The following is a 53,634-nucleotide window of genomic DNA, read 5'->3' as shown; positions in this document are numbered from 1 at the left end:
GGACAGACGGCTTCGCCGCAACGGAATATTCATACCTTTAATAATTCAATTCTCGAATTCAAGCAATGGCTTTTTGACAATGACTGTCATGATGTCTGTATGGAATCCACACGCTATCATTACATGCTCTATATCATTTCGAAAAGTTGCCTGCCTTAGACAGTTTATTCAAGTGTGCCAATTTATTGTCTCCCTCTACTTTCTTTCGCACTAATCCTACTTTAGCGAAAAATATCTATGTTAGGAATTTTAGTGCAGTAAGACTAATAATCATCAGGGTTATCGTGTTTTGTTCCAGATAAAGGTTGACAAACCTAAATATAGATGCATAATCATATGTAGAATACAATATGTGGAACATGATGGGGTGATACATATGCCTATAGAGGATGAATATAGAAAAATATATGATAATGAAGTAAACAGGGAATTAAAAAGGGAAATAGCCATTTATGAAGATGAAACAGAAATAAATAATTATCAGCCATTGAGTCATAACTGCAAGGAAAAATGTGTCAATAAATGTGACCATCAATGTTATAAGAGCCTTGGGAAACTAATGAGAAAGAATATTGTTTTTTACTGTTACGGTGAAGATGAAGTGGTAGCGAAGTTTAATAACGGGCTTTTTGCTGATTTAGAAAAGGCTATAAAAGTAGCTTACAAAATGCGATTGCCGCACCGTGAACCCAAGATGGATGGTCTACCAAGCGAAGTCTTATTGGATGCTATCGTACAATCATTAGTTCCTGGCGCATATAAATTGGCTGTTCGAACAATATTTCGCCAGAATGATAATAACGAAATTAAAGGATATGATTTGACTTATTTTACAAACGTGAATGGAAAAATAACATTATGGCTAGGTCAGGCAAAAATGGGCAGCAAGCAATACTGTAAAAATGGAATTTTAGATGATTTAAATAAAAAATACTCAAGTTTATATTTGGCGGAACAAATTTATTTTCTGGCAGATAAACCGTCAGGACTTACTAACGAGGGAAAGCAACTTGCTGACTTATTAAGTGAATTAAATATGTTAAATGCATTGGAAAATGATAAAAAACGCGCTGAACAATTGATGGATTTTCTAAAAAGTAAAAATATAGATATATGTATACCCTGCCTTCTGGCTTATGATAACTCAAATATATATTCTGAGACTATGAATATTGAAAATAAGATGAAGGTGGAAATGAATTGGATGAAACACTACTTTGAAAAGAACTTTAAATTCGAAGATATCAAACCAAAATTAATTTTTATTATATTTCCAATAGAGAATATCGAAGCCTTACGAGGAAATGAGGGATTTTATGCTGGATTATGTTAATTTGCTTTTGGATGCAATAAATAAATATAATGAAGATGATGTTGATAGTAAAAATCGATTAAGGGACTTAGTGTGCATTATTTCTGAAAATGATAGCGTAAAAAGTGATCCCCTCATTAAAGAATTATTGTATACAGCATCGCATAAAATGCGTATTTTTGGGTACAATGTGCAGAATGGATTTTATAAACAAGAAAATATTAATGAAAAACATATATCGGAATTACAGGCCTTATACAATCAAAGCATTGTTAACATGTATAGATCCAAAGTAAGAAATAACAATATTCTAGATAAAAGTCAGAAAAGTATTATAGATTTTTATCAGTCATTAGACATAAAGAGAATGTTGATTAGTGCGCCAACTTCTTATGGTAAGACATTTATTATGCGGGAAATCTTATACTTAAATCAAGAAAAATATAAAAACATATTGCTGGTCTTCCCAACAGTTGCATTATTGCGAGAAAATGCATTGAATATGGAAGAATTAAATCAGGATAAGAAAATGGGATATAATGTTATTAAATCTATTGATCGCGAAATAGATTGCCAGGATAGAAATATCTTTGTACTTACGCCTGAACGAGCGATGCAGCTTTTAGCTCAATATCCTAATATAGAAATAGATTTCTTCTTTTATGATGAAATGTATAAAATTGATGAAGATTATTGTAATGATGAAACAGATGATAATGATGAGAAGAAAAACTCATATGCGGAACGAACATTCTTAGATGAAGCAAGAGCAAAGACTTTTCGTATTTGTTTATATTTGCTTTCAAAAAGAGTAAAAGATTATTATTTAGCTGGACCCAACCTGAAAAGAGAGAAGTTTGGAAAAGGAATGCAAAGATATATTGCTGAAAATAACATACAAGTTAAAGAAATAGAGTTCGAACCTACAAAAAGAATAATGGTAAAAGCATATAATAAGGTAATAGACGAGGACTATACAAATTTGCCGTATATAGAAAAACCAGGAATAGTAAAAATACATAGCAAGGTTAATGACAGGATCTGTGATGTAGTGAATTATATCGAGCAAAAAGGATATGGTGCTACAATATTATATTGTACAACGCCTGCAAAAGCGAATGAATATGCCACTAAGTTAGCGGAAAATCATCAGGGGAACGTTGTTAAAAATGAAAGATTTTCTGAGTTTATAGAGCATCTAAAAAGAAATTATAATATAGATGGATCTATTAATGAATGGAGTTTTGTGAATGTGCTGGAAATGGGATTCGGAATGCATCACGGAAAAATGCCTAAGTATATACAAAAAGAAATTTTGGATTTATTTAATGAGGGCATATTTAATTTACTTTTTTGTACATCGACTATTGTAGAGGGCGTTAACACCAATGCAAAGAATATGGTTGTATTAAACCATAGTAAGGGAACAAAAGAACTAACAGTTTTTGATTTTAAAAATATCATTGGTAGAGCGGGTAGGTATTATCATAATTTTGTCGGGAGATATTTTTTAGTCGATAAAGAATTAGAAAAATTTGAACATACAGAGGATTTGACGCTTAATTTTGTTACATATGATGATCAAGAATTGGATCCGGTAGATATAGATAATTCAGAGTATATGGATCTTTCGGACATAAATAAAAATCTCAAACATAAAAGAGAGGAACAGTTTAAAGAATACTTATTGACAAATGATATATATGAAAAAAATAGATTAATAAAAAGAGAATATCAAGAGATACTTTTAAGATTTCTACTTAATAATAATATTCTTTATAATAAATTTTATAGGTATTTATCTTACCCAGATATATTAATGCAATTTACGACATACCATGCAATGAATACTGTGCTTGATATTTTTGAAAAATCAGGATTATTGGACGCTACTATTGTTCGAAGATATAAAGCCGTTAGCAATACATACTGTAATGAAGGATTTCATGGATTATTGAGGTATGAAATAGACAATGCCCGAGGAGATAAGGTGAAACATAAACGTATCGATAAAGCGTACATGGATGCGTTTAAAACACAAAAAGATATTATAGAACATAAAATTCCTAAGATCCTAGCACTATTTGAAACTATTTTTTCATATGCATCATTGTTGAGGAGAAAAACATTAGATAATTTTTCATTATCTAAAGTTTCGCGTTTTTATGAAACGGGTGTAAAAAGTTATATTGGAGAACAACTAATTGAATTCGGATTCCCAGTTGATGCAATTAAAAGAATTGAGGATAACAATTTAAGGTTATTATCTATGGATGCAAGTGCGAGTCAAAAATACATATTAGAACACTTGGAGGATATTAAGCAGTTGTTGGATTCATATGAGAGAGGATTATTAGATAAAGCTTTAAAATCGATTTGTAGCTAAGGTTAGTTAAGTAAATTGTGAACTATATAAAAAAATTAAGTCAGATTATATTAACATAAAATCTGGTCCAATAAAGGAAGAATACCTATGATCCTCATCTACGCCTACATAAACAAATTCAAAAACTACACAACCCAGGAAATCATCTTCGATCACCGCTGGCGTGTCAATTTCTCAAACAACAAACTGTCGATCCAATACCGCGGTCAGTCATCCGCGTCCGCGATCATCCGTGGAGACAGGAAACCTGACAACCTGCATATTCTTGTTGGAAAAACAGGGTCTGGAAAGACGAATCTGCTTCAGATGATCGGGGCGAAGCATGATGTGCGGTATCATAGGAAGTGGGAAGGAGAGGATGACTCGTATTTTCTTCTTTATAGTATCAGCGATACGGAATTTTTCCTTGAGATATGTGACATGGAGATCATGCAGTTTCCGAAGCCTGTGGAGAGGGATGATTCGACGATTCCGGAGCCGATCAGGGAGAATGCGAGGCGTGCGGGGACGCTGCGGACGGTTCGTTTTGCGCTGGAAAAAGCGTTGAATCCGGGCGAGACAGCGGTCAGATTTTGCGCGGTAAAAGAGTATGGATACGAAAAAGGTCTTCCGGAATTAAAGGTCCGCGACATGGCGATGATCATGAACTGTTATGATGTTCATGCGTTTATACGGCCGCCGTATCCGGATGATAAGGAGGATTTTACGGATTTCAGGAGTGACTGGATCGGCAGGGCGGCTTTCCCTTATCAGAGGACATCGCTCTGGCAGATCTGCGGCTATATCAGGGAATATCTTACGAGTCTGGAACCAGGGAGCGGGAAACGTCAGGTTTCGTTTCTGCTGTCGACGCATAATTTTGCGGATCAGTATCCGTTAAAGCTTTCCAGGGCCGTGGAGAAGGAATACTGGACGTTTTATGACAGACTGCAGGATGAGAAACGCGCAATTTATGATGCGGAGGCCAGGGAACGTGTACGGAAGAGGAAAAAGAAGAAAACGCTGACGAACAAGCAGATGTTCATTCATGATCTGTGGACGGATTACGCGAAGTATCTGCGGAAATGGGTCGAGAAGATCCGGAACTTTAATGCGGAAGAGGAGCCGGCGGAGGACCTGGATGCTTACCAGGAGTTTATGGACTATTATATAGGGAAAACGCGCAGGGAGAGCATCGATCCGACTGTGCTGCCGGATGGAGAAAAAATGTCCATTGTCAGGAGATGTACCTGGCTGGCGGAGTATATAGACAGAGCCGGGGATGGGGATCCGCATGGGCTGTTATGGCAGATCATGGGGGATATTAAGGACATTGTCGGTTTTCTCGAGAAGCTGGATGAGCGGTATTTCACGGTGGACACATGTTCCATACCGGTGGTCGATATGGAGAGGCCGGAGTATCGGGAATTGTTTGATGACCTGTTTGAACGCATGGAGCAGTATCGTCCGGATGATGCGGGGATTTTTACGGAGTGTCTTCTTCCATACGAGTTTACGAGACTCAGCACAGGGGAGTATCAGTATGCCAAGGTCCTTGGCGGGATGGAGGACTATTTGAAGCTTTCGTCTTCCGGCAGGACCAACAGAGGACTGGACAAGATCATACTGATGGACGAGCCGGAGGCGTATATGCATCCGGAGCTGGCACGGCAGTTTATCGCCCGCATGCTGAAAATCGTTGAGAAATATCAGGGACCTTCTACGATCCAGATCATACTCAGCACGCATTCGCCATTTATGCTTTCTGATGTTCTTCCAGAGGAGATCACCAGGCTGACGATCGACCGTGAGACAGGAAATGCGTTGGTAAAGAACGGATCAGATAAGGAATATTTTGGTGCAAATATTCACACGATCCTGGCGGATGGATTTTTCCTTGATTACACCATCGGGGAGTATTCCAGAAGCTTTCTGCAGAATGCTTTTTCGCGGCTGGAGATGTACGCGGATCATGGTGACGCTGATGAGTCGTTTTTGATGTCGATGGAACAGTTGATCCCGCACATCGGAGACCGGATGATCCGCAGGGCATTTGAACTTCAGATGGAGAAGGTGAGAAAGCATGATTAAAATACCCGAGAAAGAGGGGCGGCTTTCCGCAGCTAAGGCCGCTCATATTGAAGCAGTTATAGCATTTGTGAAAAGGAAGACGGAGGGATACAGGAGAGACCTGTTTGCAAATATCAGCCGTGTCATGACTGTTTCAGGGACCTTTGAGGACATGAGTGCCAGGGATGACTGGAGCTGGCTTTCTGATTTTATCCTGGCAGATGTGAAGACTTTGAAGCAGATGATCGGCAGGCCGGAGCTGCTGCAGTTTGATGAGTTTAAGAGAATGTATTCCGATTATTTCAGTGCCGGAAGTGATAAATATGTGGATGCGTCAACGAAATATAATGCGTACACGTTTATTGAAAACCTTGGTGTCACGATCTGTCCCTACTGTGACGAGGAGTATCTGGATGTTGTTGAGAATGGAAATGGAGGAAAACTGAGGACACTGGAGATCGACCATTTCTTTCCGAAGGGAAAATATCCGGCGCTCGCAATGTGCTTCTATAATCTTGTTCCCAGCGGGCAGAACTGCAATGGAATGAAAAGGGAAGAGCTCCTGGGAATGAATCCCTATGAAGATGGAATCGAAGGCTGTACATGGCTCTACCCGGATCTGCCTGTGGGAGTCAACATGGAAAAGGTCCCGGCTGCTGACTGCACGATCCACTTTCATCCGAAGGCGGGAATGGAGAAAAATGTGAAGGCGCTTCATCTGGAAGAACGCTATGAGCGGCATAAAGCCACAGCGCATAAATATCTTCTTTTGCGGCAGCAGTATGACGATACAAAGGTGGAAGAGATGGTAAAAATGGGAATGTTCCCAACGAAGGATTTTGCGTATAGGGTGCTGTATGGAGAGCCGCTGGATGAGGAGGCAGAAGAAGGGATTTTGAGAAAGTTGAGGAGGGATATTGCAGGTAGAGGGTGAGAAGAGGATGCCCGGCTGCGTGTTTGAGGGGTAAACGGTACAACGCACGTCCTTCGGTAGAATTTAAAATAAGGATAAAATATATAATAAATGAAAAGGCGGATCAACATGCAGAAATACTCATGAATTCTAATCGAAAGATATTGTATGGAACATAATTCAGCAAAAAGCCGCAGGTTGCAAAAGCTGGTTGAAATGTCATATGATTTAAGAGCTGTGGGAGCGTCTGGAAGGAATCCCGGATGGCTGTGCGGAATGTTTTCCGTTTGAAATAATAGATGAACTGAAAAGGGAATATTTGGGAAAGGTTTGATAATTGATCTCAAATTCCGCAGATATGCGGCGCTGTATTTGGCGCGGGGCGGAGGGCAAGAGGACCGATAAAGCAAGAGTTTCCTGCCCTATCGGTCAGATTTTTGTACATTTCGACTACCATTCCAGCCGATCCCAATCCACTTCTCCGAGCTGTGTGTCCAGCCATTTCTCATAGCTTTCTTCAGTAAACGGTCCATGCTTATCGACATAATCGTAAGTAATATTCAGGAATTCATCGATACTTTGAAAAACACGCACCGCATTCTCGTTACTTCAGTGATGAGTTAGGTGCGCTATTTATTTACAATAATATCGAACATATGTTTACATGCTTATTAACATATGGTATAATATTCATATGGAAAAAGTGTAGATCAGGAGTGCAAAGAAATGTTGCAGGAAATCGCACAAGAATATCAATTTCGGATCCTTGCGATGGAAGTAATGCTGGACCATATCCACCTGTTACTGGATTGTAAACCGCAGTTCTTTATTTCGGATATGATCAAGATCATGAAAGGAAATCTTGCGAGACAGTTGTTTCTTGCACATCCGGAACTGAAAAGGGAGCTGTGGGGCGGACATCTCTGGAACCCATCTTACTGCGCTGTGACCGTCAGTGACCGAAGTCGGGAACAGATCATGGCTTATATCGAAGGACAGAAAGAAAAAGAGAACAGAAAGTAGAGGAAACCTATGCAGGTCGTATCCAGCTATGGCGCGGAAATTAAAAACAAGAATATCCCGATCCGCCATACGCTGGCGCTTTACCGGGAGGCGGTCTGTTGTCTGACGGAGATATATGAGACCGTATGGACAGAGTTATCCATGATCGATCAGATAAAACGGAGATTTAACGAGGCGGAACATCTGGTACATGAAACAAAGAAGAATCATGCAAGATTTGACTTCGATGCCCGTTTTCCGAAAATGCCGTCATATCTGAGAAGAGCGGCGATTCAGCATGCGCTCGGGAGTGTTTCCTCGTACCATACAAGATTGGAACAGTGGAAAAATGGAGCGATTTCCGGAAAACCGAAGCTTGTATATGAAAACCATGCGATGCCGATATTTTATCGGAATGTCATGTACAAACCAGGAGAAGGGAGTGAAGACGCGGCCTGCCTGAAGCTTTATGATGGTCATGACTGGAAATGGTTCCGCGCAGGTCTGCTTCATACGGATATGGAGTACCTGCGCAGGCACTGGTCCGGAAAAAAGTCTTCTGCTCCGGTTTTGGAAAAACGACATCAGAAATATTTTCTCCGCTTTTCTTATACGGAAGAAGTTACATTATCAAAAACACCTGTAAAGGATCAGCTTATCTGCAGTGTGGATCTTGGAATCAATACGGATGCAGTCTGTAGTATCATGCGGTCAGACGGAACTGTCCTGGACCGGAAATTTATCAATTTCCCCAGTGAAAAAGACCGGCTGTCCCATGTACTCGGAAGGATCCGGAGATTCCAGAAGGAACACGGTTCCAAGCAGATCGGAAGCCGATGGGCGTATGCGAAACGTCTGAATACGGAACTTGCCAGAAAGACTGCCCGTTCGATCACAGAATATGCTCATGAGAATCATGCGGATGTGATCGTGTTTGAGTACCTGGAAATGAAGGGAAAGATTTCAGGAAAGAAACGACAGAAACTGCACCTTTGGAAGAAACGGGAGATCCAGACTATGTGTGAACACAAAGCACACCGGTATGGGATCCGTGTGTCCCGTGTCTGCGCATGGAATACAAGCCGTCTGGCGTATGATGGAAGCGGACCGGTCAGCCGAGATCCGAAGAACCACAGCCTGTGTGTTTTCCAATCTGGAAAACAGTATAACTGTGATCTGTCAGCATCCTACAATATCGGAGCGAGATACTGGATTCGGGAAATCATAAAAACCTTACCGGAAACGGAAAGGTCTTCACTGGAGGCAAAAGTACCTGCGGTGAAGCGCAGAACCTCATGCGTTTATGCTGATCTGCTCATTCTTCAGAATGAGTATGGATGTTCGAAAGCTGCATAAACACAGGCAGATATCCGGAGGACTACCTGTTATGTGGAACCCAGCCGTACCCGGCATGGAGGATGCGCATATCTGCGCAGTTCTAAGTTTCAGGCGTATCCGCCGGTATCCGGTCTTGCCGTTTAAAACGGCTGAGAAGCATGTGACTTTAGTCATGTGAGGTTCACATTTTTGTACTTTATGCTATAATCCTTGTATCTAAGCCATTTATTAACCGCTAACTATAAAGTACAAAATTTTTTACTTTTGATTGACATAATTATATTATGTAAACTATCTAAGTAAAAATTTAATTTATACTAAAATACTAAAAGCCGCTCGTTCCTTTTCATGGATCCGGGCGGCATATAAATTCTATTTGATGGTTTGATATTCCAAAAATGAAATCAATTCATTTAAATTTAATTCTACATTCTTAGGAATCGTTAATTCCAGCATATTCGTCTGATCCTGGAGCCATAAATAGTCTCTCTGCTCCTCTTCTTCCGAATAATAATATTCAAAACCATCCTGTACTTCTTTTGAACCTGCGTCTGGATTGTTTCTGATCATTGTCTCCAAACCACTCTTTCCATCAGAAAGTCTGTGTGTAAATAGGACAAATCCATTGTCATAGTGGCAGGAAAAATATCCCTCCCGGACCTGAATGTCCTTCAAGGATGTCTTCCATGGATTGTTATCATTGATCCAGTAAATCCGCTCGGTTGGAAGTTCTGATCGTATATTAGGCGAGTCTGAAGTCTGATATGCATAGATAAAGCTCTCTAAATTTTTGTATGTATCCGGTGTGCTAAGCACGTATTCCTCTGTCTCTGTTGAGGTGTCTGCACTTTCATTCGTTTGGTTCAGGCAGCCAGAAATGAGCAGTGCGGCAGTCAAACATAATACCATATATTTTCTCATACCCTTACACCTCACTCATGAAATCCATTGCGGCTGCTCCATTTACTTCTCTTCCATCAACAAACGATACAACGTAGGTTCCGTATGAATCTCCTTCAGGATCGCCTCGATCGCCTCCCGGTTCTCCTTCCGTTTCCCCTGCTTCACTGCCCTGATCAAAAGATTCTTAGGCGTGTGCTCCATATCGATAAACTCCAGGATCTGCACCCGGTATCCCATAGCCTCCAGCACTTCCGCACGAAGGGCATCTGTATAAAGCGCTGCCATCCGCTCCTTGATAATTCCATAATGAAACACCGGCGCAAACAACTCGCTCTCCATCTGCTTATTCACCTCATGCTGACAGCAGGGAACTGACAGGATCACCTTCGCATTCCAGCGGACCGCCTTTTCCAGCGCGTAATCCGTCGCAGTATCACACGCATGGAGCGTCACGACCATATCGACCTCATCTGTTCCCTCGTAGGAAGCAATATCCCCATGAAGGAACTCCAGTGAGTCATATCCAAACTTCTTCGCAAGACGGGAACAGTGTTCGATCACGTCTGTCTTCAGGTCCAGACCAGTGATCCGCACCGGATAGCCCTTTAAGACCTTGAGATAATAGTACATCGCAAAGGTCAGATAAGACTTTCCACAGCCAAAATCAATGATCCTGGTCTCCTGATTCTTATCAAGCTTTGGAAGCACATCCTCAATAAACTCCAGAAACCGGTTGATCTGGCGGAATTTGTCATATTTTGCGTGGACAATCGTCCCTTCCTTCGTCTGGACACCAAGTTCCACAAGGAACGGAACCGGAATTCCCTCTTCCAGGATATACCGTTTCTTTCGGTTATGGGAAAGTCCGTTCGCCCATGCAGCCTGAAGAGCCGCATCCGAACCGCCGGTGGACCCGCTATCCTGGCCGGAAGCGGAAGCTGCCACGTTTGCCATAGCAGCCTTCTTCTTCACCTTCACGGTAATCTTCCCCTTCTTGCTCACAAGAACCGTCCCACTCTTATCCTGTGCCTCCAGCTGAAGCTGCCGGAAGCTTGTCTCCATAAGACCTTCCAGATAATCCACCGCTTCCTCCGCGGTGAGATTCTTGTGGAATGCCTGCTTTCCGATAAACTCCTCTGCCTGAAAATGCAGGACACCTTTCGTCAGCACCGGACGGATCTTGGCTTTCAGAAAATCGTTCTTCTCCGCCTGTCCGCTGGCCGTAACCTGCATCAGACGCTCATTTAAAAAATCAGTGAGTACACTGTGAATCTCTCTCTTTTCCATCACTTCTTCTCTCCCCAACCGCCGCGCAAAAGCTCCAACTCATCCATCAGATGGGCGAAATCGTTAAAACGGTTTAACAACATCTCCCCGTCGGACTCCCGGTAATAAAATTCCGTGATCCCGCAGTTTTCCAGATGCTTCGCGAGCAGCGGAACATATGCGCCGTCCATATGGAGATAATGGGTCACAAGACTCCGGATCACGCCCCCATGGGTGACGACAGCTACGGTCTCTGCGCCAGACTTTGCAATCTCATCCATGACCGGAACGGCCCGACGGATCACATCTGCAGCGTTCTCCCCGCCCGGATACGGAAGATCCTCCTTCATGGTAGCTCTGGCGGCAAAAAAATCCGCGTAGCGCTCCATGATCACATCGTCGGAAAGTCCCTCCAGCTCACCGAAGGAGATCTCCCTGAGACCTTCCCGGATGATCCGCGGTGCCTGGATCTTGTCATTGATAATATCGGCTGTCTCACATGCTCGGATCAGATCACTCGACCAGACGGCGTCAATGGATTCTTTTTTCAGCCTCTCCCCGAGAAGCTCTGCCTGCCGCTTACCAGCGTCGGAAAGCGGCACATTTACATTACAAAGCGGGCTGTTCTGCCTGCCGTGACGGATCAGATAGATTCTCATAGTTTCTCCTGTTTAGTTCTTAAAGCTGTGGATCGGAGCCGGAATCCGTCCGGTTCTGCTTACAAATTTCTCACAGCTGAATGCGTTCACCGGCATGATCGGCGCATGTCCTAAAAGACCACCGAACTCTACCGTCTCGCCCACACCTTTTCCGATTACCGGGATCAGGCGGACCGCCGTTGTCTTCTGGTTTACCATGCCGATCGCCGCCTCGTCCGCGATGATTCCGGCGATGGTCGCGGCACTTGTGTCTCCCGGAACTGCGATCATGTCAAGACCCACGGAGCATACGCAGGTCATAGCCTCTAATTTTTCAATGGTGAGCGCACCCTCATTGACCGCGTCGATCATTCCCTGATCCTCACTGACAGGGATAAATGCGCCGGAAAGACCGCCGACGTAGGAAGATGCCATAACGCCGCCTTTCTTTACCTGGTCATTTAACATAGCGAGGGCAGCCGTTGTACCCGGTGCGCCTGCGCGCTCTAAACCGATCTCCTCTAAGATCTCAGCAACGGAATCGCCCACAGCCGGAGTCGGCGCTAAAGACAGGTCGATAATACCGAACGGGATACCGAGGCGTGCGGATGCCTCTTTCGCAACAAGCTGGCCTACACGGGTGATCTTGAATGCAGTCTTTTTAATCGTCTCACATAACGTCTCGAAATCAGCGCCGCGGACAGACTGCAGCGCTGTTTTTACAACACCAGGTCCGGAAACACCTACATTGATGATCGCGTCAGCCTCTGTGACACCGTGGAATGCACCTGCCATGAACGGGTTGTCATCCGGTGCATTGCAGAAAATAACAAGCTTCGCGCAGCCTAAGCAGTCGTTGTCCTTTGTGTACTCCGCGGTTCTTACGACCATCTCGCCCATTAAACGGACAGCATCCATATTTAAACCTGTTTTTGTGGAGCCGACGTTGATGGAGCTGCAGACGAAATCTGTCTCTTTTAACGCCTGCGGGATGGAACGCATCAGATTTTCATCGGCTGTCGTCATGCCCTTGGATACAAGAGTGGAATATCCGCCGATAAAATTGACGCCCACCGTCTTTGCCGCGCGATCCAGGGTCTTTGCGATAGTCACAAAGTCTTCCGGGCTCTTACATGCGGCACCGCCCACCAGGGCGATCGGTGTCACGGAAATTCTCTTATTTACGATCGGGATTCCGAAATCGCGCTCGATCTGTTTTCCTGTCGGAACCAGATCCTTAGCGAGAGTCGTGATCTTGTTGTAGATCTTTTCATTTAATTTATCGAGATCGGAGTCGCAGCAGTCCAAAAGGCTGATGCCAAGGGTGATGGTACGGACATCCAGGTTCTCGTGCTCGATCATATTGTTAGTCTCATTTACTTCCAGACGTGTAATCATAATCTTTTCCCTCTCCCTAATCAAATACGGTGCATCTTTGTAAAGATTTCTTCACGCTGGCACTTGATGTTGACGCCGATTCCAGCACCGATCTCATCGAGACCGGAAGCCATTTCATCGAATGAAACGCTTGCGCCGCTTCCGTCCACGATCATCATCATGTTGAAATATTCCTGAACAATGGTCTGGGAAATATCAAGGATGTTAATTTTATGGTCCGCAAGATATGTACATACCTTTGCGATGATGCCTACGGTGTCTTTTCCTACTACAGTGATAATAACTTTATCCATGAAAATTTTCCTCCTTGTGTTGTGCCTTCCACGTATCTTAATTTGATCCGGCCCGGCAGATATGTTCTATTGAAAGGCGGGAATCTCGGGAAAGGTAGCATTATACAGTGTTAAAGCATAAAAATTTTCTTAAAATATATCATTACATCCCATAAGATGCAAGCTTTTTTTGAGATGCACCAGCGTAAAGATGTAAGTGAGTTACTGTACACAGATAGGAATTTTCCGAACTGAAAATTCCGTACAATACGCGGGACGCCCGAATATGCCGGGACATTCTCTCTGACTACAGGCTGATGATCTCCGACATTTCATCCCGCTTCGCCACGGCCAGATGGAAATCGTCTGCATGGTACGGACAATCTCCCATGTCGATCTCCAGACGTACAGTCTCATAGGCCAGCTCCGGAATATTGTTCTCCTTGCTCAGATGGCCGAGTAATATATGTTTCAATCTGCCGCTTAAAATGCAGTTCAAGAGACGCCCTGCGTTTTCGTTGGAAAGATGTCCGAAATCCCCCATGATGCGGCGCTTTAAGTAGTACGGATACGGTCCCGTCTCCAGCATTCTGAGATCATGGTTGGACTCCAGAAGCACCGCGTCCAGATCCAGCAGATGGTCGACGGTATACTGATTAAAATGGCCGAGGTCCGTCGCTACCGCAACGGACTTGTTTCCCGACTGGATCCGGTATGCCACCGGGTCTGCGGCATCGTGATCGATGTGAAATGGCTTGACTGTCAGATCCCCCAGGGCGAACTCCGTGTCCGGCAGGATCGGATGCAGAAGCTCTTCCGGATACTCTCCAAGACCCTTGATATTCTTGATCTCATTTAACGTCCCTTCCGTCGCGTAGATCGGGACTTCATATTTTCTCGCGAGGACGCCGAGTCCCTTCACATGGTCAGAATGCTCATGAGTGATGCAGATCCCGTCCAGCTCGCTTGTCTTTAATCCAACCTCGTTGAGCCCCTGCTCGATCCGCTTCGCGCTGATCCCGGCATCGATCAGGATGTGGCTCTCCTCCGTTCCTGTGTAGATGCAGTTTCCACTGCTGCCGCTGGCAATACTAACAAATCTCATGGTCAAGGATCTCCTTCAGCTGTCGTTTGATGTCGGACTCGTCCCCATTGTTGTCGATGACCCGGTCGCAGAGTGCACGGTACTCTCCCTCCGATGCCTGCCTTCCGATGATGTCCTCACACTTTTCGCGGCTGTAGCCCCGGTTTGCCATGAGGCGGAGGATCCGGTTCTCCTTTGTCGTGTAGACGTACCAGAGTTCATCAAAGAGATCCTTCGGTGCAGTGTCAAAGACCGCTGCTTCGATGATCACAAGATGCTCCTCAGCCGCTTCTGCTGCCTCTTTCATGGTCTTCCACACAAGCGGATGGATAATGGAGTTCATGGTTCTCAAGGCATCCTTATTACGGAAGATCATATCCGCAAGTGCCTTCCGGTCCACGGATCCGTCCGGGGCAAGGAATGACGTTCCAAGGGCCTCTGTGACCTTCTTTAAGCCCTCGCTTCCCGGCTCCATAAGCTCGTGGGCCACAAGATCCGCCAGAATGATCTTCGCTCCAAAATTCTCTTTCAATACCGCCAGCACACTGCTCTTTCCAGCGCCGACACCGCCTGTAATTCCAATAATTTTCTTCTTCTGTTCCATTTATTTCGCCTCAAACCAGTTCTTTCCGTCATGCATGTCGATCTCTAACTCCACCTTTAAGGATGCTGCATGGTGCATCTCCTCGGACAGGATCTTCATAACTGTCTCCTTCTCGTCCTCCGCTGTCTCGATGAGAAGCTCATCATGTACCTGCAGGATCAGCCTGGAGCGGAGGTTCTCTCTTCTCAGTCTCTCATCCACCCGGATCATGGCGATCTTGATGATATCGGCAGCGGTTCCCTGGATCGGGGAGTTCATCGCCACGCGCTCGCCGAAGGAACGCTGCATGAAGTTCGAGGATTTTAACTCCGGCACCGGGCGGCGGCGTCCGAACATGGTGGTGACGTACCCCTGTTCCTTTGCGTGAGCCACAAGGCTGTCAAGAAATGTCTTGACCTGTGGGTAAGTCTCAAAATACCGCTCGATATACTCCATGGCCTCTTTTCTGGAGATGCTCAGGTCCTCGCTGAGTCCAAAGGCACTGATCCCGTACACGATCCCGAAGTTGACCGCCTTCGCGTTGCGGCGCTGCAGTGGTGTCACCTCGTTTAACGGGATATGGAATACCTGGGATGCCGTGATGGCGTGGATATCCTGGGCAGTCTTATATGCCTCGATCAGACGCTCATCACCGGACATGTGGGCGAGAACGCGCAGCTCGATCTGGGAGTAGTCGGCATCCAGGAACAGGAATCCGTCCCGCGGGACAAAGACCTTCCGGATCTCCCGTCCAAGCTCCATGCGGATCGGAATGTTCTGGAGGTTCGGCTCCGTGCTGGAGATCCGGCCTGTCGCCGTGATCGTCTGGTTAAAGCGGCTGTGGATCCGGCCATCCTCTTTGATATATGTTCCCAGACCGTCCGCGTAGGTGGAATTTAACTTTGTATACTGCCTGTAATCTAAGATCTTCTGGATCACCGGGTAATCCGGGGCGAGCTTTTCAAGGACATCTGCCGCTGTTGAATAACCGGTCTTTGTCTTTTTTCCGCCCTTGATCTGCATCTTCTCAAACAGGATCTCGCCTAACTGTTTCGGGGAGTTGATATTGAACTCCTGTCCTGTCATCTCCCAGATCTCCTTCTCGAGAACGGCGATCTGTTTCTTCAATTTCCCGCCGTAGGCGGTGAGTTCTTCCCGGCGGACCGCAATTCCCTCATCTTCCATGTGGAATAACGTATAGATCAGCGGAAGCTCGATATTCCGGTACAGGTCCTCCATTCCTTCTGCTGCCAGACGCTCTGAGAGCGGTTTCCCGGCGGCAAAAGCGGTGTATGCCATAAGTCCCGCCATGCGCGTAAAATTATCCTGTTCTTTCGCGCAGGCGTCCTTATAGGACATCTTTTTGATCAGGTCTGTCTTTGACGGGACCGTCATGCCGAGAACATCCCTCGCAATGTCATCGTACCCATAGGTGTCCTTTAACGGATTTAAAAGGTACGCCGCGACACCCGCATCGTAAACGGTATCCCCGTAGGAAAGCTTCGCAAACGGCAAAGAATGCTTGAGATCCAGCACCCAGGCATGACCTGTGCGGCAGAGCTCTTCGTACTTTCCGGCGATATAGCTCTCCGTCATAAAACCTCCGACCAGGAAAATATAGCTTCCAGTCTCCTCAAAGCTTAAAGCGAGAGCTGTCACGGAGCCGTTCTCCGCCAGAAGCTCCATGCCGATGCGCTCTTCTTTTTTTGCCTTTTCAAAGAGCGCGTCCGCCTCTGAGAAATCTTCCACGAGGACAAACTGCTTCTCCGGTCCGCTCTCATTCCTGATCCCCTCGCCGAATCTCGCTGCGATGGACTTGAACTCCAGACGCTTCATGTATTCGTAAGCTTCCGGCGTGTAGAGATTCTCTAACTTCGCGTCCGCCATGGAAAACTCAATGGGGGCATCGACACAGATCCTTGCAAGCTTCAGGGAAAGCTCCGCAAGATCTCTGTGCTCCTCCAGCGCCTTTTTCGCGCGGGGCGGTTTCACCTCGTCGAGATGGGTATAGATGTTTTCCAGATTTTGATACTGCACAATGAGGCTTGTCGCCGTCTTCTCACCAATGGACGGAACCCCCGGGATATTGTCAGACTGGTCGCCCATCAGGGCCTTCACCTCGATAAACTGCTCCGGTGTTACCTGGTACTCCCGGATCACGTCCTCCGGGTAATAGTTGTGTACTTCTGTGGTTCCACGGCTTGTCTTCGTAAGACAGATCCGGATATGGGTGTCGGAAAGCTGTAAAAGATCCCGGTCTCCGGAGAGGATCGTCACCTCATATCCGTCTTTCTGCTCACGTTTCGCGATGGTTCCAAGGATATCGTCCGCCTCATATCCCTCTTTTGTGAGGATCGGAACACCCATGGCCGTCAGAACTTCCTTCATAAGCGGTACCTGCTCGTGAAGCTCCTCCGGCATCGGTTTTCTTGTTCCCTTGTAGGCGTCGAACATCTTATGTCGGAAGGTCGGCGCTTTTAAGTCAAAGGCCACCGCCAGGTAGTCCGCTTTCTCCTCATCGAGAACCTTGAATAAGATATTTAAAAAACCATAGACCGCGTTCGTGTGGAGACCTTCCGAGTTTGTCAGGTTCGGCACTCCGTAGAACGCGCGGTTTAAGATGCTATGACCGTCGATCAGTACAAGTTTTTCCATGTTCACTCCTTTTTCACGATAATATTTATAAGCTTCCTATTACAGAAATCCCATTGTTTTCCAGATCCGAAGCTGCAAAAGGATCATGGAGACTAACGCCATTCCACCCAGGGTCGTGACCGCATAGGCCGTGATCTGAAATATAGAGATATGGCGCAGGGTCCGGTAGGATTCCGCCACCTTCCGTTTCAAATCTCCGACGATGTCGTATGTTCCATCTGCCTCATCCAGCTTTTTTAAACCCACATCCACCATATAGTGGATCTCCAGTTCTTCCCTGCAGTTCTCACACGTCTTGATATGGTCCAGGAAATCTTCCAGCTCCGTCGGGGACAACTCATCCTTCATATACGGAACTACCATTTTTTCTGCTTCCACACAGGTCATGGAACACACTCCTTTCAGCTTTAATCTTAAGAAGCCCGCATAAATGCAAAAAGACACGACCATCTAATGAGAGTCATGTCTTTTCGTTTCTGCCGGCGGCCGGACTTGAACCGGCACGAAGTTACCCCCGTCAGATTTTGAGTCTGATGCGTCTGCCATTCCGCCACGCCGGCATATCTTCGCGGCTGTGTATTTCAACAGCCGCATATAAGTTTAGCATAATAATATCGAAATTGCAAGTTGTTTTTAGTGGTGGAACAGACGAATTCCGGTGAATGCCATCGCCATTCCGTATTTGTTGCACACATCGATCACGTTGTCGTCACGGACAGATCCACCCGGCTGTGCAATATACTTTACGCCGCTCTTGTGGGCACGTTCGATATTGTCGCCGAACGGGAAGAAGGCGTCAGAGCCGAGGGCCACATCCTGCATCTTGTCGAGCCATGCGCGTTTTTCCTCTTTTGTGAATACCGGCGGTTTTTCGGTGAATACTTTCTGCCACTCACCGTCTGCGAGAACATCCATATACTCGTCCCCGATATAAACGTCAATGGCGTTGTCGCGGTCCGCACGTTTGATCTTGTCGATAAACGGAAGGTTTAATACCTGCGGAGCCTGACGGAGAAACCAGTTGTCTGCCTTCTGACCTGCAAGACGTGTACAGTGGACACGGGACTGCTGGCCTGCGCCGATACCGATGGCCTGTCCTCCCTTCACATAGCATACGGAGTTGGACTGGGTGTACTTTAAGGTGATCAGGGAGATCATAAGGTCGATCTTTGCGGAATCCGGGATCTCCTTGTTCTCTGTCACAACGTTCGATAAGAGATCCTTATCGATCTTTAAGTTATTTCTTCCCTGCTCAAAGGTCACGCCGAATACCTGTTTGTGCTCGATCGGTGCCGGAACGTAGGACGGATCGATCTGGATCACATTGTATTTGCCGTTCTTTTTCTGTTTTAAGATCTCAAGAGCTTCCGGTTCATATCCCGGAGCGATCACGCCGTCGGATACCTCGCGCTTGATAAGCTTTGCGGTGTCAACATCGCAGACATCGGAAAGGGAAATAAAATCGCCGAAGGAAGACATACGGTCTGCTCCTCTTGCTCTCGCGTAAGCACTTGCAAGCGGGGAAAGCTCACCGAGATCGTCCACCCAGTAGATCTTTCTTAAAACTTCATCCATCGGAAGACCTACTGCGGCACCTGCCGGGGAGACATGCTTGAAGGAAGTCGCTGCCGGAAGACCTGTCGCTTCCTTTAATTCCTTAACGAGCTGCCAGCCGTTCAACGCGTCGAGAAGGTTGATGTAGCCCGGCTTTCCGTTTAAGACTGTGATCGGAAGATCACTTCCGTCTTCCATGTATACACGGGACGGTTTCTGGTTCGGGTTGCATCCGTATTTTAATTCCATTTCATTCATGATTTGCTTTTCTCCTTTTGATACGACTAGTGATTTTTATTTACGATTCTTGTCTCGTACTTTCCTGTCTCGATATCGATGAATCTTACAAAGAGGGATACCTTGTTGTCCTCATTCAGGCTCTCCCATACATTCTTTGTGAAGCTGTCGATATCGCCCTCAATGGCAATGCGTTTCGGCTCACCCTCAAAGCTCGGAAGCGGATTTCCGTCGTTCATGTAAGTGTGGATGAAACGTCCCTCACCGCTTAATGGCTTCTCATATGCGTATGTAAAGCGGCTGCAGCTCTCCGGGTTTCCATCACTGCTCTTTAAGATGGACATCGCAAAATTGTAGTTCCCGTTCTCAATGTGCATGATTCCGGAGATACGCGGAGTGTAGTTCGGGCCGTCCGGCTCAAACTCGCGGCAGCGCAGGGACTGCTCGAAGGTCTGCTGGCGGTCCATTCCGGCGTAGATCGTATCTGTCTGGTCGCCGTTTGTCACGATGGTCTTATTTCCGAGAACGCGCACCGGGGCGTAGATGATAAGGCTCGGGTCCTCTAATTTTGACGGATCAAACGCCTGAGTACGGATTCCTTCACCATCCTCTACAAAGACACGGTTGCGGCTGTTGCTGCTTCTTCCCATAATAAAATATGCGGTCACGGCTGTCTTTCCATCGGCTGATTTTCCGATCACGATTCCTCTTCCCGGATAAGAATTGTTTTTTAACTCCTCTGAAAGTGATAATAACTTCATGGAAGTACTCCTCCTGTTTTCGTATAAGATCACCGGAATTTGTACCGGCGACGGGTTTTAATTTTATGATAACATACTTCCTGCAGATTGAGTATTTAAAATTACTTATCAACGATCCCGGCGTTTCCTTATGAAATGCTTTCATTTATTTAACAAAATTGTAATGTGGCGTTCATGTACAAGAGGCAGGTTTTCATGGTATAATATAACTGTCTTAGAAAGATAAACCTGGTACCGGACAGGCTTTCTTCCATTCGCCTATTCCGATGCCGCATTAAAATACGATAAAAGGAGCTGATCTTCTTATGAGAAAAAATCTTTATAAATTTGCCGCTTTGACAATGTTTGCCGCATTATCCATCACCGCATGCAAAAAACACGAGGCTGTGGACATCTCTGGAATTCATACGTCCGCTGCGGAGACCATGGTGGAAACTACTTCCAATGAAACAAAGGCTGATCCGGCAGCAGACAATTCAAAAAGTGACTCCTCAAAAACGGATGCTTCAAAAGCCGGATCTTCTGAGGTCGAGACGCAAAAGGATTCCAACGCCTCCGACGCGTTAAGCGTGAAATCGAAGATCGCGACCGAAAAGACCGGAAAGGTCTCCATCGAATACCCGATCCTCTCCAATCTCCGTGATGCATCCATGACCCAGGCCGTCAATGAGCTTTTAAAGAAAGAGGCGACCTCGATCATCACTGCCTGGGAACTGGACACCGAAAAGGATGAGGTTTCCATCAACTGTGATCTGGTATCCCTCGATAAAAACAAGGCGGTATTTACATTCCACGGAATGGTAAACGTTGCAGAAACAGCCCATCCGTCAAATGTGCGCTATGCCGTCTCTGTGAACTTAAATACAGGATCACCGATCGGTCTGACTGCGTATGCAGATGCGGATTCCATCGCGGAATACCTTTCTTCCGATGACATTGTGGTGGTAGAACCGGCGGATATAGCAGCTGAAGTAAAGGATTCCATCAAGTCCAGCGGAAAGGACCTCTGGCAGACGGTGTTTGCAGAATGTGATTTTACTTCCGTAAAGGACGGGACATTCCCGCAGGCGTTTTCCTACGAAAAGGACGGAGATATCTACCTGATCGTTCCGGTGAGCCATGCGGCGGGTGATTATGCCCTTGTAAAATATTCACCGGAAACAAAATAACAATAGACGCATCCGAGAAACGATCCGGTTGATTTCTATCCTGCATTTTGGTATGATAAAGGGAAGGAAAAAACATGATCCGCCAATCGGTCTATAGGCTTTGGCGGACCACAGAAAGGCTGGTATCTATTAATGGAAAATGTAACGTATATCGATCACCCGCTGGTTCAGCACAAGATCTCCATGTTAAGAAAGAAGACCACAGGAACGAATGAGTTCCGTACTCTTGTAGAGGAGATTGCAACTCTGATGGGCTATGAGGCGCTCCGCGATCTCCCGCTGGAGGACGTTGAGGTCGAGACTCCGATCGAGACATGTATGACCCCGATGCTTGCAGGCAAGAAATTAGCCATCGTTCCGATCCTGCGCGCAGGTCTCGGAATGGTAAACGGTGTTCTCTCCCTCGTTCCGTCTGCGAAGATCGGCCACATTGGTCTCTACCGTGACGAGGAGACTCACGAGCCTCATGAATATTTCTGCAAGCTTCCGAACCCGATCGAGCAGAGAACCATCGTTGTCACAGACCCGATGCTCGCTACCGGCGGTTCCGCAGTTGCAGCTATTGATTTCATCAAGCAGCACGGCGGAAAGCATATCAAATTTATGTGCATCATCGCTGCCCCGGAAGGTGTAAAAAGACTCCACAAGGCACATCCGGATGTACAAATCTATGTCGGACACCTTGACCGTGAATTAAACGAGAACGCATATATCTGCCCGGGTCTCGGAGATGCCGGTGACCGTATTTTTGGAACGAAATGATTTAAGAGTATAGGTTCCCATACTAAAAATAAAACCACGATATTTGTTAAAACTCAACATATGAGTTTCTAGATAAATATCGTGGTTCTTTTAGTTTAATAATTGCATGGATCCTTCATTTGCAGCATCTTTTTTCAGTTATCAATTATTCCAGCACCTTCTTAGCGATCTCTCCCTGTTTCTTATAGATGGAATTCTCATCCACACATCCACGGACACTGGATAACGGGTAGATATTGCAGTTCCTTCCAATAACAGTTCCTGGATTCAGAACAGAACCGCAACCGATTTCCACGCAGTCACCGAGCATCGCACCAAATTTCTTGATCCCGGTCTCGATATCGCCGTCCTCCGCATGGACCTTCACGAGAAGTTTGTCGGACTTCACGTTTGAGGTGATGGAACCGGCTCCCATGTGGGCGCGGTAGCCTAAGATGGAATCTCCCACATAGTTGTAGTGCGGAACCTGGACCTTATCGAACAGGATCACATTTTTTAACTCCGTGGAGTTTCCAACGACGGCTCCCTCTCCGACTAAGGCATTTCCCCGGAGGAACGCGCAGTGGCGGACCTCTGTGTCCTTTCCGATAATGATATTCTCGCCGAGAAATGCACTCGGCATCACCCTTGCGGTCTTATGGACCCATACGGTCTCCCCGCGCCTCTCGTACTCACCCTCCGGGAGTGTCTTTCCGAGTTCGAGGATGAACTCTTTAATATGGGCAAGTGCCTCCCACGGGTAGGTAAACTGGCGGAGGAAATCCGCAGCCTGGGTGTGGGAAAGGTCATAAAGATCGACGATCTTAGTCTCTTCTTTTTTCATAATGATTCTCCAATCTGCCATCTTGCCAGACAGCATTTATTTACGGCTGGACCGCCGAAAGCATTTTCGATAAGCTTTTGCAAACGGCTGCAGCATTGAAACAGATCTGTTGCTATTTTTTATAGAACTGAGCCGCAGCGTCAAAATACGGCCGCAGCATATAGGCGTTGTTCGTCTGCTTGACACCGTTTGTCCTGAGCGTCACAAAACGCTCCAGCTTTTCCATGTACTCATCCGGCGTGATGGTTCCCTCCGCCACGTAAGTGAGGCCTTTTTCCCAGCTTGCCGTGAGTTCCGGATTCAGGAGCTGCCGCATGGATGCCTGGCAGACATCGAAGACAATCTCCCCGAGAAGTGTCGGCGTGATGACCTGGGTCTTCTTCGCCAGTGCCAGATACTTGATGTTGAACAGCTTTTTTAAGATCTCCGCCCGGGTGGCGCTCGTTCCGATGCCGCTTCCCTTGATCTGGGCCCGCAGGTCCTCATCCTCGATGAGCTGGCCCGCGTTCTCCATGGCAAGGATCATGGAACCGGAGGTGTAGCGCTTCGGCGGAGATGTCTCGCCTTCCTTGATATCAAATTTTAAAAGCTTTAATTTCTGTCCTTTTTTCAGGCCGGACAGCATGGCAAGAAGATTCTTTGCCTTCTCATCATGACCTGGATCCAATTCTTCCGCCTGGTTTTCCTGTCCTGCGCCGGAATTTTCACCCCGGCTGTTTCCAGAATTTTCCATTTTTTTCTTGGACGGGACGTTCGCAACCTCCAGGTATCCCGCCTCCGCAAGGACCTTATATGCCGCGAAGAACTGTTCTCCCTGCTTTTCAATCCGCAGGGAAAACTTCTGGTAGACCGCAGGTGAATAAAAAATGCTTAAAAAACGCCGTCCGATCAGCTCATACACCTTTGCAGCCAGCGGATTGAGACTTCTCAGTGCTCCAAATCCCTGCCCCGTCGGTATGATGGCGTAGTGGTCGGTGATCTGCTTATCGTTCACATACTTTGTCCGAGCGATCATCTTCCAGGTTCCGCTGTCCAGCGCCTTCGCGGCAAAGTCCGCGAGAGGCCCGAAATTCCGGAGTCCGCCGATATTCCTATAGATCTCCTTCGCCACCGCAGTGGAGAGAACTCTGGCGTCCGTTCGAGGGTAAGTCACCAGCTTTTTCTCATAGAGTTCCTGAATGATCTTTAAGGTCTCATCCGGGCTGATCTTGAACATCTTCGAACAGTCGTTCTGGATCTCCGCGAGGTTATATAAAAGCGGCGGATTTTTCGTCTCTTTTTTCTTATCCAGGGCGATGAGCGTTCCTTCCATTGGGTCGGCGCTTAAAAATCGGATCAGCTCCTCCGCTGTCCTATGCTCTTTAAATCCGTTTTCCTTATAAAGCGCCGGTGTGCCGAAGTATCTGGAGCCTTCCACCGCTCTCCATTCCGCCTCGATGACCGCGGTCTCATGATCCGGGACATCGAAGGAACCGATGACGCGGTAGAACGGGGTCTTCACGAATTCCCGGATCTCCCGCTCCCTGCGGACCACCATACCGAGGACACAGGTCATCACACGGCCGACGGACAGCACCGCCCGCTTTTCCCTCAGGTAGGACGCCACCGATGGGCCGTATCTTAAGGTGAGCACCCTGGAAAAATTGATACCCATCAGGTAATCTTCTTTTGCTCTAAGATATGCGGAGGCTGCAAGGTTGTCGTACTCCGCAAGGTCCTTCGCCTCCCGGACGCCCCGGAGTATCTCATCCTCGGTCTGGGAGTCGATCCAGACACGGCGGCGGTTCTTTCCCTTTACCCCGGCCATCTGCTCCACCAGGCGGTAGATGTACTCTCCTTCACGCCCGGAGTCAGTGCAGACATAGATCGTGTCCACGTCCGCCCGGTTTAAGAGCCCACTCACGATCTTAAATTGTTTTTTTACATCGTCGATCACCTGGTATTTGAATGTCTTCGGGAGAAACGGCAGGGTTTCCATGCTCCAGCGTTTCAGGGCCGGATCGTAGGCATCCGGGTAACTCATGGTCACCAGATGACCCACACACCAGGTCACGATAGCCTGGTCGGACTCAATATATCCGTCTCCTTTTCTCCCGGAAACCTTTAACGCCTTCGCAAATTCCTGTGCGACGCTGGGCTTCTCGGCGATAAATAGTGCTTTTCCCATGAAACCTCTTTTCTGTTTATATTGACTTCACAGCTGCTATTTTTTCTTCTGCGGGAGCTCCGATAAAAGAACTGCCGCGAACATCAGCGCACATCCGGCCAACATCTTTCCCGTCAGTACATCCTTTAAAAAGATCACGGAAAACAGAGTTCCGAACACCGACTCCATGGAAAGAAGGATCGCCGATGTAGATGCGCTCAGATATTTCTGCCCGCTGTTCTGTAAGAGATAAGCCACTGTGGTGGAGAAGACTGCCAGGTATAGCAGTCCCCCGATCAGAGACTTATCCATCAGGACCGTGAAATCAAAGGATCCGTCAAGAAACGGTGCGCAGATCCAGTTGAAAATAGCTGCTGCAATGATCTGGATCACCGTCAGTGCGATCGGGTCGTGGCATTCTGTAAACTTGTCGATAAATACCATGTGAACCGCAAACATCAGACCGCAGACCAGCGTCAGAAAATCTCCGTAATTGATCGAGAGATCTCCCTGCAATGACAAAAGCGCAAGACCGATGACCGCGAGAAACGCGGCGGCGATATTCCAGCCTGTAGGTCTCTTTTTACTGACGATCCAGTAGAGGAACGGCACGATGATGACATACAGCGTTGTGATAAAAGCATTCTTGCTTGCTGTCGTGTGCTTCAGACCGTAGGTTTGGAACTGATAGGACAGGCAGAGAAAAGCGCCTAAGATCACGCCGCAGAGGACCGTCTCCCGGTCTGCTTTCATCATATTTTTATGGAACAACAGGGCGAGCAGTACCGCGGACATGGAAAAGCGGACCGCCAGAAGGTATGTCGGCGGGATCACATCCACAGAATTTTTCATAACCACGAAGGCAAATCCCCAGATCATCGTCGTAAGGATCAGTCCCATGGATGCCAGGATCTTGATGCTGCGTTCACTTAAATTATTCATATCAATAATTCCTTAGTAGTTTTATGCAAAGCAAAAATCTCATCGGCGCAGCCGATCTGGAATGGATTTTTGCTTGTAACCATGAAGGTACTGAATCGTTGTCATTATTTTTCATAAATATAAAAACGGTATCCTGTCGCAGACGTCCACTCTTTCCCTGCCTTCACGATCGGTGATGGGAAGTGCGGTTTGTTGACAGCATCCGGGAAGTTCTGGGTTTCAAAGCAGAATGCGGTTCTTGCATGGTAGAACGCACCTTTCTTTCCCTTCTCCTGATCAAGCCAGTTAGCAGTATAGAACTGCACGCCCGGCTGGTCTGTATAGACATCCATCGCTCTGCCGCTCTCCTCGGAGAAGATCTGCGCGGCAAGTCCGAAGTCGCCGCGGACATGGGAGAGACACCAGTTATGGTCGTATCCATGTCCCATGACAAGCTGGTCGAAATTCTCATCGATCCGATCCCCGATCACATGGAAATCCGTGAAATCCATCGGAGTTCCCTTTACCGGGCGGATCTCTCCAGTTGGGATCGATGTCTCATCGGACGGGGTGTAAAAATCTGCAAGAATTCGAGCTTTGTGGTCAAGGATGGAACCTCCGTTATTGCCGAGGAGGTTGAAATATCCATGGTTTGTCAGGTTCACCGGTGTGTCCGCATCGGAAAGGACACGGTATGTCAGCGTCAGCATATCCTCGTCGGTCAGCGTATATGTGACGGATACGATGGCATTTCCCGGATATCCCTGATCTCCGTCCGGGCTCAGAAGTGTGAAGGTGACAGCGTTTTCCGCCTCTTCCTTCGCGTTCCAGAGACGCGCGTCATAGTAATCCAGACCACTGTGCAGGTTGTTCGGGCCATTGTTCACCGCCAGGGTATACTCTTTTCCGTTCAGGGAGAACTTTCCCTTCGCGGTGCGGTTTGCGATCCGGCCCACAACGGATCCGAAATGCGGACCATTGTTTAAATAACCAGCTGCGTCGTCAAATCCCAGCATCACATCGTCCATAACCCCTTTTTTATCCGGAACGACCATGCGGACCCAGACGGCGCCGAGATCTGTGACGGATGCCTCGAGACCATTTTTATTTGTGATGGTGTAGAGGCTTACCTCTCTTCCATCCGGCATTTCCCCAAAATGCTCTTTCTTCACTGACATAAAATTACCTCCTCGGTTTCGATCCTTATAAAACAGAATGTGCCTTGACACATTCGCGCGGTCACTTGCGACAGGCTGCATCTTCGCGCAAGTGCGCATCTTTGGTACGTTACGAAACAGCATCAGGTCATATACAGGCATATGTACTGATTCGCTGTCCGCGTAAAAAGGACCCGCAAAAATAGCGGGCCCATGAATTACGTTCTGATCGACAGATGATAACGGATATCCGTCGATATTATTTTGCAGAAATATATCCCTGCTTTGTGAGAAGCTCTGCGCAGAGAACGGCTCCGCCTGCAGCACCGCGGACGGTGTTGTGGGACAGACCAATGAACTTCCAGTCATAGACGGTGTCCTCTCTTAAACGGCCGATGGATACGCCCATTCCCTTCTCGAAATCAACGTCCAGCTTAACCTGCGGACGATTGTCCTCCTCCATGTACTGGATAAACTGCTTTGGTGCACTCGGAAGCTCTAATTCCTGTGGAAGTCCCTTGAAGTTTACAAGCTTCTCGATGAGCTGTTCCTTGGAAGCTTTCTTTCTGAATTTTACGAACGCCGCAGCTGTGTGACCATTTAATACCGGAACACGGACGCATTGGCATGTGATCACAGGCTCTTTTGCCTTTACGATCACGCCGCCCTCTAAGTGACCCCAGATCCTAAGCGGCTCCTGCTCACTCTTCTCTTCCTCGCCGCCGATGTACGGGATCACATTCTCTACCATTTCCGGCCAGTCCTTAAAGGTCTTTCCTGCTCCGGAAATAGCCTGATATGTAGTAGCGACTACCTCGTACGGCTCGAACTCTCTCCACGCACTGAGTGCCGGAGTGTAGCTCTGGATCGAGCAGTTCGGCTTTACTGCGATAAATCCGCGGGTCGTGCCGAGTCTCTGCTTCTGGAACTTGATCACCTCAAAGTGATCCGGGTTGATCTCCGGGATTACCATCGGAACATCCGGTGTCCAGCGGTGAGCGCTGTTGTTGGAAACCACCGGAGTCTCTGTCTTCGCGTAAGCTTCCTCGATAGCGCGGATCTCTTCCTTTGTCATATCAACGGCGCTGAATACGAAATCAACGGTCTTGGATACCGCATCCACATCGTTTACATTCATAACAACTAAATTTTTAACTTTTTCCGGCATCGGAGTCGTCATTTTCCAGCGTCCTCCAACTGCCTCCTCATATGTTTTTCCTGCAGAACGCGGGCTGGCTGCCACGGTCGTCACTTCGAACCATGGATGATTCTCAAGGAGAGAGATAAATCTCTGTCCTACCATACCTGTTGCTCCAAGGATGCCAACTCTAAGTTTCTTTTCCATCACACATATCTCCTCATCTCAGCCCGTCAGCCGGTATCAGCTGCCAGCCTGCCATTTTCCACCCGTCGCGGACATATGTCTCCATGTACGCAACACCCGTGTTGTTGTCTATCCTAACTCAAAACGACAAAAAATGCAAGTAGTAAATGGCATGAGTTTACCATACTAACGTATTAAATGTTACTGCTCACGCCGTGCGCGAACAATAACTGATATCAGTAACGATTAAACGATTTCAAGCGCTACATGGATCATGTCAGCGAAGGATGTCTCGCGCTCCTCGGCTGTCGTCTTCTCGCCTGTCACCATAGAATCAGATACAGTCAGAATCGAAAGGGCGCGCGCCTTTGCGAGAGCCGCGTTTGCGTAGAGGGCCGCTGTCTCCATCTCCACTGCCAGTACACCCATATCCGCGAACTGGAGTCCGTCGTGTTTCTTTTTTTCCGGCTCATAGAACAGATCGGAAGTCAGGACGTTTCCAACGTGATATGGAAGGTTTTCCTGCTCTGCGTGGAAGACGGCTTTAATCAGGAGTCCGAAGTCCGCGATCGGCGCGAAATCTCCCGGGAGTCCGAATTCTCTCACATAATTTGTCTGTGCGCAGGCACCCATGGCGAAAACAAGGTCACGGATATGGACATCCTCGGAGATCGCCCCTGTGGTTCCCACACGGATCAGTGTCTTTACGCCGTAGCCCTCGATGAGCTCGTGGGTGTAGATTCCAATGGACGGGCATCCCATTCCTGTTCCCATAACAGAGACAGGTTTATCACGGTAAAAACCGGTGTAACCAAACATATTTCTTGTAGCGTTGAACTGCTTTGCGCCCGCAAGGAAATTCTCAGCGATAAATTTCGCGCGGAGCGGATCACCCGGAAGTAAAATAGACGGCGCGATCTCACCCTGTTTTGCTGCAATATGAGGTGTTGGTGTATTCATATAGGTTCCTCCTTTTCCCGGACAGGATCTGTCCGGATCATGATTTTCATTCAAGTTCAGATTAAAAGGATCGTACGATCCAATTCTATTATAACCGGACTTTCGTTCCTTTTCCATCCCTCTTTGCCGCTTTCAACCGGCCAAGAGCAACTTCTTTTCCTTTATAGACAGCGGTTCCGTCCATATCCGGCAGATATACATGTTCCAGAGTATCTTCCTTTTCAAGCCTGATGCCCCGCACACCCCGGCTGTTCTTCTTGAGCTCTGGAATTTCTTCCAGCTGGAATTTTAAGAACATGCCGTCGACAGTCTGGAGAACCACATCGCGGGTTCCATCGATCTCAGTGCCGATCTCCCGGATCTCCGTGAGCTTATCCTCTCCCGCTAATTTCGTTGCCACAACGGTCTTATTTGCCGTTATAAATTCCTCTCCCGGAACGATCTTCACCGCCGCCTGGGCCGTCGCGAACAGGAATTTCTTACCGGTAAATCCGGATGCCGGAATCATAAAGAGGATCGTCTCCGTCTTCCCACCAAATTTGCTGACGTTCTCGATGGGGATTCCCTTGTCTTTCATCTTCAGTGTCGGGAACTCCGCAACCTTCACCTGGTACATGTTTCCGGTATCTGAGAACATGCAGAGCTTATCGTCCGTCATCACCGGAAGTACCCGGACATTCTCGCTGTCCATGGTCTCCTGGTTCCTTTCGTAGATGGAGCGGTCCATGGTCTTGCAATAGCCGAAGCGGTCCATGACGAAAATCACTTCCTTCGCCTCTTCCTTCGCCTCCACGTAAACCATCTCTTCGCCGTCCTCGATGAGTGTCCTTCTCGGTTCTGCGAACTCTGCCTTGATGGAGTCAAGGTCTTCCTTGATCACCACATCCATATTCTTCTGGTTGGAAAGAATATGCTTATATTCACGGATTTTCCGCAATGTCTCCTTGTATGCTTTCTGGAGCGCGAGGATCTCAAGACCGATGAGCTTGTAGAGACGCATCTCCAGGATCGCTGTCGCCTGGCGTTCGGTAAAATGAAGCTTCTTCGCGTCCGCCTCAAAGCCCGGCACACGGAACTTGATCTTCTCCGTATTTCCGGTCATCAGGCATTCCTTTGCGTCCTTCATGTTCTTTGATCCCCGGAGAACGGCAATAATGAGGTCGATCACGTCGCACGCCTTGATAAGGCCTTCCTGCACTTCCTTCTTTTCCATTTCCTTCTGGAGAAGAACATTGTACTTCTTCGTCATGTTCCGGTACTGGAACTCCAGGAACGTATTTAAGATCTGTTTGAGGTTCATGGTCTCCGGGCGTCCCTCGTCGATAGCCAGCATGTTGACGCCGTAGGTGTCCTCAAGCTTTGTCTTCTTATAGAGGATTGCCTTGATCCTATTGACATCCGCGTCCTTCTTTAATTCCAGGACGATGCGGATCCCTTCTTTGCTGGACTGGTTTGAGATATCAACCACGTCGGTGAGCTTTCTCGTCTCAACGAGATCTGCCACATCCATGAGGAACTTGTTGATTCCCGCGCCGATCATCGTGTATGGGATCTCCGTGATCACCAGTTTGTCACGGTCTGCCTTTCTTCTTCCGAGTTCCACCTCGATCTTTCCGCGAAGCCTGATCTTTCCGGCACCGGTCTCATAGATCTGTAAAAGATCGCCCTTATTTGCGATAATCCCACCGGTGGGGAAATCCGGTCCCGGCATATACTGCATCAACTCTTCTACGGTGAGAAGCCGGTTATCGATATAGGCCTTTACCGCGTCGATAACTTCCCCTAAATTGTGGGGTGGAATGCTGGTGCTCATGCCGACAGCGATTCCCTCCGCACCGTTTACGAGAAGGTTCGGCACGCGGACCGGGAGGACCTCCGGCTCTTTTTCCGTCTCATCGTAGTTGGCGACGAAATCTACGGTCTTATCGAGATCTTTTAAGTAGACCTCCTCCGCAAATTTCTTTAAGCGTGCCTCAGTGTATCGCATGGCAGCTGCGCCGTCACCCTCTATGGAGCCGAAATTTCCGTGTCCGTCCACCAGAGCCATTCCCTTTTTAAAGTCCTGGGACAGGACAACTAAGGTCTCGTAGATAGAGCTGTCGCCGTGTGGGTGGTATTTACCCATGGTATCGCCCACGATACGTGCCGACTTTCTGTGGGGCTTATCGTGATCTAAGTGAAGCTCACTCATATCGTAGAGAACACGGCGCTGTACCGGCTTTAAACCGTCTCTGGCATCCGGGATCGCACGGGAGGTGATGACGCTCATGGAGTAGTCCAGATAGCTCTTCTGCATTTCCTCCGAATATTCAGTTCGCAATATTTTTTCAGACATGGTAAACTCTCCTTCTATGCGTCGATCTCCGCCTCATCGGCATGATCATAGATAAATTTCTTTCTCGGAGGAACATCGCTTCCCATCAGAAGCTCCGTCACTTCACTTGCCATCCGGGCATCCTCGATCTCCACCCGTTTTAAGACACGGTTCTCCGGATTCAGTGTCGTCTCCCAGAGCTGGTCCGCATCCATCTCACCGAGACCTTTGTATCGCTGCAGCGTAAAGTCCCCGGCGTGGTTCTTTTTATACTCTTCCAGAGCTTTATCATCGTAGAGATACCTCTCTTCCCCGCGCTTCGGAACCACCTTGTAGAGCGGCGGCATCGCAATATAAACATGTCCATCGTAGATCAATTCAGGCATGAAACGGTAGAGGAACGTTAAAAGCAACGTATCAATATGGCTTCCGTCCACATCGGCATCGGTCATCAGGACGATCTTATCATATTTCAATTTCGTGATATCAAAGTCATTTCCGTAGCCCTCGGAAAATCCGCAGCCGAAGGCGTTGATCATGGTCTTGATCTCTGCGTTTGCCAGGACCTTATCCATGGATGCTTTCTCCACATTTAAGATCTTTCCGCGGATCGGAAGGATCGCCTGGAACTGGCGGTTTCGTCCCATCTTCGCGGAGCCGCCGGCGGAATCTCCCTCAACGATAAAGATCTCACACTTTGACGGATCGCGGCTCTCACAGTTCGCCAGCTTTCCGTTGCTGTCGAAGGAGAACTTCGACTTGGAGAGCATGTTTGTCTTCGCCTTCTCCTCGGCTTTGCGGATCTTTGCGGATTTCTCCGCACAGGCGATAATTGCCTTTAACGTATCGAGATTTCGGTCAAAGAACCGCTCCAGCTCATCTCCGGTCATGGTGAACACGGCTTTTGTCGCGTCGGCGCTGGCAAGCTTCGTCTTCGTCTGTCCCTCAAAGATCGGATCCGGGTGTTTCACCGCCACAACGGCCGTCATGCCATTTCTCGTATCCGCTCCGGTAAAGTTGCTGTCTTTCTCTTTTAAAATGCCAAGCTCCCTCGCGTAGGAGTTGATCAGCTGGGTAAATTTTGTCTTGAATCCCACCAGATGGGTTCCGCCCTCCTGGGTGAAGATATTGTTGCAGAATCCGAGAATATTCTCCTCGAAGGCATCAACAACCTGGAACGCCACCTCCACCTCGATCCGATCCACACTGCCCTTAAAGTACACCGGCTCATGAACAGGATCTTTTCCATTGTTTAATTCACGGACATAGGCAATGATTCCGTCCGGCTCGTGGTAGATGATCATCTCCTCCTCACCGGCGCGTTTGTTCACATAGTGGAGCGCCAGGTTCGGGTTTAAATAGGCAGACTCATGAAGACGGCTTTTTAACCACTCCGCCTTAAATTTCGTCTTCTCGAAAATTGTCGGATCCGGCAGGAAGTTGATCTCCGTTCCTGTCTCCCTTGATTTTCCGATCACTGGAAGAAGTCCATCCTTCAATTCGATCACCGGATGTCCCTTCTCATACTCATCATAATAGACCTTTCCATCCCTGGAAATTTTTACCTTCATCCGGTCAGACAGGGCGTTTACGACCGAAGAACCGACACCATGAAGTCCGCCGCTGGTCTTATAGGAATTATTATCGAATTTTCCGCCAGCGTGAAGCGTGGATAGAACCACACGTTCTGCGGACACGCCTTTTTTGTGCATCTCCACCGGGATTCCCCGTCCGTTATCCTTTACGGTACAGGACCCATCCGCCTCTAACGTCACCGTGATCTCCGTACAGAATCCTGCCAGGTGCTCGTCCACCGCGTTGTCAACGATTTCATATATCAAATGGTTTAAGCCCTTTGTTCCAACGCCTCCGATGTACATTCCGGGACGCTTGCGGACTGCCTCCAGTCCTTCCAGTACGGTAATACTGTCAGCATTATACTGTGCTTTCGCCATGCAAAGACCTCCAATACAAGTCATAAACTGCGGCAGGAAACTTCTCCGCCGCAGCTTTGTTTTATTTTTCATACTGCTGCGCATAGACCGCAGCCACGTTTCTTAGTCAGCTTTTCCTATTATACACTTAAAACTTCCAGATTTGCAAGCATTTTCTATCGAACATATATTCGAAGCGTGATTTTGCATTGAAAGCAGACTGGATAGTGTCTTTCTGCCCGTCTGCTGGCAACGCAATATGGTCATCGGCAAATACGCCGGCGTCCTCTGAGTAGCGCAAAATGCATTTTTATCAGAACCTTATAAGACAGATCTATCTGAATCGTACTTTCAAAACCATCATCTTTACATATGAAATAAAGTTTTCAACTGACATGTCCAGTCAGTTGTCCCACTTTGGCAAAGAACGATCCGCAGCCCTCATCTAATACCACTTTCCCTGTTCACGATACAAAAACGCATACTTCCCACCAGACTTTATCAGTTCTTCATGCGTTCCCTGCTCGACGATCTTTCCCTTGTCAAACACAAGAATCCGATCGGCAAGTTGGGCCGAGCCAATTCGGTGGGTTACGATAAACGCCGTCTTCCCCTCCGCCATCCTTGCAAACATGCGGTACAAACGGGTTTCCTCCAGCGGGTCGATACTGGCCGTCGGCTCGTCCAGCACAATCATGTCATGCTCCTTATAGAGTCCCCTGGCAATGGCGATCCGTTGCCACTGGCCACCCGAAAGTTCGGCACCACCAAACTCCCGGCCGAGAAGCGTCCCGAATTTCTCCGGATACAGATCGGAGTTCCCGTACTCCACTCCAGCAAGAGACGCAGCCCGTTCCATCTCCTCCGCATCCCGACATTCTAGCTCCTTCAAACAAATATTGTCATCCAGTCGCATCCGGTATTTCTGGAAATTCTGGAAGACTGCAGACTGAGAGACAAAACTGTCCCGTTCCCGCAAAATCCACCCAGAGGAAGGCTCATACAGTCCCAGAACAAGCTTTACGAAGGTAGTTTTTCCAGCTCCGTTTTCACCAACGACCGCAACCGTCTCCCCCTTCCGAATCCGAACCGATATTCTATCGAGAGACGGTCGGTCGGCATTGGGATAGGCAAAAGAAACGTCTTCCACAATGACGGCACAGCTTTCCCTGCCGCTTTCACTTTCCTCTGCAATACAGCAGCCGTCAGAAGCTCCTCTGACCTGGCCATCGTCGGCCGCAAACCCATTCTGCCGGCAAAACTCAAGATAATTCCCTACCGACGCCATGTGTCGTGAAATATTTCCGGCGCTTCTCGCCACGATGTTCTCCATGAACCGGAAAATGGAATCAATGGAAGTGAACACCGCCGCAAACGCCCCAGCCGAGATGTTCCCGGAAAGCAACGACCGCACCAGAAGAAAGAGCACTCCGAGATATCCCAGAAGAGTCAAAACACGCATCAAAAGCTCTGTTCGATACAACCTGGAATCTGTCTCCCATAGCTTCTTATCATACTTTGCAAGCACCGCCCGAAATCGTTCCATGAAAAAGCCGACAGCTCCCAGCGTCCGAGTCTCCTTCCAATACCTCTTATCAATCATGCAGTCCGAATAATGCCGGTACTCCCTCTCGAGAGCTGCCGTCTCATCGGTCAGCCGCCGATACGCCTTTCTTTTTATCACCTGGGCACACACCATAGGACTAAAGATAAACAGCAACGAAAGAACCAGGATCGGATCCAGGCGGTACAAATACACCCCCATGAACGCCACATACGGCAGATTGAACATGGCAATCGAAATCACGGCTCTGAGAAGCTGCACGGTCCCGTTGATTCCTTGCCGGGCTTTCTCAATCGTTTCCAGAGTCGTCTCCTTCTCGAACTCATACAGCGGCAACTGCGCCGTCTGTGTGTGAAACTCTCTTGTCAGCGTGTTCACTGCCCTAGGATTGAAAATATGCTGCCCAATAAAATTGCCAGCTCCATTCAGTACCTGCACATAGACCGCGGCCGCTCCTACCCACAGAGCTCCAGAATAAGCGGCCTGGAGTGAGTTTCTCTCCACAGCGCTCTGTAATCCGTCAAAAAACACCTGTCTTGCCAGTGTTTCTAACGCCCACGCCGTACCGTGTAGAACATTCACGACAAGAAACAGCAGAAACACAACAGGCATGGCTCCGGCGATCTTTAGAAATAAGTGAACTACTGCGGAGACCCCGATAAAACATTCTTTTTGTCTCTTCATCCCTGATACCAGCTCCTTTGACTGTCGTACATCTCCCTGTACAACCTGTTTTCTCTGTACAGCGTCTCATGGCTTCCTGAACCGGAAACTCTCCCGTTCTCGATCACAAAGATAACGTCTGTCTGTCTCGCGCTTGCCAGCCGATGACTGATCGTAACAGAGGTATATTTCTGGTTAATGATACGGAATTTTTCGTACAGCGCACTCTCTGCAGCAGGATCCAACGCCGCCGTCGGTTCATCTAAAATCTTCACAGGGCGGTCGCTCACAAGACACCGGGCGATTGCCACCCGTTGCCACTGCCCGCCGGACAGGTCTTCCGAGTCCCTCACGATCTTCCCCAGTTTCGTCTCCATCCCATGCTTTAAGTCAGACACGATCTCGCCTAACTCCATCATATCGACAACATCTTGAAAACGAACCAGATTGATTTCGTCTCCGCACAGTTTTTCCACATCCCCGATGGCAATATTCTCATAGAGCGAAAGTCCATATCTGGCAAAATCCTGATAGACAATAGAGAAAAAACCTGCGATCCGTCCGGGGCCCCACTCCCGAATATCCGTTCCGTTAATCAGAATTTGTCCCTCATAATCATCATATAGCCCAGCGATCAGCTTCGTAATCGTAGTCTTCCCACACCCGTTTGCGCCGACAAATGAATAGCTTTTCCCGGCTGAAATCTGAAACGAGAGATGGTCAAGCACCTTTCGCTTAGTCCCCGGATAGGCAAAAGTAACATCGCGAAACTCCAGCGAAGAGAACTCCGGCAATTCACAGCTCACGCTCTCCGCCTCCCTAAAATCCATTTTGGTAAAGGTTTCAACATCATGAAAAAACTCGTTATATTTCGCGATCTCGCTGACGCTGTGGAGCAGACTCCAGGACATGAGTTGGACCAGTGAGAATATATTCGAAACCAAAGCCATAAATATACCAATCGTAATCTCTCCTGCCACGACGCCAGGAAGCAACGCAGTCATCACCACGATCGCGATCAACACCAAGGAGATGCTGCCAAGTTTCGCCTTCGCAAAAGATTTCAGATTCACCCTCGCGTTTACTCCGAGCCATTTCTTATAGGCACTCTCCCACTCACCATTGAAATATCCGGCCCAGCCAAACAAAGTCCTCTCTTCCGCCGCATCCCTTCCGGTCAAAAGCCTGGAAATATACTCATACCGCCGCTTTAGCCCCTGGGTCTCGCTGATTCCGGCATAACTGGCTCGCCCTCCGGCCAAAGACAGCATTACCAAAGGCACCGCACAGGCCGTCACAGCCAGAGCCGCTGCTGGCACATATCGAAACATCACCAGAAATAAACCCAGCGCTTTCCATACCAGCGCCAAAAACGCCAGCAACGCCTGAAACGCATTCAAGATACTCTCATCCGTATCAGTGGAAATCTTCGTGATCAGATCCCAACTCTCCGGATTCTCCACATATCGATATCGAAGATCAGCGACCTTCTCCACCATCTCCGTTCCGAACCTCTCTCGCACATCGATCCGTAGTCGCCCCACCAGAAGATCGAGAAGTTGGTTGGAAATCCAATCGAAGCTCACTAGTAGAGACACCGCAGTCAGCGCTCTCCCAACGTCGGCATACTCCCCGGACCGCAAAAGCCCTATCGCCGCATCAATGAAGGCCCCTGTCGCCAGTGTGAGCAGAGCTGGCGTAAGCCCTTGGAACAAATACAATAACATCACTGCTACCGAGACACCAGCGCTGCATCGAACGCACAGTCCGACCGCACTCAAAATCGAATACCTCTTACCCCGTTTAATCATAATCACACCCCTTTATATTTTGATTACGAATAAATGTTCCAGAATCGTACACAATATTCATCAATCCATTTTTAGCAGATAACGGCAATAATTGATCCACCTTTTTGTCAAGAGCATACATTTTACAAAATGAATATATAATATCCCCGCAGTCCCACCATGCTTTTTCAGACAGTTTTTCGGAAGAAAAAAGCCTGCGGGAACGCTCCCACAGGCACATATTTTCTTAAATTTTAAACTCCTCCGAACCGAAGCACAACTCCGATCACCGCAGATGCCGCAATAAACGCAACCGGATGGAGTCCTTTCGTCTTTTTGCAGACTGCCGTGAAATAATAAAGCACTGCAAGAAGAACGATACTGCGGATGCTGATCAGGTCTGTGATCTTTCCGCTTGCCGCAAAAGCGTCCTTGTGAAGAAGAACCAAGGACAGAACGGAAAGTCCTGCTGCCGCGATCAGACCTGTTGATGCCGGGCGGAGTCCGTAGAAAGCGTTCTGAACATACTTGTTTGTCTTGAACGCCTTTAAGAATCCGGCAATGATCAGGATCACGATAATGGACGGTGTGATCAGACCGAGTGTAGCAATTACTGCACCAGCAGGACCGGCTGTTGTAAATCCAACGTAAGTTGCCATGTTGACGCCCATCGGACCTGGTGTGGACTCGGAGATCGCCACCATGTCCGCAAGCTGTCCGTAGGTGAACCAGCCTGTCTTATCGGAGATATTGTAGAGGAACGGGAGTGTCGCCATCCCGCCGCCGATTGCAAAGAGACCAGCTTTAAAAAACTCAAAGAAAAGTCTGACAAAGATCATCATTTGGAAGCAGCCTCCTTATTCTTTAAGATAATTCCTGCAGCAGCCGCAAGGATAACGAACACGATCGGGGAAAACTCCGTAAGTGCGGAGCCGAGGATCACAAGCAGGCAGATCACTAATGTCGGCTTATCCACAACTGCCTTTTTCCAGAGTTTGACCACCGCGTTGAAGATCAGGATACAGACGCAGACACGGATACCCGCAAAGGCGTTCTGTACGATCGCGAGATGCGCAAAGTTCTGGATAAATGCCGCGATGACCGTGATAATGATCAGGGACGGGAATACAACGCCCAGAGTCGCGACGATACCGCCAATGGAGCCGGCAAGTCCCTGTCCGACAAAGGTCGCCGTATTTACCGCGATAATGCCCGGGGTACACTGGCCGATCGCGTAATAGTCCATAAGTTCCTCTTCTGTTGCCCAGTGTCTCTTCTCAACGACCTCTCTCTGGAGGATCGGAAGCATCGCGTATCCACCGCCAAAGGTAAGACCGCCGATGCGGGCAAACGTAAGGAAGAGATCCAGTAATTGATTCATGTTTTTTCTCTCCTTTATTCCAAACTTGTGTATTATCATAGCTCAAAAACGAAAAAAAGGCAAGAAAAAGGAATCATGAATTCCCTTTTCCTGCCTTCCGTATAGATTCTTTATTCAAGATCCTTTTCCGGAACCATGCCGTTTAAAAGATCCAAAACTGCTGTATTATCAACGACCATGATCATATCTGATCCATCAAGCTGCACATAGCGGTATGTCCGGTTCGGATCCGCATAGGTGCCGACATAGATTGTGAGAGATTTCTTCTCACCGTTTACAGTAAGCTCTGCCTGAAACGTAATGCGGGTATCGGTTGTGAGGTCTGTATTGGCAAGATCCTGCTCTGCAAGATGGTAGCTGGCATAATCAAAGGCCTTCAGGTTGTTGATTCCATTTGCGATCGTTGTCAGCGCTTCGTTGTCAGCACTTGTGATCTCTGTCGTCTTTCCGTCCATGGTGATAGAAACCTTCTGAAGATCAGACGGAGCGATCTGAAGTGTCAGGCCGTCCCGGACTACCAGAGTATCATATTCAAAGACAAGGGCATCTACCGTGGACGCTTTGACCAGATATAATTTTTTTCCATCGGAGAGATAATAATTTCCGTCGGAATCCTTATTTCCAATGTCAAAAGTAACTTCTCCTTTTTCGCTGTCCGTGATCGTTACCTCATACGCCGGTTCATCAAAACCGTAGTCAGAAAGATTTTCCGCATCTCCCACCTCGGAGATCGCATGGAGATTCAGAAAATTCTGGGCCATTGCCTCGAATTTTTCCTGATTGAGGGGGATTTCCGGCTCCATGGCATCCAGCCATGCCCCGTCTTTTTTCTTAAAGATCATATCGGCATCCGCGCTGGAATAATCAAAATCGATCGGAGCCTTTAAAGCGCAAACCTCAATATCCGCTCCGGAAAAGTCCGGTTCCACTACATCATCGCGGATCTCGGAGATCTCTACCTTCGGAGATCCGGATTCCTTTGTGCCGGAAGAAGAACATCCGGTAAGTCCTGCAGAAAGTGCCGCAGTCAGGAGCAGCGCTCCGAATAATACATGTTTTTTCATATCTGGTAATCCTCTCATGATTGATTTGATTGGTGCAAGCCGTCAAAGGCATGTCCGCATGCATCTGACAGCTTTCGTCCACTATAGCATACCCCTGTGTACATTTTGTGAAATGGATCCATAATTCTTTGAAAATCTCTTCCGTGTGCTGTCAGAGCTCAGCTGCAGCCGGTGCTTCCCCCAAAAAGTGGATCCTGTCTGATACCTGTGTTCCGAATGCCGTTGTATAGATATCAAGATATTCTTCGTAAGGACAGGGAAGCCCGTTGGAAAGCATCTCCATCTCAGTTCCCCAAAGATCGACGTAGTACGGCAGCATTGTAAAGCCGTTCCGGAGATAAAAGCTTTTTCTTCGGGTGCGGATCACAAGTTCTTCCTCATCGACGCATTTTGTGCTCTCGATCTCAATAATGATCCGCATCCCCTGATATCGCTCCTTTAGCGCCTGCAGCACCGCGGAACCGGTTCCCTGACCTCTTCTTTCAGACGCGATGGCAAAGTAGTCGAGAAGAACCCGGTCTCCCGATTTTGCCATGATCGCAAGTCCGAGAAATGTATCATTCTCTTCTGCCGACAGAATCTCCACAAGGCCTGTCTCCTGTCCGGATATGATCATGGAGAAAGGCTTCTTCTCACCGGCAGGGAAGGCGGTCTCGTAGAGTGCATGGATCTCCATAAGACGTTCTCCTGAAAATACCTGCTTTAATTTGATTGACATCGCTTGTCTCCTTTCCACTCATCAAACACCTGCAGATCATACCTGCAGCCCTCTGCGCTCACTGGTTGTCCAGTCTGATTCCCGCAAGCGCCTTTGCGAACGCATTATTTACTGGTTCTTCAGCCTCTCTTTTCTGGCGGTTTAGATATCTTGCAACGTCCTTCTTCGAGATACCTGCGCCCTCTTTTTCTCTCCGGCTCTTAAATGCCGAGAGCTTTTCCTTGTGACCGCAGGTGCAGACGAAGATCTGTCCGTCCCCTTTTCCGCGCAGCTCCATCCGTTTATGGCAGACCGGGCAGCGTGCATTGGATGTCCTTGCGACAGTCTCCCTGTATCCGCATTCTCTGTCCTGGCAGACGAGCATTTCGCTGTTCTTTCCTTTTACGGCCAGAAGGAATTTTCCACACTGTGGGCATCGCTTTCCGGTCATATTATCGTGACGGAAGCTTCCCTGTCCCTGTTTGATTTCGGAGATCAGATCTTCGGAGTAGCTTCGGATTTCCTTCATAAAGACAGTCCGGCTCTCCCTTCCTTTCGCGATGGCTGAAAGGCGCATTTCCCACTGAGCTGTCATATCCGGCTTTTTCAGATCTTCCGGCACCAGTTCCAGAAGCTGCTTTGCCTTGGATGTGAGCCAGATCTCCTTCCCCTTTTTTTCAAGAAGAAATGAGGAGAACAGTTTTTCAATGATATCTGCCCTTGTGGCTACGGTTCCAAGACCGCCCGTCTCGCCAAGGGTCTTTGCGAGCATCTTATCATCTGATTCCATAAATGATATCGGATTTTCCATGGCAGATAAGAGAAGACTCTCCGTAAATCTCGCTGGCGGCTTCGTTTTTCCTTCCGTCAGAATATAATGTGTATTTATGAAAGAATCACCCTCAGAAAGCTCCGGAAGGTTCTGGCTGCACTCGGACTCAGACACCAGATCCGTTGTTTCCAGCGGTTCATCCTGCTCCTCATACACCGCTTTCCATCCTGCGGACTTCACGATATTTCCATGGGCAGTAAACCTCTCACCGCCGCTCTCCGCGATGATCGATGTCTGTTCATATTCATACGCCGGATACAGCACCGCAAGAAATCTCCGCACCACAAGATCATAGATCCGTCTCTCGTCGATCGTCATATGGGTGAGATCCACGAACTGTTCCGTCGGGATGATCGCATGATGGTCAGAGACCTTCGCATCATTTACAAATCCCGGTCTTGCCTTGATTTCCTTGTTAAACAGGGTTCCTGAAAGTTTCCGATAAGGCCCCACCGCGCAGGCTTTCAGTCTTTCCCGGATCGTCGGCACGATATCCGCAGTCAGATAACGGGAATCTGTTCTCGGGTATGTTAACACTTTATGATTCTCGTAAAGTCTCTGCATGATATCAAGGGTCTTCTTTGCCGGATAGTCAAACCGACGGTTCGCCTCCCGTTGGAGCTCTGTCAGATCATATAAAAGCGGTGGCTCCGTGTGCTTCGGTGTCTTCTTCACGGAGACGATCTTAAGGGGCGTTCCGGATATTTTCTCCAGGATCGTCTGCATCCGCTCCTTATCAAAAGAGGACGTGTTGTTTGATTTTTTGTCTCTCCAGATAAGCTTTAAAGCTCCTGCCTCCGCCCGGATTCCGTAATATGGCTTCGGCACAAAGTTTCTGATCTGTTCCTCCCTCTTTGCGATCATGGCCAGTGTCGGTGTCTGGACGCGCCCGCAGGATAACTGGGCGTTATATTTACAGGTCAACGCTCTCGTGGCGTTAATCCCCACAAGCCAGTCCGCCTCCGCCCGGCACATGGCGGCAGCGTAGAGCGGTTCATACTCTTTCCCGCTTTTCAGCGACGCGAAGCCTTCCCGGATCGCTTTGTCCGTCACGGAAGAGATCCAGAGACGTTTCAGGGGCTTATCCGTCCCCGCCTTTTTTAAGATCAGTCTCGCTACAAGCTCGCCTTCCCGCCCGGCATCCGTGGCGATCACGATGTCACCCACATCTTTCCTGTGGATCTGGCTCTTTACCGCCTGATACTGTTTCCCGGTCTGCTTTATGACCTCCAGGCTGAAGGTTTCCGGCATCATCGGGAGGTCTTCTATCTTCCATTCTTTATATTTCTTATCGTAATCCTCCGGGTCCGCCAGAGTCACCAGATGCCCTAATGCCCAGGTGACGATATATTTGTCACCTTCCAGACATCCGTTTCCGGAACGGCTGCATTTTAAGACACGAGCGATGTCGCGTCCCACCGAAGGTTTCTCGGCAATGACAAGTGTTTTCACCTGTTTACTCCTCTCCGCTCTCAAACATAAGCCCGAACAGGCGCTTTCCGCCTTCTGTCCGGAAATTTCTGGCAAACACGCTCTTCTGGGTATCCGGCGTCGCTCCATCCTCGAAGAGATTGACGAGGAAATCTGCCTCCACAAGGATCTGGTAATCCATCCCGTCAATATTGTCATAGGTATGGTGATGACCTACCAGATAGCAGACACGGTCAATGACCTCCTCGGGCCAGGAAAGAGCGGTAAGCATGGTCCGCGCCTCGCCCGGTCCCTCCAGCTCCTGATATTTTCCGGTATTCCGTCCATACTTCTCTTCCGCCTTGTGAATTCCGATATCATGAACGATGGCTGCCGCCTCGAGGATTTCCTGAGTATAAGGATCGAGCTTTTCCTCCAGACCGATCAGCCTTGCAAATTCGTGGACCTTTAAAAAATGCTGGATCCGTTTTACATCCCTGTCATCGTAGCGTATCATTTCATATAAGAGTTCATCAAGTCTCGTCATGTTTGTCCATCTCCTCTTTATTAAAAATTTATAGCATCGTTTCGGTTTCTACGCTGTCTGTCCCGTACTATTTTCTTTCTCGTTACAGATTCAGTTTCTCATACTTCTCTTCCATAAAGCGGTCGAGACGTTTTTTCAATTCCTGATTCTCTTCCTCCTCCAGATCCTCATCCCGATCCAGAAGCCGGTTCACATCCTCGGAAACTTTCTTAAGAGTCACCGCGTCTGTGTAGATATCCGCCAGCCGGAACTCCAGATCGCCGCTCTGGCGTATCCCGAAGATATCACCGGGACCACGGAGCTTCAGGTCTTCGGAGGCAATATAGAAACCATCGTTAGACTTATTTAAGACATCAAGACGCCGGTTCTTCTCTTTATTGCCGGAGGCATTCACCATAATGCAGTAGGACTGCCTGTCTCCTCGTCCGACACGACCGCGAAGCTGATGGAGCTGCGCCAGACCGAACCTTTCGGCGTTCTCTATCATCATCACCGTGGCATTCGGCACATTCACCCCGACTTCTATGACCGTGGTGGAGACAAGAACCTGAATCTCCCCCGCAGCAAATTTTTCCATGATCTGATTCTTCTCTTTTCCCTTCATTTTCCCATGAAGATACTCCACTCGTATCCCCGGCAGGTGCTCTCTGAGAATCTTTGTATAATCCAGAACATTCTCAGCCTCGATCATCTCGCTCTCCTCCACCATCGGGCAGATCACATAGGCCTGTCGGCCATTTTTCACCTCATTTTCAATAAATCGGTATGCCCGGGGGCGATAGCTCTTATCCACCACACAGTTCTTTATGGGAAGGCGGTTCGCCGGAAGCTCATCAATAACGGAAATATCGAGATCCCCATACAGGATGATCGCCAGTGTCCTTGGAATCGGGGTAGCACTCATGACCAGCACGTGGGGCATCTGTCCCTTATTTCCGAACATCTCCCTCTGGGCAACACCGAACCGGTGCTGCTCGTCCGTGATGACGAGCGCAAGGTTGTCATAAACGACCTTCTCCTGGATCAGGGCGTGGGTGCCTATGATCATGTCTGCCTCATGGGAGGCAATTTTCCCATAGGCGATGCGTTTTTCCTTTGCCGTCATGGATCCGGTGATGAGAACCACATTTTTATCAACACCATGTTTTTCAAAAAGTTCTGTCACAGATTCGAAATGCTGCCTCGCAAGGACTTCCGTCGGAACCATAAGGGCTCCCTGATATCCATTCTCACAGACGGCCAGAAGCGCCAGTACCGCTATGATCGTCTTACCGGAGCCAACATCCCCCTGGATCAGCCGGTTCATGACAGAACCGCTTCTGAGGTCCTTCAGCACCTCCTCCAGCGTCCTCATCTGGGCATCTGTGAGCTTATACGGCAGCTCATTCAGAAGTCTTCTGCATTCGTCCTGCTTTTTTACAGAGAACAGGCTCTGCACATCCTGACGTTTATCCTTTAAACGGCGTACCGCCAGAAGGAAAAAGAAAAACTCATCATATACGAGGCGTTTTCTGGCAAATGTCAGATCTTCCTTATCCGCCGGGAAATGGATATGTTCGATCGCAAAATTATATTCCGCAAGCTCATTTGCGATCCTGAGACTTGCCGGCAGATAATCCCGTTCCAAAGTGCGGATCGCAAGGGCCTGTTCCACCGCGGAGGTGATCGTCTTATTCCCAAGTCCCTTCGTCTGGGCATATACGGGCCGCAGGCTGGATAAAAGTCCTTCGTATGCCTCCGGCTGAAACATCTGGGGCTGTTCCATCGTGAGTCCGTTCTTTTTACGGGTCACGCGTCCACGGAAAATAAAATGGCTGTCCGCCCGCAGGGTGTTCTTTAAATAAGGCATGTGATACCAGACAAGGCGTAATTTCCCCGTCATATCGCTTATGGTCACCTGAACGATAGAGAGACCGTTTATATGGACTCCGGTGGCTCCTGTCTTTAAAAAACCTGCCACTGTCCCTGTCTCGCCCTCGGAGAGTTCCCCAATAGCCTGCGGTTTCCCATAGGTATCATATCCCTTTGGATAGTAATGGAGCAGGTCATCGACGGTGCGGATCCCGACTTTTTCAAAGAGTTTTGCGGTTTTTTCCCCGATGCCTTTTAAAGTCTCTATGGACTGGTCGTTTGCCACCTGTTTCACGCTCCTTTTTATCTTATCCTGCGGTGCAGTCCGCAGCACTCTAAGAGAATGCCGGAAATTTCCCGCTTTTTATCTCACTGAAAAAGCTGCCTCATCAGGTCTTTTGACCAAAGGGAGCAGCTTTTCTGTCGTTATTCATTTGCCGGGTATCGAACACCGCTGGCATTTCCCGCTTACTCTACAGAAAGCAGGTAGTAATAGATCGGCTGACCGCCGTCATTTAATTCAACTTCACAGTTCGGGAATGCTGTCTGCACTTTTTCTACAAGAGCCTCGGCATCCTCCTCCGTCACATCTTCACCAAAGTAGACACTGATCAGTTCGGATTCATCCTCCACCATGCGCTTTAAGGTCTCAAGAACGGTCTCATTGACGTTCTGTCCTACGGCAAGCATGCCGGAATCGCCGATTCCCATAATATCGCCCTCATGGATCTCCATTCCGTCAATGTTCGTGTTGCGGACTGCATAAGTGATCTGTCCGGTGTGGATCCGGCCCATCTCGGATGTCATATTCTCAAGGTTCTCCTCCGGGGAAAGATCCGGAAGGAAGTTGATGAGAGCTGCGATCCCCTGCGGTACGGTTTTGGACGGAACAACGAAGATCTTCTTATCTTCCACGAGGCTCTTTGCCTGTTCTGCGGCAAGAATGATATTCTTGTTGTTTGGAAGGATGTAGATCACGTCCGCATTTACCTTCTCGATGGCATTTAGCATATCCTCGGTACTCGGGTTCATCGTCTGTCCGCCCTCGATCAGGTAGTCAGCGCCAATTCCCTTGAAGATCTCACCGAGACCTTTACCGATGGAGACAGCGATGAAGCCGTACGGTTTTCTCGGCTCGTTGGATGCCGGAGCTTCCTCTTTTTTTGCCTCTGCCGGAGTTTCCGGAGTCTGGGCAACATTGGAAGCGTTCTGGATCAGACGCTCGTGGTGCTCCTCGCGCATATTGTCGATCTTCATTCTGGAAAGGGAACCGTAAGTCAGACCTTTCTCAAATGCAAGACCCGGATGGTTCGTGTGGACATGGACTTTGATAATATCGTCATCGGAAACTACAACGACGCAGTCACCGATGGACTCTAAATATCCCTTGAATTTCTGCTCCTCGTCCATATCGTAGGTTTTCTCCACGTTTACGATAAACTCGGTGCAGTAGCCGTACTTAATATCGGAAGTAGAAAGCTCATCACTTCCTGCAGCCACCTTCGGCTTTGTGGACTCTGTGTTTCCGGCTGCCGGCGCAGCGGTATCAAACGGAATCCCTCTTCCTAAAAGACCGTCAAGACCGCCCTTCATGACCTGCATAAGTCCCTGTCCGCCGGAATCGACAACGCCAGCCTGTTTTAATACCGGGAGCATCTCCGGAGTCTGGCTTAATACATAGTCGCCTTCCTCGATGACCTGGGTCAGAAAATCGATCACGTCATCTGTCTGTGTCGCAAGATCAACGGCCTTCTCAGCCATTCCCTTTGCCACAGTGAGGATCGTACCTTCCTTCGGCTTCATAACAGCCTTGTAGGCAGTCTCAGTTGCGCGGGTAAAGGCATTCGCCAGGCTTGTCACTGTAATTTCATTGGATTCCTTGATCTCTTTTGTGAAACCGCGGAATAACTGGGATAAGATAACGCCGGAGTTACCGCGGGCACCTCTTAAGGAACCGGATGAGAGAGCCTTCGCGATGGACTCCATTGTCGGATTCTCGATCGCAGCCACCTCTCTTGCTGCGGCCATGATCGTCATGGTCATATTCGTACCCGTATCACCGTCCGGAACCGGGAATACGTTTAATTCGTTAATCCATTCTTTTTTTGCCTCAAGGCCTTTCGCTGCGGCCAGAACCGCTTTCTGTAAGAGAGCGGCATCTACGGACTTTAATTCCATGGATTTTACTTCCTCCTTAATCTATCACTCGAACGCCTTCAACAAAGATATTGATCTTTTCAACCGGCATTCCCGTGAACTCTTCTACTTTGTATTTCACACTCTCGATCAGGTTATCCGCTACGGTCGAGATGCTGACGCCATAGGATACGATTACGTGGAAGTCGATCTCAATTGCATTGTCATTGATCGTTACATTGATTCCGTGAGTCAGGCTTTCTCTCTTTAAAAGCTTTACCAGACCGTCTTTCATACTTACTGCAGCCATTCCCACGATTCCAAAGCATTCTACCGCTGTCGTGCCGGCATAAAGAGCGATAACATCGGTGTCGATCTGGATCTGTCCCATTTTATTGTTAATACATCCCTTCATACGCTAAGCCTCCATTCCTACTGATTATAAGCGCCGTATCCTGATAAAAAGGCGCAAACGCCAATGATCCAGTCATTTCATAACAGAAACCGCCCGGCTCATTCGCGCAAAAGTTCCTTTATAATTGAACTTTAATAATCCTAATATACCATATCAAGTTTTCTCTGTCCATGGGATTCCACTTATTTTTCAAAAAAATGTGAAATCTCTAAAAATTTTGCTTGCAAAATATTTAATCTTCTGCTATGATATCCATGTTATGGATTTTTGCATCCAACCGTATGAATGATTAAGGAGGTGGAATCATGGCTAAATGTGCTATTTGCGAAAAGGCGGCTCACTTTGGTAATGGAGTAAGCCATTCCCATAGAAGATCCAATAAAATCTGGAACGCGAATGTAAAATCTGTAAAGGTTAAGGTTAACGGCGGCTCCCGCAAGATGTATGTATGCACTTCCTGCTTAAGATCCGGTCTCGTTGAGAGAGCTTAATCCTCCTTTTACAAGATAGGGAATCGAAATAAAGGCATCCTCAAATGAGGGTGCCTTTATTTTTCGTATCTATAAAACTTCTGTGAGCATCTATTATTAGTAGCTCGATCTTTTTATTCATTCTTTACCAGTATTCGCGACTTTCCATCGCAAAACCTATTATATTATCCGAAGGATATATGATATACTCTTGTTTCTGCACTCATATCCGAGTTATTGTCAGGCATTCCCTTACTTTTCTTTTTTTGCTTGGAGCATTAACGGAAATATTTCTATGCAGTATACTAATAACGGAAATATTTCACACATTTTCGTTGGAAATCCTTTATAATATAATAATAAACATGCTATCGATACACCAAAAGTGAAAAACAGAAGTTTTCTTTGATATTGTAGAAGTTCTATCCATAAAAAAAGCGCTATTAATATTATAGTTGCCATACAACCACTAGGAATATCCTTATCTAAATATAGCATATATGGAATTATTGTACCAAATAATATTAGAAAATACGAAAACCATTGAGTACGATTTGCATATATCCGTTTCCATATCATCGTCTGTATAATTTCTTGAAGCAATACAATTATAATTCTCGTTATTGTGAACTTTGTTTTTGCAAACAAGAAATGGACAATGGGTGTGATTATTAATAAAAAAAGCATGTATCACCTTCTTAATTAGATTTAGAAAAACTGATTTTTGCTTTACCTCCTTTATCTTTTTCATCTATATAACGGTCAAATGAGACTTTAGGGACATGTCAATTACAATAATTTATATTTTCCACAATTTTGAATACTTCATTAAATGGAAGTTCTGTGACAACGCTTATCAGCCATTCCCCTTCCTTAATCACACACATTCGGACTCCATCTTTTTCCCAATATAATACATTTTTCTCTCCGATCATACATGACTTTATTTCTGAATTCTCCGTATTATAATTATTTGACCCATTCCCAGGTGAAAATTGTATTGTAATACTGGTATTTTCTGAATTTTTATATCTGAATTTTTTCATTAATGGGAGATTGCTCTGATATACCAATTGATATCCATCTGGAATATAGTTAATCTGGAAAGAACCTAAATTATTCCCTTCCTCTATGACATGCTTATTTTGTATACCTTCCAACCCGATTTTAGAATACTTCGGATATGTCTCCACGATCCATTCCAAAATTTTTCCACGAAATTCCGCATTTGTGACCATTGCTGTTGAAAATCCGAGAGAAATTGCAAGAAAAACAGCTGCAGCCCGCAAAATTCCACGAAATAAATGATCTGTCGGTTGTTGTGTAATATGGATTTTCCGTAATTGTTTTCTGAAACGTCTAGAATACACATGTTGGATATCCTCTGTTGTATTTATCTCAGCCATTAGCTTTGTCAGTGATATTGTGCATATCTGAGAAATGCTTTCTGGACATGCAAATATTTCTGGAGTACTTGTCCATTTTTGAAGGTAATTCAACATACTAATCCGCATTCCATGAGCATACGGAATCATGAGAATTTCATTAATCTGCGAGTCATCTAAGTGAAAAGCATAATAAAGATGAAATACAGCCTGTTCCGGGAATGGGAGTGCAAGAATTTTATTTGCTGCCTTATCCAAAATGTTTTTTCTAATTTCCCCTTCGTCAATCAATTTACTTTCTTTTGACATCACATTTTTGTAATTATCTAGACTCCTATCAGCTTGTGCCCACTCTTGATTCAATCTTTCTCGACAAACTTCTCTTAAAATACTTGTCACTTTTTACCTCTCAATTTCTTCCAGTTTTTTCTTCAGTTTTTTTATTGCCCGCTGGCTCCTCTTTTTAGCTGTCTCTTCCGAGATTCCCATCAGCACTGCGATATCTTTTAATGACATGTTACGACCAAATCGAAACATAAGAAGTGTTCGATCATTTTCTTCTAAATGTTCTAATGCCACCGCCAACTGCTCCTTCTTGAATTTTTCAAAGAAAGCTTCTTCTACTCCAGAATCCGTCCTTGTTTCATAAAACTCTTCCACCGGAATCATCTTTTTCTTCTTACGAAGAATATCATAGGATGCATTCTTTGCAATAATAACACTATAGGGAATCTGGTCGCGGCGTGGTAACTGGCTGATTTTTTCAAAATGTTCCATTATATTTAAAAATGCCTGTGCAACAGCGTCTTCCGCGTCTGTTTCTGATTGAAGCAACTGATAAGAAACTTTATATAAAAGGGTGTGATTTTCATTAAATAATTGTTCGATCCAAACCTGCTCATCTTCTGAAAAGGTGCATAATACTAAGAATAGCATAAATCCATCTCCTGTGCTTCTTGCTATTTATTTAATATATAAGGTGCAGTGCATTCAACAAGGGACAATATTTTGTTTGGTTTTTATGTCGACAAAAATAAGAATCTAATACTAACGGGCTTAATATTTTTACCCACAAAACAGATTATACCCCACGATCATCAGCGCCGCCGCCGTGAGTACAAGGAAAAATGTCGTCGGCAGCACTAACGCACAGGTCATACCGAAACCTACGCAGAACAGCATAAGACCGCATAATCGCTTCATACCCATTCTCCCAAAAAGGAATGTCTATGACAGATTATGCGGTCTTTTAGATAATGATTCGCAACAGTTCTGTATCTTTCCAGTAATCATGAATTACACGAGTTCACGAGTGAATTTTCTTTACCAGACAGCGTTTCTTATAGAAAGAAATTCCATAGCAGAGAACCTGATCATAGCTGTCTTCAAACTCTTTTGCATACATGCGTTCATCGATCTGGCGCAATGCCGTTTCACAGCTTTCTTCCATTTTCTCAAGTGCGGCAGAACACTTAACCTCAAAGACAGCGAGCCGTCCGTTTTCCGAATCGCATACGATCACATCACTCCGTCCCTCACCGTGTTCTCGGTTGGATTCCACCATATACCCCGCACCGGCGAAGATTCCGGCAAGGAATGCATGATAAAAATCTTCTTTATAATCATGATAGCTGATGGTCATTCTGAGCAGCGTGCTCATCTCACGCGTCAAAAGTTCACTGTCACCATTCCATACTGCATGGAACAGAGTTCTTCGGTCAGTTCCTTTCGCTTTGTCCTGAAACCACTTTACGACAGTCGACTCGAAGATCTCCCGGATCTCCGCGTTCGGAATCATAAGTTTTGTAGTCTGATCTTCTCCGCGAACCCCTGTCAGATAGCCGGTCAGATAAAGAATGCTCCACAAATTTTCTTCTGAGGAGTGCAGAAGATCGTATGTGAGGTTTTCTTCAACCTTCTGTGAGATCGTTCCTCCCGCTAACAATGTTTCCAGTTTTCCGGTAATACTGCTCCCCGAATAATCGATAAAGGAGCGGATGATTGCGTTATCGCTCGTATTCTTCCAGTAACTCGCAGGTCTTGCCTTCGGATCGTTCGAAAGATCAAACAGGTAATTCATCACATCCCACGGACAATATACATCAAAATCGCCAAAATGATATCCGTCATACCAGTATTTCATCGCCTCTGCATGATCTTTGGCATCCGCATCCCGTAAAATCCTGTCTACATCATCTTGCGTAAATCCAAAGTATTCATTCAGCCTGGAAGAAGTGATCGTATCTGACACGAAATTATTTGTTCCGGTGAAAATACTCTCTTTCGCGATCTTCAGGCAGCCGGTAATGATTGCAAATTGAAGGGCATTGTTGTCTTTTAATGCAGTGCTCATCATTGCTTTCACTACTTCTAACATTTCCTGATAATAATGGTGATTGCTCGCCTTGGCCACAGGAACATCATACTCATCCAGCAACAGCACCACTTGTTTTCCATAATGATCACTCAGCATTCGCATGAGAAGAGAGAGACTTTTCTTGATTCCGGTCGTACCGGCTTCGCCTTTTAAGATACGGCGAAAAGCTTCTTTGTCATAATCATTTACATTTTCGCTGTCCAGAAGGTCTGTATATTTTCGAAATAATTCAGCAATCGTTGCTTCCAACATTCCGTAGGCACTATCGAAAGTCAGGCCATCCACATCTTTAAACGAAAGGAAGATCGTCGGACACTGATTCATCCATTTCTGACAGAGCGCCGAAGCATTCATGATCCCCAGTCCCTGAAACAATACCGCACTGTCTTTTCGGATACTAAAGAAATTTTCCAGAGTACTCATCCCCAATGTCTTTCCGAATCTCCTTGGACGGGTAATCAGTGTCACTTTTACTGCCTGAGCTTTTAATACCTCGGCAATAAGGCCTGTCTTATCGACATAATAATATCCGTTCTGCCGGATCTCAGCAAAATCAGAAATTCCTACCGGGATATTTAAATGTGTCACGCTTATTCCCTCCTCTCATACCCCGAAATCGTTAAAACCATTTTATCATAAATGGCGTTCAGATACAACAATTCCCCGGATCGCTCCGAGGAATTGTGTTCATTTCTCTTTCTCCATCTCAGCTGCCATCTTCTCCGCTTTTGCCGCCGCCTCCGGAGTTACATCATTTCCACCAGTGAAGCGGTTTACGATATCCGGAACCATATCGAGGACTTTGGTGACGGCATCCTGATGTTTGATATTCACGAGCTTTGTCATGCCGTTCTGGATCACGAGGATGGCACTGGGGCTCATCTTCGCGCTCATACCGCCGCCGCCATTTGTCTTTGCTGACTGTGCAAAGGAACCGGCAGCCATGCCGCAGGTTACGTCCACGAGCGGGATGATCGTCGTGTTCTCATCCACCTTCACAGGCTCGCCCACAACGGTTTTCGATGTAATGAAATGATCCATCCCCTTAAACAGTGCGTCCACGGTAGATGGAAACTGATTTTCTGCCATACCGATTCCTCCTAAATGTTCTTTGTATTGCGCTCTCTTTTCCTAAAGAATTTGAGAAGGCGCCTGAAATCCTTACTGATAAATAGTCTTGCCGCTGTCCAA

The 53,634-nt window shown here is 47.3% G+C and carries 45 protein-coding genes, 1 tRNA gene and 1 pseudogene (1 of these 47 cut by a window edge); 9 read left to right on the top strand and 38 right to left on the bottom strand.

The window, feature by feature from the left end:
* Positions 1 to 376: 376 nt before the first annotated feature.
* From DXA87_RS08610 to DXA87_RS08595, 4 genes are all read left to right on the top strand, one after another.
* Entirely contained in the window at positions 377 to 1,333 is a 957-nt protein-coding gene (locus DXA87_RS08610) for a Hachiman antiphage defense system protein HamA (protein WP_015552326.1), read from the top strand.
* Positions 1,317 to 3,698, top strand: a complete 2,382-nt coding sequence (locus DXA87_RS08605) for a helicase-related protein (RefSeq protein WP_158553056.1) — start codon at positions 1,317 to 1,319, stop codon at positions 3,696 to 3,698. The genes DXA87_RS08610 and DXA87_RS08605 overlap by 17 nt, the downstream gene beginning before the upstream one ends.
* Before the next feature lie 87 nt (positions 3,699 to 3,785).
* Complete coding sequence (locus tag DXA87_RS08600) at positions 3,786 to 5,768, top strand: AAA family ATPase (protein ID WP_117503934.1); 1,983 nt, start codon at positions 3,786 to 3,788, stop codon at positions 5,766 to 5,768.
* Entirely contained in the window at positions 5,761 to 6,681 is a 921-nt protein-coding gene (locus DXA87_RS08595; protein WP_117503932.1) for a hypothetical protein, read from the top strand. Before DXA87_RS08600 ends, DXA87_RS08595 begins: the two co-directional genes overlap by 8 nt.
* Positions 6,682 to 7,110: 429 nt before the next feature.
* On the opposite strand, the gene DXA87_RS17955 is transcribed toward DXA87_RS08595, so the two are convergent.
* Positions 7,111 to 7,254 carry a hypothetical protein gene (locus DXA87_RS17955; protein WP_158553055.1) on the bottom strand — a complete coding sequence of 48 codons (144 nt, stop codon included), beginning with the start codon at positions 7,252 to 7,254 and terminating at the stop codon, positions 7,111 to 7,113.
* Positions 7,255 to 7,371: 117 nt separating this feature from the next.
* On the opposite strand from DXA87_RS17955, the pseudogene tnpA reads away from it, so the two are divergent.
* Positions 7,372 to 7,683, top strand: a pseudogene (gene tnpA, locus DXA87_RS08590) (IS200/IS605 family transposase); the annotation flags it as partial.
* Between the two features lie 9 nt (positions 7,684 to 7,692).
* A complete protein-coding gene (locus DXA87_RS08585; RefSeq protein ID WP_117503930.1) occupies positions 7,693 to 9,018 on the top strand; it encodes an IS200/IS605 family accessory protein TnpB-related protein in 1,326 nt (441 codons plus the stop codon).
* Positions 9,019 to 9,372: 354 nt separating this feature from the next.
* Here DXA87_RS08585 and DXA87_RS08580 read toward each other — a convergent pair whose 3' ends face one another.
* The 12 genes from DXA87_RS08580 to DXA87_RS08525 form a co-directional block, all read right to left on the bottom strand.
* Positions 9,373 to 9,921, bottom strand: a complete 549-nt coding sequence (locus DXA87_RS08580; protein WP_015554552.1) for a hypothetical protein — start codon at positions 9,919 to 9,921, stop codon at positions 9,373 to 9,375.
* Positions 9,922 to 9,963: 42 nt separating this feature from the next.
* Complete coding sequence (locus DXA87_RS08575) at positions 9,964 to 11,190, bottom strand: SAM-dependent methyltransferase (RefSeq protein ID WP_117503928.1); 1,227 nt, start codon at positions 11,188 to 11,190, stop codon at positions 9,964 to 9,966.
* Entirely contained in the window at positions 11,190 to 11,828 is a 639-nt protein-coding gene (locus tag DXA87_RS08570) for a histidine phosphatase family protein (protein ID WP_117503926.1), read from the bottom strand. The genes DXA87_RS08575 and DXA87_RS08570 overlap by 1 nt, the downstream gene beginning before the upstream one ends.
* Positions 11,829 to 11,840: 12 nt before the next feature.
* Complete coding sequence (locus tag DXA87_RS08565; RefSeq protein WP_117503924.1) at positions 11,841 to 13,205, bottom strand: PFL family protein; 1,365 nt, start codon at positions 13,203 to 13,205, stop codon at positions 11,841 to 11,843.
* A 20-nt stretch (positions 13,206 to 13,225) separates the two neighbouring features.
* Positions 13,226 to 13,498: an ACT domain-containing protein gene (locus tag DXA87_RS08560; protein ID WP_015554555.1), complete on the bottom strand. Its 273-nt coding sequence runs from the start codon at positions 13,496 to 13,498 to the stop codon at positions 13,226 to 13,228.
* Between the two features lie 286 nt (positions 13,499 to 13,784).
* Positions 13,785 to 14,582 (bottom strand): MBL fold metallo-hydrolase, encoded by a 798-nt coding sequence (locus DXA87_RS08555; protein WP_117470254.1) that lies wholly within the window; start codon positions 14,580 to 14,582, stop codon positions 13,785 to 13,787.
* A complete protein-coding gene (gene coaE, locus DXA87_RS08550; protein WP_117503922.1) occupies positions 14,569 to 15,165 on the bottom strand; it encodes a dephospho-CoA kinase in 597 nt (198 codons plus the stop codon). The genes DXA87_RS08555 and coaE overlap by 14 nt, the downstream gene beginning before the upstream one ends.
* The gene (gene polA, locus DXA87_RS08545) at positions 15,166 to 17,799 is read right to left on the bottom strand and encodes a DNA polymerase I (RefSeq protein ID WP_117503921.1); all 2,634 of its coding nucleotides are present in this window, start codon (positions 17,797 to 17,799) and stop codon (positions 15,166 to 15,168) included.
* A 39-nt stretch (positions 17,800 to 17,838) separates the two neighbouring features.
* Positions 17,839 to 18,186 carry a zf-HC2 domain-containing protein gene (locus tag DXA87_RS08540; RefSeq protein WP_117503919.1) on the bottom strand — a complete coding sequence of 116 codons (348 nt, stop codon included), beginning with the start codon at positions 18,184 to 18,186 and terminating at the stop codon, positions 17,839 to 17,841.
* Positions 18,187 to 18,276: 90 nt separating this feature from the next.
* Positions 18,277 to 18,359 (bottom strand) — tRNA-Leu (locus DXA87_RS08535).
* Between the two features lie 73 nt (positions 18,360 to 18,432).
* Entirely contained in the window at positions 18,433 to 19,611 is a 1,179-nt protein-coding gene (locus DXA87_RS08530; protein ID WP_117503917.1) for a phosphoribosylaminoimidazolecarboxamide formyltransferase, read from the bottom strand.
* A 26-nt stretch (positions 19,612 to 19,637) separates the two neighbouring features.
* Entirely contained in the window at positions 19,638 to 20,351 is a 714-nt protein-coding gene (locus DXA87_RS08525; protein ID WP_117503915.1) for an IMP cyclohydrolase, read from the bottom strand.
* Positions 20,352 to 20,656: 305 nt separating this feature from the next.
* On the opposite strand from DXA87_RS08525, the gene DXA87_RS08520 reads away from it, so the two are divergent.
* Together DXA87_RS08520 and upp are read left to right on the top strand one after the other, a co-directional pair.
* Entirely contained in the window at positions 20,657 to 21,520 is an 864-nt protein-coding gene (locus tag DXA87_RS08520) for a hypothetical protein (RefSeq protein WP_117503912.1), read from the top strand.
* A 132-nt stretch (positions 21,521 to 21,652) separates the two neighbouring features.
* The gene (upp, locus tag DXA87_RS08515) at positions 21,653 to 22,282 is read left to right on the top strand and encodes a uracil phosphoribosyltransferase (RefSeq protein ID WP_117503911.1); all 630 of its coding nucleotides are present in this window, start codon (positions 21,653 to 21,655) and stop codon (positions 22,280 to 22,282) included.
* Between the two features lie 145 nt (positions 22,283 to 22,427).
* Here upp and DXA87_RS08510 read toward each other — a convergent pair whose 3' ends face one another.
* The 19 genes from DXA87_RS08510 to DXA87_RS08415 form a co-directional block, all read right to left on the bottom strand.
* Entirely contained in the window at positions 22,428 to 23,105 is a 678-nt protein-coding gene (locus DXA87_RS08510) for a UDP-N-acetylglucosamine pyrophosphorylase (protein ID WP_117503909.1), read from the bottom strand.
* Between the two features lie 112 nt (positions 23,106 to 23,217).
* Positions 23,218 to 25,272, bottom strand: a complete 2,055-nt coding sequence (locus DXA87_RS08505) for a DNA topoisomerase (RefSeq protein ID WP_117503907.1) — start codon at positions 25,270 to 25,272, stop codon at positions 23,218 to 23,220.
* Positions 25,273 to 25,308: 36 nt separating this feature from the next.
* Complete coding sequence (locus tag DXA87_RS08500; protein ID WP_117503905.1) at positions 25,309 to 26,193, bottom strand: EamA family transporter; 885 nt, start codon at positions 26,191 to 26,193, stop codon at positions 25,309 to 25,311.
* Between the two features lie 104 nt (positions 26,194 to 26,297).
* Entirely contained in the window at positions 26,298 to 27,350 is a 1,053-nt protein-coding gene (locus tag DXA87_RS08495) for an aldose epimerase family protein (protein WP_117503903.1), read from the bottom strand.
* Positions 27,351 to 27,588: 238 nt separating this feature from the next.
* Entirely contained in the window at positions 27,589 to 28,674 is a 1,086-nt protein-coding gene (gene asd / locus DXA87_RS08490) for an aspartate-semialdehyde dehydrogenase (protein ID WP_117503901.1), read from the bottom strand.
* Positions 28,675 to 28,899: 225 nt separating this feature from the next.
* Positions 28,900 to 29,613 carry a purine-nucleoside phosphorylase gene (gene deoD / locus DXA87_RS08485; RefSeq protein WP_117483703.1) on the bottom strand — a complete coding sequence of 238 codons (714 nt, stop codon included), beginning with the start codon at positions 29,611 to 29,613 and terminating at the stop codon, positions 28,900 to 28,902.
* Positions 29,614 to 29,701: 88 nt separating this feature from the next.
* Complete coding sequence (locus DXA87_RS08480; RefSeq protein WP_117503899.1) at positions 29,702 to 31,948, bottom strand: DNA topoisomerase (ATP-hydrolyzing); 2,247 nt, start codon at positions 31,946 to 31,948, stop codon at positions 29,702 to 29,704.
* A gap of 14 nt (positions 31,949 to 31,962) precedes the next feature.
* Positions 31,963 to 33,882, bottom strand: coding sequence for a DNA gyrase subunit B (locus DXA87_RS08475; protein WP_117503897.1), 1,920 nt, complete (start codon positions 33,880 to 33,882; stop codon positions 31,963 to 31,965).
* Between the two features lie 424 nt (positions 33,883 to 34,306).
* Positions 34,307 to 36,109: an ABC transporter ATP-binding protein gene (locus DXA87_RS08470; RefSeq protein ID WP_117503895.1), complete on the bottom strand. Its 1,803-nt coding sequence runs from the start codon at positions 36,107 to 36,109 to the stop codon at positions 34,307 to 34,309.
* Complete coding sequence (locus DXA87_RS08465) at positions 36,106 to 37,899, bottom strand: ABC transporter ATP-binding protein (protein WP_117503893.1); 1,794 nt, start codon at positions 37,897 to 37,899, stop codon at positions 36,106 to 36,108. Before DXA87_RS08465 ends, DXA87_RS08470 begins: the two co-directional genes overlap by 4 nt.
* Positions 37,900 to 38,132: 233 nt before the next feature.
* Positions 38,133 to 38,717 (bottom strand): chromate transporter, encoded by a 585-nt coding sequence (locus DXA87_RS08455; protein WP_117470314.1) that lies wholly within the window; start codon positions 38,715 to 38,717, stop codon positions 38,133 to 38,135.
* A complete protein-coding gene (locus DXA87_RS08450) occupies positions 38,717 to 39,259 on the bottom strand; it encodes a chromate transporter (RefSeq protein ID WP_117503889.1) in 543 nt (180 codons plus the stop codon). The genes DXA87_RS08455 and DXA87_RS08450 overlap by 1 nt, the downstream gene beginning before the upstream one ends.
* A gap of 110 nt (positions 39,260 to 39,369) precedes the next feature.
* Complete coding sequence (locus DXA87_RS08445) at positions 39,370 to 40,323, bottom strand: DUF4340 domain-containing protein (RefSeq protein WP_158553054.1); 954 nt, start codon at positions 40,321 to 40,323, stop codon at positions 39,370 to 39,372.
* A 151-nt stretch (positions 40,324 to 40,474) separates the two neighbouring features.
* The gene (locus DXA87_RS08440) at positions 40,475 to 41,041 is read right to left on the bottom strand and encodes a GNAT family N-acetyltransferase (RefSeq protein WP_117503885.1); all 567 of its coding nucleotides are present in this window, start codon (positions 41,039 to 41,041) and stop codon (positions 40,475 to 40,477) included.
* Positions 41,042 to 41,099: 58 nt separating this feature from the next.
* Positions 41,100 to 43,304, bottom strand: coding sequence for a DNA topoisomerase III (locus tag DXA87_RS08435; RefSeq protein ID WP_117503883.1), 2,205 nt, complete (start codon positions 43,302 to 43,304; stop codon positions 41,100 to 41,102).
* Between the two features lie 4 nt (positions 43,305 to 43,308).
* A complete protein-coding gene (locus tag DXA87_RS08430; protein WP_117503881.1) occupies positions 43,309 to 43,809 on the bottom strand; it encodes an HD domain-containing protein in 501 nt (166 codons plus the stop codon).
* Positions 43,810 to 43,891: 82 nt separating this feature from the next.
* Entirely contained in the window at positions 43,892 to 45,967 is a 2,076-nt protein-coding gene (gene recG / locus DXA87_RS08425; protein ID WP_282433264.1) for an ATP-dependent DNA helicase RecG, read from the bottom strand.
* 161 nt (positions 45,968 to 46,128) lie between these two features.
* Positions 46,129 to 47,838 (bottom strand): DAK2 domain-containing protein, encoded by a 1,710-nt coding sequence (locus tag DXA87_RS08420; RefSeq protein WP_117503879.1) that lies wholly within the window; start codon positions 47,836 to 47,838, stop codon positions 46,129 to 46,131.
* A gap of 16 nt (positions 47,839 to 47,854) precedes the next feature.
* The gene (locus DXA87_RS08415) at positions 47,855 to 48,211 is read right to left on the bottom strand and encodes an Asp23/Gls24 family envelope stress response protein (RefSeq protein ID WP_015554579.1); all 357 of its coding nucleotides are present in this window, start codon (positions 48,209 to 48,211) and stop codon (positions 47,855 to 47,857) included.
* A gap of 305 nt (positions 48,212 to 48,516) precedes the next feature.
* Here DXA87_RS08415 and rpmB point away from each other — a divergent pair, with 305 nt between their 5' ends.
* The gene (gene rpmB, locus DXA87_RS08410; RefSeq protein ID WP_015554580.1) at positions 48,517 to 48,702 is read left to right on the top strand and encodes a 50S ribosomal protein L28; all 186 of its coding nucleotides are present in this window, start codon (positions 48,517 to 48,519) and stop codon (positions 48,700 to 48,702) included.
* A 764-nt stretch (positions 48,703 to 49,466) separates the two neighbouring features.
* Here the strand turns inward: rpmB and DXA87_RS08400 are convergent.
* The 6 genes from DXA87_RS08400 to DXA87_RS08380 all read right to left on the bottom strand — a co-directional run.
* The gene (locus DXA87_RS08400; protein ID WP_147326521.1) at positions 49,467 to 50,465 is read right to left on the bottom strand and encodes a DUF4367 domain-containing protein; all 999 of its coding nucleotides are present in this window, start codon (positions 50,463 to 50,465) and stop codon (positions 49,467 to 49,469) included.
* 3 nt (positions 50,466 to 50,468) lie between these two features.
* Entirely contained in the window at positions 50,469 to 51,002 is a 534-nt protein-coding gene (locus tag DXA87_RS08395; protein WP_117469642.1) for a sigma-70 family RNA polymerase sigma factor, read from the bottom strand.
* A 129-nt stretch (positions 51,003 to 51,131) separates the two neighbouring features.
* Complete coding sequence (locus tag DXA87_RS18135; RefSeq protein ID WP_199537916.1) at positions 51,132 to 51,269, bottom strand: hypothetical protein; 138 nt, start codon at positions 51,267 to 51,269, stop codon at positions 51,132 to 51,134.
* A 103-nt stretch (positions 51,270 to 51,372) separates the two neighbouring features.
* The gene (locus DXA87_RS08390) at positions 51,373 to 53,031 is read right to left on the bottom strand and encodes an AAA family ATPase (RefSeq protein WP_117503873.1); all 1,659 of its coding nucleotides are present in this window, start codon (positions 53,029 to 53,031) and stop codon (positions 51,373 to 51,375) included.
* Between the two features lie 99 nt (positions 53,032 to 53,130).
* Entirely contained in the window at positions 53,131 to 53,532 is a 402-nt protein-coding gene (locus DXA87_RS08385; protein WP_117469644.1) for a GerW family sporulation protein, read from the bottom strand.
* An 11-nt stretch (positions 53,533 to 53,543) separates the two neighbouring features.
* Positions 53,544 to 53,634: the end of a DUF2953 domain-containing protein gene (locus tag DXA87_RS08380; RefSeq protein WP_117503871.1), read on the bottom strand. It continues 989 nt past the right edge of the window; 91 of the gene's 1,080 nt are visible here — the last part of the coding sequence; its start codon lies beyond the right edge, outside the window; the stop codon is at positions 53,544 to 53,546.

Origin of the sequence: Desulfotomaculum sp. OF05-3, assembly GCF_003435535.1 — a bacterium.
Lineage (GTDB): Bacteria > Bacillota > Clostridia > Lachnospirales > Lachnospiraceae > Pilosibacter > Pilosibacter fragilis.
This window is presented reverse-complemented; position numbering and strand designations above follow the sequence as displayed.

Bases quoted from the DNA above. Each gene is read 5' to 3' on its own strand.
- DXA87_RS08505 (WP_117503907.1), bottom strand. From the start codon at position 25,272: ATGGGAAAAGCACTATTTATCGCCGAGAAGCCCAGCGTCGCACAGGAA.
- upp (WP_117503911.1), top strand. From the start codon at position 21,653: ATGGAAAATGTAACGTATATCGATCACCCGCTGGTTCAGCACAAGATC.
- DXA87_RS08415 (WP_015554579.1), bottom strand. From the start codon at position 48,211: ATGAAGGGATGTATTAACAATAAAATGGGACAGATCCAGATCGACACC.
- rpmB (WP_015554580.1), top strand. From the start codon at position 48,517: ATGGCTAAATGTGCTATTTGCGAAAAGGCGGCTCACTTTGGTAATGGA.
- DXA87_RS08555 (WP_117470254.1), bottom strand. From the start codon at position 14,582: ATGAGATTTGTTAGTATTGCCAGCGGCAGCAGTGGAAACTGCATCTAC.
- DXA87_RS08575 (WP_117503928.1), bottom strand. From the start codon at position 11,190: ATGGAAAAGAGAGAGATTCACAGTGTACTCACTGATTTTTTAAATGAG.
- DXA87_RS08450 (WP_117503889.1), bottom strand. From the start codon at position 39,259: ATGAATCAATTACTGGATCTCTTCCTTACGTTTGCCCGCATCGGCGGT.
- DXA87_RS08565 (WP_117503924.1), bottom strand. From the start codon at position 13,205: ATGATTACACGTCTGGAAGTAAATGAGACTAACAATATGATCGAGCAC.
- DXA87_RS08580 (WP_015554552.1), bottom strand. From the start codon at position 9,921: ATGAGAAAATATATGGTATTATGTTTGACTGCCGCACTGCTCATTTCT.
- DXA87_RS08440 (WP_117503885.1), bottom strand. From the start codon at position 41,041: ATGTCAATCAAATTAAAGCAGGTATTTTCAGGAGAACGTCTTATGGAG.
- DXA87_RS08595 (WP_117503932.1), top strand. From the start codon at position 5,761: ATGATTAAAATACCCGAGAAAGAGGGGCGGCTTTCCGCAGCTAAGGCC.
- DXA87_RS08455 (WP_117470314.1), bottom strand. From the start codon at position 38,717: ATGATCTTTGTCAGACTTTTCTTTGAGTTTTTTAAAGCTGGTCTCTTT.
- DXA87_RS08605 (WP_158553056.1), top strand. From the start codon at position 1,317: ATGCTGGATTATGTTAATTTGCTTTTGGATGCAATAAATAAATATAAT.
- DXA87_RS08465 (WP_117503893.1), bottom strand. From the start codon at position 37,899: ATGATTAAACGGGGTAAGAGGTATTCGATTTTGAGTGCGGTCGGACTG.
- DXA87_RS08610 (WP_015552326.1), top strand. From the start codon at position 377: ATGCCTATAGAGGATGAATATAGAAAAATATATGATAATGAAGTAAAC.
- DXA87_RS08385 (WP_117469644.1), bottom strand. From the start codon at position 53,532: ATGGCAGAAAATCAGTTTCCATCTACCGTGGACGCACTGTTTAAGGGG.
- DXA87_RS08420 (WP_117503879.1), bottom strand. From the start codon at position 47,838: ATGGAATTAAAGTCCGTAGATGCCGCTCTCTTACAGAAAGCGGTTCTG.
- DXA87_RS08500 (WP_117503905.1), bottom strand. From the start codon at position 26,193: ATGAATAATTTAAGTGAACGCAGCATCAAGATCCTGGCATCCATGGGA.
- DXA87_RS08525 (WP_117503915.1), bottom strand. From the start codon at position 20,351: ATGAAGTTATTATCACTTTCAGAGGAGTTAAAAAACAATTCTTATCCG.
- DXA87_RS08585 (WP_117503930.1), top strand. From the start codon at position 7,693: ATGCAGGTCGTATCCAGCTATGGCGCGGAAATTAAAAACAAGAATATC.
- polA (WP_117503921.1), bottom strand. From the start codon at position 17,799: ATGGAAAAACTTGTACTGATCGACGGTCATAGCATCTTAAACCGCGCG.
- DXA87_RS18135 (WP_199537916.1), bottom strand. From the start codon at position 51,269: ATGAAGCGATTATGCGGTCTTATGCTGTTCTGCGTAGGTTTCGGTATG.
- DXA87_RS08445 (WP_158553054.1), bottom strand. From the start codon at position 40,323: ATGAAAAAACATGTATTATTCGGAGCGCTGCTCCTGACTGCGGCACTT.
- DXA87_RS08475 (WP_117503897.1), bottom strand. From the start codon at position 33,882: ATGGCGAAAGCACAGTATAATGCTGACAGTATTACCGTACTGGAAGGA.
- deoD (WP_117483703.1), bottom strand. From the start codon at position 29,613: ATGAATACACCAACACCTCATATTGCAGCAAAACAGGGTGAGATCGCG.
- DXA87_RS08560 (WP_015554555.1), bottom strand. From the start codon at position 13,498: ATGGATAAAGTTATTATCACTGTAGTAGGAAAAGACACCGTAGGCATC.
- DXA87_RS08395 (WP_117469642.1), bottom strand. From the start codon at position 51,002: ATGCTATTCTTAGTATTATGCACCTTTTCAGAAGATGAGCAGGTTTGG.
- DXA87_RS08600 (WP_117503934.1), top strand. From the start codon at position 3,786: ATGATCCTCATCTACGCCTACATAAACAAATTCAAAAACTACACAACC.
- asd (WP_117503901.1), bottom strand. From the start codon at position 28,674: ATGGAAAAGAAACTTAGAGTTGGCATCCTTGGAGCAACAGGTATGGTA.
- DXA87_RS08540 (WP_117503919.1), bottom strand. From the start codon at position 18,186: ATGACCTGTGTGGAAGCAGAAAAAATGGTAGTTCCGTATATGAAGGAT.
- DXA87_RS08480 (WP_117503899.1), bottom strand. From the start codon at position 31,948: ATGTCTGAAAAAATATTGCGAACTGAATATTCGGAGGAAATGCAGAAG.
- DXA87_RS08430 (WP_117503881.1), bottom strand. From the start codon at position 43,809: ATGACGAGACTTGATGAACTCTTATATGAAATGATACGCTACGATGAC.
- DXA87_RS08495 (WP_117503903.1), bottom strand. From the start codon at position 27,350: ATGTCAGTGAAGAAAGAGCATTTTGGGGAAATGCCGGATGGAAGAGAG.
- DXA87_RS08470 (WP_117503895.1), bottom strand. From the start codon at position 36,109: ATGAAGAGACAAAAAGAATGTTTTATCGGGGTCTCCGCAGTAGTTCAC.
- DXA87_RS08520 (WP_117503912.1), top strand. From the start codon at position 20,657: ATGAGAAAAAATCTTTATAAATTTGCCGCTTTGACAATGTTTGCCGCA.
- DXA87_RS08530 (WP_117503917.1), bottom strand. From the start codon at position 19,611: ATGAATGAAATGGAATTAAAATACGGATGCAACCCGAACCAGAAACCG.
- DXA87_RS08570 (WP_117503926.1), bottom strand. From the start codon at position 11,828: ATGAGAATCTATCTGATCCGTCACGGCAGGCAGAACAGCCCGCTTTGT.
- DXA87_RS08510 (WP_117503909.1), bottom strand. From the start codon at position 23,105: ATGAAAAAAGAAGAGACTAAGATCGTCGATCTTTATGACCTTTCCCAC.
- coaE (WP_117503922.1), bottom strand. From the start codon at position 15,165: ATGGAACAGAAGAAGAAAATTATTGGAATTACAGGCGGTGTCGGCGCT.